The organism is Caulobacter sp. GW821-FHT11E11 (assembly GCF_058808315.1).
In genome coordinates this window covers 375,060-429,989 of record NZ_JBXARO010000006.1, presented here as the reverse complement: position 1 = coordinate 429,989, position 54,930 = coordinate 375,060, and the positions used below count along the sequence as shown (strand labels likewise).

The following is a 54,930-nucleotide window of genomic DNA, read 5'->3' as shown; positions in this document are numbered from 1 at the left end:
GGGGATCTGAATGGCCTCGGCCGCCGAACAACTCGCAGCCAACATGAATTTCGCGTCGTTCCAAAAGGCGACCGAACTTCACAAGCGTATCTGGTTCACGATCATCGCTCTGGTCGTCTACCGTCTTGGCACCTACGTCCCGATCCCCGGTATCGACGCGGCCGCTTTCGAGCGCCTGTTCAGCGGTAACGCCGAGGGCATCCTCGGCATGTTCAACACGTTCTCGGGCGGCGCCGTGCAGCGCATGGCCATCTTCTCGCTGAACGTGATGCCCTACATCAGCGCCTCGATCATCGTGCAGCTGATGGGCACGGTTTATCCGCCGTGGGAGAAGCTGAAGAAGGAAGGCGGGGAGGCGGGTCGCAAGACCCTCAACCAGTATACCCGCTACCTGGCCGTGGTTCTGGCCGTCGTGCAGTCGGCCTCGATCGCCATCGGCCTGCAGGCCCAGCCTGGCGTGGTCGCCGGCGGCATCGGCCCGGCCTTCTTCGTGGCCTCGACGGTCGTGGCCCTGACGGGCGGCACCCTGTTCCTGATGTGGCTGGGCGAGCAGATCACCAGCCGCGGCGTCGGCAATGGCGTCAGCTTGATCATCTTCGCCGGCATCGTGGCCCACCTGCCCATGACCCTGGGCCAGCTGTTCGTGCAGGCCCAGACCTCGGGCAACTACACCCCGCTGTTCCTGATCCTGGTCGGCGCCGTCGGCGCCATCCTGGCCATCGTCTTCATGGAGCGCTCGCAGCGCCGCCTGCTGGTCCACTATCCCAAGCGCCAGCAGGGCAATCGCATGATCGGCGGCGAAAGCTCGTTCATGCCGCTGAAGATCAACACCTCGGGCGTCATCCCGCCGATCTTCGCCTCGTCGCTGCTGCTTCTGCCGACGACCGCCATGCAGTTCATGTCGACCGCGACCCTGCCGGAGTACCTGTCTTGGCTGCCCGGCGTGGTCGGCGCGCTGCAGCACGGCCACCCGGCGTTCCTGATCTTCTACGCCCTGCTGATCATCTTCTTCTCGTTCTTCTACACCTCGGTCGTGTTCAACCCCGAGGAGACGGCCGAGAACCTGCGCAAGTACGGCGGCTTCCTGCCGGGCATCCGTCCGGGCAAGCGCACCGCCGAGTACCTGGACTACGTGCTGACCCGCCTGACCGTGATCGGTGCGGCCTACATCACCGCCGTCTGCGTCGCGCCGGAGCTGGTGATGATGGCGATCAAGTCGAACCAGTTCGCCCTGGGCGGCACCTCGATCCTGATCGTCGTGACGGTGACCATGGACACCGTCGCCCAGATCCAGTCGCACCTGCTGGCCCACCAGTACGAGGGCCTGATCAAGAAGTCGAAGCTGCGCGGCGGTCGTAACCGCTAAGCCGGACTTCAATTTAATTGGAAGCGTCGGAAGCCGGTTTGTCACAAAACCGGCTTCCGTTTTCTTTCCCGGGGCTCTAGGTCTGCTTCGGGAGATCAGTCGGGCGTAGACTCGGCAGACGCGCGAAGGGGCTTAAATGAACTTGATCCTGTTCGGTCCGCCGGCAGCGGGGAAGGGGACCCAGGCCAAGCGCCTGGTCACCGAACGTGGCATGGTCCAGCTGTCGACCGGCGACATGCTGCGCGCCGCCATTGCCTCCGGCTCGGAGCTCGGCCAACGCGTCAAGGGCGTGCTGGACCGTGGCGAGCTGGTGACCGACGAGATTGTCATCGCCTTGATCGAAGACCGTTTGCCCGAGGCCGAAGCGGCCGGCGGCGCGATCTTCGACGGTTTCCCGCGCACCGTCGCCCAGGCTGAAGCTTTGGATAAGATGTTGGCGGCCCGTGGACAGAAGATCGACTCTGTTCTCCGACTCAAGGTAGACGAGCCAGCCCTGATTGAACGGATCAAGAAGCGATTCGAAGAGCAGGGCCGGCCAGACGACAATCCCGAAGTCTTCGTGAATCGTCTGGCTCAGTACAATGCCCAGACCGCGCCGCTGCTGCCTTACTATGAAGGGCAGGGGAAGCTCACGGAACTGGACGGAATGGGTTCGGTCGAAGCCGTCGCCAGTTCCATCGACAACGCCTTGAGCGTCGTCGCTTAAAGAAGCCCTGATTCACTGGATGTCTGGTGGATTCAGTTGTTGACGGAAGCGAAACGATCCCTATAACGGGGCGCTTCCGCGAAAGGGCGCGATCCGTGCGCGCCGGTTTTGGTCTCCAGACCGAGCCGGGCGCGCCGTTCGCGTCTTTAGTGCGTGACTAGGAGAACATTAGACGTGGCCCGTATCGCAGGCGTCAACATTCCGACGAACAAGCGCGTTCTGATCGCGCTTCAGTACATTCACGGCATCGGCCAACGGTCGGCCCGTGAGATCATCACCAAGGTGGGCATCGAGGATGCGCGTCGGGTCAATCAACTGACCGACGCCGAAGTCCTGCAGATCCGCGAGACGATCGACCGCGACTATACCGTCGAGGGCGATCTGCGCCGTGAGAACTCGATGAACATCAAGCGTCTGATGGACCTGGCCTGCTATCGCGGTCTGCGTCACCGTAAGGGCCTGCCGGTCCGCGGTCAGCGCACCCACACGAACGCTCGTACCCGCAAGGGTCCGGCCAAGCCGATCGCCGGCAAGAAGAAATAAGGTAGCCTGACGATGGCCAAGGAACCGGGTCGCGTTAAAAAGCGCGAACGCAAGAACATCACCTCGGGCGTGGCGCACGTGAACGCCTCGTTCAACAACACCATGATCACCATCACCGACGCCCAGGGCAACACGATCTCGTGGTCCTCGGCCGGCATGATGGGCTTCAAGGGCTCGCGCAAGTCGACCCCGTACGCCGCTCAAATGGCTGCGGAAGACGCGGGTAAGAAGGCTGCTGAGCACGGCGTGAAGACCCTCGAGGTCAACGTGTCGGGTCCGGGTTCGGGCCGTGAATCGGCTCTGCGCGCGCTGCAAGCCGCGGGCATGACCATCACGACCATCCGCGACGTCACGCCGATCCCGCACAACGGCTGCCGTCCGCCCAAGCGTCGTCGCGTCTAGTACTTTTTAGACCACTAATCTCCTTCGCCGGCTGCGCAAAACGCGGCCGGCGAGCCGCGTTCAAGGGACCCGACCACGTGATCGAAAGAAACTGGAACGAGCTGATCCGTCCTGAGAAGCCGCAAATCGAAACCGGCGCCGATGCGACCCGCAAGGCCCGGATCGTCGCCGAGCCGCTCGAGCGCGGTTTCGGTGTGACGCTCGGCAACGCCCTGCGTCGCGTTCTCCTCTCGTCGCTGCAAGGCGCAGCTGTCACCGCCATCCAGATCGATGGCGTTGTGCACGAGTTCTCCTCGCTCGAAGGCGTCCGCGAAGACGTCGTCGACATCGTTCTGAATATCAAGCAACTGGCCGTTCGGATGCATGCCGAAGGCCCGAAGCGCATGACCCTGCGCGCCACGGGCCCCGGCCCGGTGACCGCTGGTCAGATCGAAACCCCGGCCGACATCGAAATCCTGAACCCCGACCACGTGCTCTGCACGCTGGACGACGGCGCTTCGGTGCGCATGGAATTCACGGTCAACAACGGCAAGGGCTACGTCCCGGCCGACCGCAACCGTCCGGAAGACGCGCCGATCGGCCTCATCGCCGTCGACGCCCTGTACTCGCCGGTCAAGCGCGTCGCCTACCGTGTCGAGCCGACCCGTCAAGGCCAGTCGCTGGACTATGACAAGCTGGTTCTGGAAGTCGAAACTAACGGCGCCGTCACTCCGGTGGACGCCGTGGCTTACGCCGCCCGGATCCTGCAAGACCAACTGCAGATCTTCATCACCTTCGAGGAACCGAAGGCCAAGTCGGCCGACGAGTCCAAGCCGGAACTGCCGTTCAACCCGGCCCTGCTGAAGAAGGTCGACGAGCTGGAACTGTCGGTCCGTTCGGCCAACTGCCTGAAGAACGACAACATCGTCTACATCGGCGACCTGATCCAGAAGACCGAAGCCGAGATGCTCCGCACCCCGAACTTCGGCCGCAAGTCGCTGAACGAGATCAAGGAAGTTCTCGCCGGCATGGGCCTGCACCTCGGCATGGACGTGCCGAACTGGCCGCCGGAGAACATCGAAGACCTGGCCAAGAAGTTCGAAGACCAAATCTAAGACTTCTAGCCTATCGCGCTAAATCCGGGCCGCTTCGCAAGAGGCGGCCTGGGCCTTTTGAAGCCGCTGACGCGGTGGAGGGCCCCGGCGCTTCGCTCTGACCCGGTCGGGACGGACCAGGATTGGTGACAATCAGGCGCTCACACGTTTTGCGCCGCTCGGGCTTCTCGCCCAGGAGATAGAAAATGCGTCACGGTAAGGCTCACCGTAAACTCGGCCGTACTTCGGCTCACCGCATCGCCATGTTCGCGAACATGTCGGCCTCGCTGATCAAGCACGAGCAGATCGTCACCACCCTGCCGAAGGCCAAGGAACTGCGTCCGATCGTCGAAAAGCTGGTCACCCTGGCCAAGCGCGGCGACCTGCATGCGCGTCGTCAGGCCATCAGCTCGGTTCGCGACGTCGAACAAGTCGGCAAGCTCTTCGCGGTCCTCGGCCCGCGCTACAAGGACCGTCAGGGTGGCTACATCCGCGTCCTGAAGGCCGGCTTCCGCTACGGCGACAACGCCCCGCTGGCCGTCATCGAGTTCGTCGACCGCGACGTCTCGGAAAAGGGCAAGGACTCGGGTCCGGTCTACACGAACGAAGCCGAAGACTAAGATTTTCAGCGCAAGCTGACGCGAAGGCCCCGGAGAGATCCGGGGCCTTTTTCGTTGGCGGCTATCGCGCGCGCGGTGGCGAAGCGTCGACCGCGATCAGGCAGGCCTGGGCGATGAGCCCGACCAGGGTCCCCATGACCACAAAGGTCGAGACCTCCAGGATCCCGGGCGCGATCTGCTTGGCGGTGAGATCGTAGGGCAGCTTCAGGATGGTGCGCGCCATGTGGAAGCTGTTCATGCCGCCCATCATCACACCCAGCAGAGGGCCCGCCAGGCGTAGCTCGGCCAGGACGCGACGCCATTGGCGCCCTTGAAACGCCAGCAGCGGCGCAAAGAGCATGGCCGCGGCCAGGGCGATGAAGAGACACTTCTGGGGTGTCGCCGCACTCGCGAACACCGCCTCAAGCACTGAAATCAAGATCTCGCCTCCATGACTGGGATTTGAGATTACGTCTGTAGTCCAATTGGTCAAGGCATCGATCTGCGCCGAGCGATCAGCCTGCTGGCTTGCAGGCTCGCGCGGAGATCCCCGCCACGTATTCGGCGAGCGGTTTCAGGCCCATGGCCGCGCGACGCTGGTCCAGATTGGCCGGATCCTCGGTCTTGAACGGGGTCCAGACGCCGCCGGTACATTCGCCCTGGCTGCCGTATCGCTGGGGGCGTCTCTCGCCGATCGCCACGCGGTCGTAGAGCATGGCGTAGCTGAGCGGCCGGGTCTTGCCTTCGAGGGCCAGTGTTTCCAGTTGCGCCAGGACCTCGGCCTGGAAGGCCGGGTCTTGGTCGGCGTGCTGGACGATCAGGAAGGCGGCGCTGTCGGCGTCCTTGCCATAGTCCGGGATCGTGAACCACCCGTGGGTCTTCAGTCGCGCCTTCAGCCAGGCGGTATTGGCCTCGTCGGCGCCGCAACTCTCCAGGGACACGATCCGGAAGGCGTAACCGAAGGCCGGTTCAGAGAGCCCGGCAGCCCAGAGCGTACGCGTGAAGGCGATGTCGAACTGAGAGCGCCTCAACACATCGTTCGCGGCGCGCCGCAAAAGCTCGGCGACCTCGGCCGACGTCGCTTCGAGCGCCGACCTGGCGTAGGGCGTCGCGCGGCTATAGGGCGCCGGGACGTCGCGACCCGCCAGGGCGTCCGCCTTCAACGTCGCGGCGGTCGCGATCGCCGCATTGGCCGCGGCCTGGTCGGCGTCGAAGGACGGCGAGGTGTCCTTGAGCACCGTCATCGCGACGTCGCGCGCATCAGTCTTGCAGGAGAAGACCTGAGCTTGGGCTGACGTGACGCCCAGCCCGCAGGCGAGCACGACGGCGGCGAGGAGGGGAGACGATTTCATGCGGCCAAGCGAAGAGGCTAGCTCTTCGGCTTCACCGGCCGCGCCGGATTGCCGACCACCGTCGCGCCCGGCGCCACGTCACGGGTGACCACCGCGCCGGCCCCGATCACCGCGTCGTCGCCGATCGTCACGCCGGGCAGGATGATCGCGCCGCCGCCGATCCAGACGTTCTCGCCGATATGGATGGGCTTGCCGGACTCCTGGCCCGTGCGGCGCTCCACCGGATCGCGCGGATGGTCGGCAGTCAGGATCTGCACGCCCGGACCGATGGCCGTGGCCGCGCCAATCGTGACCTCGGCAACGTCCAGGATCACGCAGTTGAAGTTCATGAACACGCGGTCGCCGAGACGGATGTTGTAGCCGTAGTCGACGAAGAACGGCGCGCGGATGGCGACGTCCGCGCCCACCGCGCCCAGGCCCTGGGCCAGCAGGAGCGGGCGCTCGTCCAGGCCCGAGGCGTTATAGCGGTCCATCCAGGTCTGGGCCGCGCGCTGGTCGGCCTGCAGTTCGGCATCGACGACATAGAGCTCGCCGGCCAGCATCCGTTGCTTCTGGGTCTTCACGCTAGGCTTACTCCTTGGTCAGGTCTTGGCGGCGGAACAGGAACACCGCCGCCGCGGCCAGGGCTATGGTCCAAACGACCAAAGCCGCCAGGGCCGCGCCAGCCGAGCCGCTGGCGGCGCCGAGCTGGTTGGGATCCAGCAGGCTGGCGCGCAGCAGGTCGGCGTCGAACACCGGCATGGCCAGCAGCTTCCAGCTGGGCTGGCCCTGTTCCATCAGGCGCAGGGTGCTGGCCAGGATGGTCTGGATGAACCGCGCGCCCAGGCAGACGATGACCACGCCCATGGTCGAGCGCGAGATCACGCCGACCAGCGCGGCCAGGGCCGCCAGGGTCATGGCCTCCAGCCAGGTGATGGCCAGCACGCCCAGCACGTCGAAGCCATTGGCCCCGAACATCGAGGCGGCGAAGGTCTTGCCGTTGATCGCCGCGCCGAGCACGGCCGCGATCACCGACAGGACGGCGGTCAAAACGAGGCTCCAGAAGATCGCCTCGCCCACGACAAGCAGCTTGGCCAAGAGCAGGTTCTGTCGGGTGTTGCGCGGGGTCAGGAGGCGCCACGTCTCCCAGCGATAGTCGCCGGCCAGCACGGCCGCCGCGCCGATCATCAGGAACAGCGCGTCGAAGGTGGCCGCGCCGCTGGACAGCGCCTTGATCACCTGGTCGACCAGGCCGATCCCCAGGCCCGGCATCGGCTTCTTGATCATGAAGCGCAGGAAGAGGTCGCCCCCGACGCTGAGGATGAAGCCCACGATGGGCGCGAAACAGAAGCCCCAGAACAGGGCCGAGCGGTCGCGCAGCAGACGGAAGCGTTCGGCGGCGATGGCGTCGGTGAGCATCAGAGCGCTCCTTCGCTGGAAGGCTGGGCCGTCTCGAGAGTCCTGAGGTAGACGCCTTCGAGGTCGGCGTCGCGCCAGCGGGCCTCGGTGATCTCGACCCCGGCCTCGACCAGGCTGCGGATCAGGGCGGGGGCCTCGTCGCGGCGGATGTCGGCCAGGGCCGCGTCGGCGCCGTCGGCGACGCCCTTGGCGCCCAGAACGGCCAGGACCTGGGCGATGGGCGAGGCGGTCGTGATGCGCAGGCGGGCCTCGCCGGCGGTCAGCTCGGCCACGGCCCCTTCGGCCACGACCTTGCCCTTGGACAGGATGGCCACCCGGTCGCAAACGCGGCGCACCTCGTCCAGCTGGTGGCTGGCCAGGATGACCGTGACGCCCTCGCGCTGGGCCAGGTCGACGATCAGGGCGCGGATCTCCTGGATGCCGGCCGGGTCCATGCCGCTGGTCGGCTCGTCCAGGATCACCAGCTCGGGCTTGGTGAAGAAGGCCGCGGCCAGGCCCAGGCGCTGCTTCATGCCGACCGAGTAGCCCGAGGTCGAGCGGTCGGCGGCGTGGGCGATGCCGACGCGCTCCAGCCAGCCGTCGATGTCGACGCCTTTGGCCCCGCTCTCCAGGGCCAGCATCTTCAGGGTGTCGCGGCCGGTGAGGTAGGCCGGATAACGCGGCGTCTCGATCATCGCCCCGATCTTGCGCAGGGCGGTGATGTCGCCGGGCGCGGCGCCCGACAGGCGCACCGCGCCGCTGGTGGGACGCACCAGGCCCAGAGCGATGCGGAAGAGGGTGCTCTTACCGGCGCCGTTGGGGCCCAGGACCCCGAACACGCCGCCGGCGGGAATGGCCAGAGAAAAGTCGTCGAGGGCGCGCACCGCCCCGTAGGTCTTGGTGAGGCGGTCGGCCTCCAGGGCGATCGACATGCGGGATTCCCGTGCGCCGATGAGTCGGCTCGACGGGGGGACTATGGCGACCCGGGGGGCGTGCGCCAAGTTAAGAGCCGGTCATGCGGCCGGCGAACACGGGTTGTCATATGGCTGCAACGTGGGACGTCGATCAGGGGCGAGATTTCGGTTTCATGAGTGCGTCCATGCTGGTCCGCCGCTTCCTGTCCCTGGCCCTCGCCGCTGGCCTGGCTCTATCGGCCGGCATGGCCCAGGCGCGCGAGAAGGCGCCGCACCTGACGATCCTGGTGTCGATGGACGGCTTCCGCGCCGACTATCTGGATCGCGGCGTGACTCCGAACCTGAAGGCCCTGGCCGACGACGGCGCGCGCGGGGCGATGCGGCCCTCGTTCCCGACCCTGACCTATCCGAACCACTACACCCTGGTGACCGGCAAGCGTCCGGACCGCAACGGCGTCGTGGGCAACGAGATGGAGGACGCCGTCATCGGCGGCCCCAAGTTCACGATGAACGCCGAGACGGCCAGCGACGTGCGCTGGTGGAACCAGGCCAAGCCGTTCTGGTGGTCGGTCGAGCGCCAAGGCAAGAAGGCCGCCGCGATGTTCTGGCCGGGCTCGGAGGTCGCGATCGCCGGTGTCCGGCCCACTCACTGGATGAAGTATGACCACGACCTGGCCTATGACGCCCGCGTCGACCAGGTCTTCGCCTGGATGGACAGCGGCGACGGTCCGCCCCTGGCCTTCACCACCCTCTATTTCGACGCCGCCGACACCGAGGGCCACCATTACGGTCCCAACTCGCCGGAGCTGCTGGCGGCCGTGGCCGAGCTGGACCGCAACATCGGCCGCTTGGTCGAGGGGCTGAAGGCGCGGGGCCGGTTCGAGAACACCGACATCGTCATCGTCGCCGACCATGGCATGGCCCCGCTGCCGTCCGCTAACCGCGTGGTGCTGGATGACCTGATCGACCTCTCCAAGATCCACTTGGTGACCAAGGGCGCGGTGACCAGCTTCTCGCCCGAGCCCGGCCAGGCCAAGGCGGTCGAGGCGGCGTTCCTTAAGACGCCGCTTCCGCACATGACCTGCTGGAAGAAGGCCAAGATCCCGGCCCGCTACCACTACGGCCGCAACCCGCGCGTGCCGGCTATCGTCTGCCTGTCGGAGACCGGCTGGTACACCACCACCCTCGAGGCCCGGAAGAAGCCCGGCAAGTGGGATGGCAAGGATGGCGGCGCGCACGGCTTCGACCCTTATGATCCCAACATGCGCGCGGTGTTCGTGGCCCACGGCCCGTCGTTCAAGTCCGGCGTCGTGCTGCCGGCCTTCGACAATGTCGACGTCTATCCGCTGCTGGCCAAGGTGACCGGCGTGAAGCCCGAAAAGGTCGACGGCTCGCTGAAGATCGTGGGTCAGGCGCTGCGCTAGCCTGCTCGCGTCTCGTAGATCGAGATCGAGCCGCTGGGCGTGGCGATGCGGTCGCGTTCGGACACCGCCGACAGGCCGCTGGATCGCATCAGGCCGGGCAGGGCGCCGACGGCGTTGAACTCGGTGCGCTCGAAGCCGTCCACGGCCTGGACGAAGCGGAACAGCAGTCGCATCAGCCCGCGCTGGCGGCCGTAGTCGGCGATCAGCACCCGGCCGCCGGGGCGCACCGTCCGCGCCATGGCCTGCAGGATCGCGGCCTTCACCGGCACGTCGCACTGGTGCAGCACCAGACTGGAGATCACCGCGTCGGCGACCTCGCGTCCGACCAGGGCCTCGGCGTGGTCGCCCAGGCCCTGGCGCCACTCGATATCGACCCCGGCCCGCTGGGCCTTGGCGCGGGCGATGGCCAGCACGGTCGGATCCGGATCGATCCCGACCATCCGCACGCCCGGCCGCGCGCGCTTGATGGCGATGGCCTGCGAGCCGGTGCCGCAGCCGATGTCGACGATCAGCTCGCCGTCGCGCGGGGCCAGGGCCGACAGCAGCGCCTTGCGCCAACGCCCCTCGCGGCTCACGAGCGCCAGGACGAGATCATAGGCGCGTGTTAGTTCGGGGCGTCCCAGGGCGGGGACGTAGTGGGCTTGTTCGGTCATCGAGATCCTCCTCGCCGCCAACATGGCGGATCGCGGGAGGGGGTCTTGGACCGAACGCTTGGAGGTCTTGCGTGGCCGGAAACGCCGGATGGTCCGGGAAGATCTGGATTGGCCGAGACTGGTGGTGCTTCGAGGGCGCGAGCGGCGACTCGCGGACCCACGGCCACCTCTGCGCCCAGGTCGTGGTGGGGCTGGACGGGCCGGCGCGGGTCGAAGCCGAGCAGGGCGTTGTCGAGGCGTCTGTCGTCCTTATCCCGCCGGGCGTGCGCCATCGGCTGCTGGGTGGTCCGATCCGAGCGGTCTATCCGAGACCGTTGGGTCGTTTGGCGCGGCGCTGGGACGTCGCCGGTTGGTCCGCCGTAGCACCCGCGCCCGCGGAATGGACGCCGCGGCTGACCAATGGCGACTTCGTCGAGACGCTGAACGCTGAAGCGGCCCTGGGCGAGGCCACCGCGATCGATCCCCGCCTGAAGCTGGCCCTGCACGCGCTGGACGGCGAACTCAGCCTGGCGGACCTCGCCGCGCGAGCGGGTCTCTCGGCGCCGCGCTTGCGCGCCTTGGCCCAGACCGAACTGGGCGCGCCGTTGGCCCACTGGCGGCTGTGGCTGCGACTGGAGACGGCCCTGCTGCGCCTGCGGGCCGGGGAGGGGCTGGCCATCGCCGCCGCCGAGGCGGGCTTCGCCGACCAGTCGCACCTGAACCGCGCCATGAGCCGCTTCTTCGGCATCACGCCGCTGACTGTCGCGCGGCTACTTGCCTAGATAGTTTCGATATGCGTTAAATATTGTCGTTCATTGGAAGGATCTCCGCCATGTCCGACTCTCGCCCTGGCCTGGTCTCGGCCCTCGTCTACCGCGACCCCAAGGCCGCCATCGCCTTCCTAGAGAAGGCGTTCGGTTTCGACCTCTCCCTGCTGATCGAGGACGCCGAGGGCAACCTGGCCCACTCGCAAATGGAATATGCCGGCCATCGCATCATGATCGGCAACGAGTGGAGCGAGAACCACGCCAGCCCCGCTTCGGTTGGAACCAAGAACACCCAGTCGGTTCACATCTACATCGCCGCCGACGTCGATGGTCATTGCGAGCGCGCCAAGGCGGCCGGGGCCGAGATCCTGGCGCTGCCGGAGACCCAGTTCTACGGCGCGCGCACCTATCGCTGCCGCGATCCCGAGGGCCACATCTGGACGGTATCGGCCGATGTCGAGGTCGTCTCGACCGACGAGATGGAAAAGCGCAGCGGCCTGAAGATCGCGGTCGGGGCGGGATGATCACTCCGGACGACTTCCGCCGCCTGGCCCTGTCGATGCCGCAGGCGATCGAGAGCTCGCACATGGGCACGGCCGACTTCCGGTGCGGCAGGATATTCGCGACCCTAGGCAACCCGGACGCCGACTGGGCGATGGTCAAGCTGACGTCGGAACAGCAGGAGATGCGCGTCGAGGCCGAGCCGGACGTCTTCGTCCCGGTGCCCGGCGGCTGGGGCAAGGGCGGGGCGACGCGCCTGCGCCTGGCCGCCTGCGACGAGGCCACCGCGCGTGGCGCCCTGATGGACGCCTGGCGCAACGTCGCGCCGAAGAAGCTGCTGTGAGCGAGGCGCTGGACCGAACCCTGGCCGCGCTGGCCGACCCGCACCGGCGGCGGGCGGTCGACCTGCTGCGCGAGCGACCGCGCCGGGCCGGCGAGCTCGCCGAGAGCCTAGGCCTGACGCCGCCCGCCATGAGCCGCCATCTGCGCGCCCTGCGCCAGTCCGGCCTGGTCGAGGAGAGCCATCCGGAATTCGACGCCCGGGTTCGCGTCTACCGCTTGCGGCCGGAGCCGATGGCCCAGCTGAAGGCCTGGCTGGAGGCGGCCGAGGACCACTGGGTCGACCAGCTGTCGGCCCTGAAGGCGCATGTGGAGAGTAAGACCAAGTGAGTTCCAAGATCCTGGTCGCCTTGCGTATCGCCGCCGCGCCCGAGGTGGTGTTCGACGCCTTCACCGATGACATCGCCCTGTGGTGGCGGCCCAACACCCTGTTCTCGTTCACCCCGCGCTCGCCGGGCGTCATGGCGTTTGAGGATGGCAGGCTGGTCGAGCGCCTGGCCTCGGGCAAGGTGTTCGAGGTCGGCAAGGTCAGCGTCTGGGAGCGCGGCGCGCGGCTGGTGTTCGGCTGGCGGCAGGCCAGCTTCGAACCCGGCATGGACACCGAGGTCGAGGTCCGCTTCGACGCCGTGGATGACGGCACCCGCGTCACCGTCGAGCATCGCGGCTGGGACACGGTGCCGGCGCAGAACGTGGCCCGTCACACCTTCCCGAACGCCGTCTTCCTGCAGCGTCACGGCGAATGGTGGAGGGGGCTCCTGGCGGGGCTTGCGGCTCGCGCCAACAGCGTCCACCTAGGGACCGCCGGGGAGGGCGAGCAATGAACCAACCGATCACGGGCGTCAAAAGACAGGCCGCCCTGGGCTTCATCTTCGTCACCGCGACCCTGGACGTGCTGTCCCTGGGCGTGATGATCCCCGTCCTTCCCAACCTGGTGAAGTCGTTCGGCGGCGGCGACACCGCCGTGGCCGCCGACTGGACGGTGCTGTTCGCCACCACCTGGGGCGTGATGCAGTTCTTCTGCTCGCCGATCCTGGGCCTGATGTCCGACCGCTGGGGTCGCCGGCCGGTGATCCTGACCTCGATCTTCGGCCTGGGCGTGGACTTCCTGTTCATGGCCTTCGCGCCCAGCCTGTGGTGGCTGTTCGTCGGGCGGATCTTCAATGGCATGACGGCGGCCAGCTTCTCCACCGCCAGCGCCTATGTCGCCGACGTGACCACGCCCGAGAACCGCGCCAAGGGGTTTGGCCTGATGGGCGCGGCGTTCGGCGTCGGCTTCACCTTCGGCCCGGCCCTGGGCGGCTGGTTGTGGCAGTTCGACCATCGCGCGCCGTTCCTGGTCTGCGCGGCCCTGGCGCTGTGCAACTGGCTGTACGGCTTCTTCGTCCTGCCCGAGTCCCTGCCGCCCGAGCGCCGCCAGCCGCGCTTCGACTGGAAGAAGGCCAATCCGGTCGGTTCGCTGCACCTGCTGCAAAAGCATCCTGGCCTGCTGGGCCTGGCGGGCGTGGGTTTCCTGTTCCAGCTGGCCCACAATGTCCTGCCCAGCGTCTTCGTGCTGTACATGGGCTTCCGCTATGGCTGGAGCCCGGACACCATCGGCCTAACGCTGATGGCCAGCGGCATCTCCGGCATCCTGGTCCAGGCCCTGATCGTCGGCCGGGTGGTCAAGGCGGTGGGCGAGCGCGGGGCGCTGCTGATCGGCCTGTTCTCGGGCTTCGCCGGCTTCATGATCTACGCCCTGGCCCCGACGGGCTTACTCTATCTGTGCGGCCTGCCGCTGTTCGCGCTGACCGGCCTGATCCAGCCGGGCCTGCAGGGCCTGATGACCCGCCGGGTGCTGCCCAACGAGCAGGGCCAGCTACAGGGCGCCAACTCGGCCATGATGGGCATCGCCTCGATCATCGGTCCGCCGCTGTTCCTGCTGCCGTTCGCCTTCGCCATCCGCCACGACGCGACCCTGCATCTGCCAGGCCTGCCGGTGCTGATCGCGGCGGTCCTGATGCTGGCCTCGACGGTCCTGGCCTACGCCAAGGCGCGTCCGCTGCCCCAAGTCGAGCCCAAGCCGGAACCGCAAACCGCCTGAACGCCTTAGACTCGCCCGAAAGCTCGGCTGAGGTCGCGAGGAACGTTAGGAGCCCTACTTGAAGACCATCCTTCGCGCCCTGCTGCCTGTCGCCGTGTTGCTGGCCGCCTGTTCCAACCCGACCGGCCAGACCCAGGCTCAGCAGATTCCCGACATGCCGGCGCCGACCAAGCGCGTCCCGGCCGACGCGGCGACGATGAAGATGTCGTTCTCGCCGGTCGTGAAGCGGGCCGCCCCGGCCGTGGTCAATGTCGCCAGCCGCAGGGTGGTGCGCCAGCGCGTCGATCCGTTCTGGGACTTCTTCTCGGGCGGCGGCGCGCCGCGCGAGCAGGTGCAGGGCTCGCTGGGCTCGGGCGCGATCGTCCGCGCCGACGGGGTGATCATCACCAACCACCACAACATCGAAGGCATCGTCGAGGGCAAGGGCGACATCACCGTCCAGCTGGCCGACCGCCGCGAGTTCCCGGCCACCGTGCTGCTGGACGATCCGCGCGCCGACCTGGCCGTGCTCAAGATCGACACCAAGGGCGAGAAGCTGCCCGTCATGGCCATCGACGACCAGGAACAGCTGGAAGTCGGCGACCTGGTCCTGGCCATGGGCAACCCGTTCGGCGTCGGCCAAACGGTGACCAACGGCATCGTCTCGGCCCTGGCCCGCACCGATGTCGGCGCGGCCGACTTCGGCAGCTACATCCAGACCGACGCGGCCATCAATCCGGGCAATTCCGGCGGCCCGCTGGTCGACATGGACGGCGACCTGGTCGGCATCAACACCTTCATCATCTCGCGCTCGGGCTCGTCCTCGGGCGTCGGCTTCGCCATCCCCGCCGCCGTGGTCCGTCAGGTGGTCGGCGCGGCCCTGGGCGGCGCCCACAGCGTCGTGCGGCCATGGCTGGGCGTGAAGGGCCAGCCGGTCACCGGCGATATCGCCCGCAGCCTGGGCATGACCGTCCCGCGCGGCGTGCTGATCGCCCAGGTCTATCCTGGCGCGTCGGCCGATCGCGCCGGCCTGAAGGAAGGCGACGTCATCCTGTCGATCGACGGCCGGCCGGTGAACGACGAGGGCGGCGGCGCCTTCGCGATCGGGGCCCACAAGGTCGGCGACCGCGTGCCGATGGTGATCCAGCGGGGCGAACGCGAGCAGACCGTCACGGTCCGCGCCGAGGCCGCGCCCGAGAGCCCAGCCCGTGACGAGCGCGCCATCACCGGCAACAACCCGTTCAATGGCGCCACGGTGCTGAACCTGTCGCCGGCGACGGCCCAGGACCTGGGCGTCGACCCATTCGCGGGCAAGGGTGCGCTGGTGACCAAGATCGCGCCCGGCTACGCCCAGAACTGGATGCGCCCAGGCGACTTCGTCCGCACCGTGAACGGCAAGACGATCAACACCGTCGCCGATCTGGTGACGGCTGCGGCGACCAAGCCAGCCCGCTGGAACGTCACCATCGAGCGGGGCGGCCAGCTGATCCAGGCGCAGTTCTAGGGACTTGGCTCCGGCGGCCTGCTAGAACGGACTCATGTCCGATCTCTTTCAGGCCGCCGGTCTGACTCCCCACGCGCCCGCGCCGCTGGCCGACCGCCTGCGGCCCCAGAGCCTCGACGAGGTGGTGGGCCAGCAGCATCTGCTGGGTCCCGAAGGCCCCATCGGCCGCATGGCCGCCGCCCATCGCCTGGCCTCGATGATCCTTTGGGGGCCGCCCGGCACCGGCAAGACCACGATCGCCCGCCTGTTGGCCAAGGCGGGCGGCTACGAGTTCCACCAGATCTCGGCGGTGTTCTCAGGCGTCGCGGACCTGAAGAAGGCCTTCGAACAGGCCCGCGTGCGTCGCGCCGCTGGCCAGAGCACCCTGCTGTTCGTCGACGAGATCCATCGCTTCAACCGCGCCCAGCAGGACGGTTTCCTGCCGTTCGTGGAGGAAGGGATCGTCACCCTGGTCGGCGCCACGACCGAGAACCCCTCGTTCGAGCTGAATGGCGCTTTGCTGTCGCGCTGCCAGGTCTTCGTGCTGAAACGCCTGGGCGAGGAGTCGCTGGACCAGTTGCTGCAACGCGCCGAGGTCGCCGAGAACCGCCCGCTGCCGATCGACGCCGAGGCGCGGTCGACCCTGGTGGCCATGGCCGACGGCGACGGCCGTTACCTGCTGACCCTGGCCGAGACCCTGTTTTCGATCGGGACCGACAGCCCGCTGAACCCGACGCAGCTGGGCCAGTTCCTGCAGAAGCGCCGCCCGGCCTACGACAAGGACCGCGAGGAGCACTACAACCTGATCTCGGCCCTGCATAAGTCGGTGCGCGGCAGCGATCCGGACGCGGCGCTGTACTGGCTGGCGCGGATGCTGGAGGGCGGCGAGGACCCGCTGTTCATCGCCCGTCGCCTGGTGCGCATGGCTTCCGAGGACATCGGCGCGGCCGACCCGCTGAGCCTGCTGCTGACTACGGCGGCCAAGGACGCCTACGACTTCCTGGGATCGCCCGAGGGTGAGCTGGCCCTGGCCCAGGCCGTGGTCCACATGGCGTCGGCGCCCAAGTCGAACGCTGTCTACAACGCATACAAGGCCGCCCGCCGCGCCGCCAAGGAGACCGGCAGCCTGATGCCGCCGTCGCACATCCTCAACGCCCCGACCAAGCTGATGAAGTCGCTGGGCTATGGCGACGGCTACGCCTACGACCACGATGTCGAGGGCGGCGTCTCGGGCCAGAACTACTTCCCGGACGGCATGGAGCGCCGGCGCTTCTACGAGCCCAAGCCGATCGGCGCCGAGGCGAAAGTGCGTGAGCGCTTGGAAGCCTGGGGCAAGGTGCGTAAGGACGGCAAATGAGCAGTCCGAAATTCCGCCGTCCGCCTGGTGTCGCCAAGCCCAAGGCCATCGAGTGCCCGATCAACCTCACGCCGGAGGAGGTCGAGGCCGCCAAGTCGTGGGTTCTCTACGAGGACGAGGCGATCATCGTACTGGACAAGCCGGCGGGCCTCTCCAGCCAGGGCGGCCGGATCAAGGCCCATACGCTGGACGACCTGCTGTGGGCGTTCGCCAAACCGGGCAAGGCGCGGCCGCGTCTGATCCACCGCCTGGACCGCGACACCTCGGGCGTGATCCTGACGGCCAAGACCAAGCCGGGCGCGGCCTTCCTGGGCGAGGCCATGATGGCCAAGCGTTTCCGTAAGAGCTACCTGGCCATTGTTGCGCCGGGCGCGCCGGAGCCCAAGGGCGGCATGATCGACAGCCCGCTACGCCGGGAGTCGATCGGCCGCGAGGCCTATATGCGGGTCTGTGAGCCCGACCATCCGGACGCCGAGACCGCCCGCAGCCGCTATCGCACCCTGGCCAGCAACGGCGTGGCCGCGCTGGTCGAGCTGTCGCCGGATACTGGCCGCATGCACCAGCTGCGGGTTCATATGGCCTCGATCGGCCGCCCGTTGGCCGGCGACAGCCGTTATGGCGGGGCGCTGATGCTGGGCGGCGCGGCCGTGCCGCGCCTGATGCTGCACGCCGTGCGCCTGACCTTCCCGCATCCGCTGGGCGGCGAGCGCAAGGTCACGGCCCCGCTTCCGGCGGATTTCAAGGCGATGCTGGAGGCGCTGGATCTACCGCTTCCGGAACAGCCAGGTTCCGAGGCCGTTGATCAGGTCTGAAGAGGCTAGAGCCATGAAGATCGCTAAACCCCTGATCGCCGCCGCCCTGTCGGGCCTGTTGCTGGCCGCCTGCGCTACCGCGCCGACCGTCTATCGCGCCCAGGCCGGTGCGCCGACCGACGTCGGCTACTCCGAATATCGCCTGGAGGCGGGCCGTTATCGCGTCACCTTCCAGGGCGGCCCCGGCGCGTCCGAGGCCCAGATCGCCGACTACGCCCTGCTGCGGGCCGCCGAACTGGCGATCCGCGACGGCTATGACTGGTTCCGGGTCGCGGACCGTTCTACCTCGTCCAGCGGCTACAATCGCGGGCCCCGGATGTCGGTCGGAGGCGGCTCGGCGAGCTTCGGCCGTCGCTCAAGCGTCGGCATCGGCCTGGGCACCAGCTTCGACCTTGGCCCTGGCCCGGCGTTCTCGCGCTCGATCGAGGTGGTGTTCGGCAAGGGCGCGGTCCCTCGCGATCGCGACGCCTATGACGCGCGGGATGTGGTCAAGAACGTCGGCTACGGCCGTCAGCAGACCTAAGGCTTAAGCCGCCGCCTGCCTGGCCAGCGGATAGTTGGCGCGCAGCGAGGCGTGGGTCAGGCCGGCCGTGTCGGCGGCGGCGAAATAGCCTTCCTGCGGCAGGCCCTGCAGGATGGTCATCGGCGCCAGGCCACGGGCGTCACGACCGAAGGCCATGATGTCCATCGCGATCTTGCCCGCTTCGCCCGACAGGTCCGAGGCGTCCAGGGTCAGGCCGGCCACGCGGGCGTCGCGCAGCACGCGCAAGGCTTCCTTGTCCGGCGGCACGCGGGCGATGACGCCGCGGGTCAGAGCACGCAGCAGGCCGACCACTTCCAGCAGGCGACCGGCGGGCGTACCGCGGGTGACGTCGACCAGTTCGATCTGGACGCCGCCGCGCAGTAGGGCCAGCGACAGACCGGCCGTACCGGTCAGCAGGTCGCGGCCGCGCTGGGTGCCCAGGGTGCGGAACGAGGCCGGCAGGATCAGTTCGGGCGTGTTGGGGCCTTGGGCCGAACGGGCGAAGACCGCCGCATATTTCAGCGTCGTCTCGTCGATGAAGGCGACGTCGCGATCCGACAGCTTGGTCAGGGCGCGGGCATGGGCCTGGCGACCGCTGGCCAGGTGCGTGACCATCGGCTCGATACGCACGGCGGTGGTGACATTGCGGCGCAGGCTGACCACGTGTTCCAGCGTGAAGTCGACCCGCAGGGCCGCGCCGCCGGCGGTGGTGAAGGCCACGGGGGTGCGGCGGGACTCGTCGGCCGGGTCCACGGCCACGCGCACCGGCGAACGGGCGCTGTCGCGGCGAGCACGGGCGGCCAGGACGACCGAGGCGTCGATCGGCTTGCAGACGGCCTGGCCGTTGTCGATCCCGATCACCGAGCGGATGCCCAGGTCCATCGGCGAGGCGGCGCCCAGCAGGTGGACCAGCACGTCCTCGAGGATCTTGACGCTGGTCGCCTGGGCGGCCAGGCCCTGATCGTTGTTCATGGCGATCAGGAATTCGCTGTCGGAGATGCGGGCGCGCATGTCCTGGCGATCCAGGTGCTCGTTCAGCTTCAGCTCGACATAGGTCCAGACGTCGCCACGCTTCTGGCTCCACCATTCGCCAGCCCACTGGCGGATGGCCTTGATGCTGATGACGTTGACGGAGCCGCGCGACACCAGGTCATTGCCCGTCAGGCGCTGAAGCACCGGGCCCGGCAAGGCCACGCGTTCGTTCGCGTCTGAAGGAGGGGGGGTGTCGAAGGGCATGGGTCTGGCGCTGTTTAAGACACGCCCAGAGTGCCGGTCTCGCGCTTAACCCAGGGTTTTGAAAGAAGGTTTACAACTACGTTTACCCTGAAAGAAACCGGGGAAAAACAAGGGAACTCCGGTGGGTGCTTGGCGTTCACGCCCGCTCGGCGCATAAGGCGTTCATGAACAAGCTGCTCCTCGTGGCCGCCGGCGGAGCCGTCGGCTCGGTCGCGCGCTACCTGGTCGGCGTCGGCGCCATGCGCGTCATGGGGCCCGGCTGGCCGTACGGCACCTTCACCGTCAATGTCGTGGGCGGCTTCCTGATGGGCTGCCTGGCCTCATGGCTGGCCCATCGCGGCAACGGGACCCAGGAACAGTGGCGCGTGCTGCTGGGCGTTGGCGTCCTGGGCGGCTTCACGACCTTTTCGTCCTTCTCCCTGGAAACCGCGCTGATGATCCAGAAGCGCGCGTATGGCCAGGCTTTCTCCTATACGGCCGCGAGCGTCCTGCTATCGATCGCCGCCCTGTTCGCGGGCCTTCTGGTCGCCCGCAAGGTTTTCGCATGAGCACCAAGGAAGTCCGCACCCTGTACGTCGACGCTGGCGAGGACGGGGTCCGCCTCGATCGCTGGTTCAAGCGGCGCTGGCCGCACCTGAACCACATCCAGCTCAACAAGCTGTTCCGCTCGGGCCAGGTCCGGGTCGACGGTTCGCGCGCCAAGGCCGACACCAAGCTGGCGGCCGGCAGCCAGATCCGCGTGCCGCCGCTGCCCGACGCGCCCGATCCGACCGACAAGGCCAAGCTGTCGCCGCGCGACATCGCCTACGCCAAGTCTTTGGTGCTGTACGAGGACGAGGAAGTCCTGGCCTTGAACAAGCCCGCCGGCCTGGCCGTGCAGGGCGGCACCAAGACCACCAAGCACGTCGACAAGCTGCTCAGCGCCTGGGGCGAGGGCGTCGACCGTCCGCGCCTGGTCCACCGCCTGGACCGCGACACCTCGGGCGTGCTGCTGCTGGGCAAGACCCCGGCCGCCGCGGCGCGCCTGTCGGGCGCCTTCGCCAAGCGCAAGGCGCAGAAGACCTACTGGGCCATCGTCGCCGGCAACCCGCACCCGACGGAGGGCGTGATGGAGCTGCACCTGGCCAAGCGCGGGGTTGGCGACCGCGAACTGGTGGTGCCCGCTCAGCCGAAGGATCCGGACGCCCAGCCGGCCGAGACCGAATTCGTCACCATCAGCCGCGCCGGTCCGCGCGTCACCTGGATGGCGCTGCGTCCGCACACCGGTCGCACGCACCAGCTGCGCGCCCACATGAAGGCGATGGGCCACCCGATCCTGGGCGACCCCAAGTACGGCGACGAGAAGTCCGACCCGCTGTCGGAAGGGCTGAAGCTGCAACTGCACGCCCGCTCGATCCTGCTGCCGCACCCGTCGGCCGGCATGCTGCACGTCGAGGCCCCGCTCAGCCCCGAGATGAAGGAAGGCTTCCGCAAGTTCGGCTTCTCGGAAGACGAGGCGGACGCCGAGCCGTTCGGCCGGCGAAGCTCCAAGATTCGTCGATAGGGCTAGACGAGACCGCTCACAGGCTTTGCGGCCGCGCTGTCGGGGAACACCTTGTTCTCCAGCACCGCGCGGTCGACGCCGATGTGATCGGCCAGCACGCCCTTGAACAGGCCGCGCATGTCGAGGGTCGGGGCGGTGTCGCGGTTCTCGAACAGCGCGTTGTCGGCCAGGCCCGGCCAGTCGCCGACGATGCCGCCGCGCTTGAGGGCGCCGCCCAGGATCAGGCCCGTCGAGGCCGTGCCGTGGTCGGTGCCGCCGGTGCCGTTGACGCGGGCGGTGCGGCCGAACTCGGTCACCGCGATGACCACGGTGTTCTTCCACTCTGCGCCCAGTCCCGTGTGCAGGCCATCCAGCACCGCGTCCATGTAAGTGAGGCGCGTGGCGATCTGGCCCAGCTGGCCGGCGTGGGTGTCGAAGCCGTCCAACGAGATGGCGGCGATCTGCGGACCGCCGGCCTGAGTCATGAAGCCGCCCAGGGTCGAGCCCAGCTTGCGCGCGGCCTCGCTGCCGGCGCGGTTCTGGCGGTCATTGGCCATGGTCGGCGACATGCTGGCGGGCTGCATCATGCTCGGCGTCGAGGCCGCCGCGACGTTCATGGCGGGCGTGGCGGCTAGGGCGGTCATGGCCTGCTGGGCCATGGTCTCGGTCTCAAGGCCGCGCGCGAAGGCCGGGCCCAGCATCGGATCGTTGCGATAGAGGTCCTGCAGCAAGGTCGGCAGGCGAGCGGTCTCGTCGACGCCCTTGCCGGGCGACCAACTGGCCGCCTGGACCTTGCCGCGCAGGATCAGCGGGGCGGTGGTCCCGACAGACAGTCCCTCGACCTTGCGGGCGGGGGCGAGGGCTTCCAGCGTGCGGTTCAGCCAGCCTGTCTCGGTTCCGTAGACATGGGCGGCGCCGGTCTCCAGCACATCCTGGGCCTCGAAGTGCGAGCGGGCGCGGTCGGGGCTGGCGATGGCCGGCGCGATGCGGGCCTGGCCTTGTTGGGCCAGGGCGTGGACGGTCTTCAGCGCCGGGTGCAGGCCGAAGGTTTCGTCCAGCTTCAGCACCTGATCGGGCTTCAGAGCGATCGAGCCGCGCAGGGCGGCGTAGTTCGCATCCCCCACCGGCGGCGAGACCGACAGGCCGTCCATGCCGCCGCGACAGATGACGACGACCAGCTTCTTCTTGGCGAGATCGCCCTCGGAGGCCGCGAAGGCCTGGCTTCCCAGGAAGCTGACGGAAATGCCCAGGCCCAGCAGGGCCCGGCGGTTCAGGTGAGCAGTCATCGGCGTTGGAACTCCGGGCTCATCACGAGGAGGGCGAAGGCTTCGCGGCGGGTCTCGGCCCGCGACACGGCCTTGGCGACGGGCCGGGTCAGGCGCTCGCCCAAGGCCGAGACCGCCAGCGCGTTGGGATCGGTGCGGTCAGCGACGACGGACGCGAAGCCCTGCGCCCACTGCATCCGCTTGATCAGGCCGTCGGGCGAGGCCCAGGTCTGGGCGTCCTCGGCCCAGCCCTTGGGGGAGGGGGCGGAGAACGGCTTCTGGCCTAGGCCGGTCAGGATCGGCGCCAGGCGCTCGATCGCCGACGGCTCGGCGCCGATCAGCCGCCAGGTCGACAGCGTGTATTCGTAGGGCGTCTTGAACTTGGCCGGCGTCGGGTCCCAGGCCTCGGGGCTCTCGACCAGGGCCTTGGCGACGGCCGCCAGGTCGCCGCCGGTGTCGATCCAACGCTTCTCAAGCCGCGCCGTCAGGGCGGGCGGCGGCGTGTCCGAGACGAAGTGGCGGGCGACCTTGCCACAGACGTGGCGGGCGGTGCGCGGATCGGCGGCCAGGTCCTTCAGCACCGCCAAGCCCTGCTTGATGTCCGGCTGGCCGTAGGAACGCGCCAGGATGGTGCGGGCGCCGGGTTCGTGGGCGTTTTCGCGGAACACGAACTGGCCGGCGCGGTCCTCGGTGTCGCGGCCGACCGAGAAGCCGGTCAGGGCGCGGGCGAACTCGGTGACGTCGACCTGCGTGTAGCCCGCATCGACGCCGACCGTGTGCAGCTCCAGGATCTCGCGCGCCAGGTTCTCGTTCAGTCCGGCCTTGCCGCCCCGCCGTCCGGCCGCGCGGCTGTTGGGCCCGATCGATTGGGCCTGGTCCAGATAGGTCAGCATGGCCGGATGGGTCGAAGACGCCACCAGCAAATTCTCGAAGCTTCCGAACACATAGGGCCGGATCGCCTCGCGCTCGAACGGGCCGATCAGCACCGAGGTGATCTGCTTGGTCGACGAGACCGTGAAGTGGTTGGCCCAGAACAGCGCCCAGCGCTCGCGGAAGCCGGCCGGTGTGCTGGCCCCCAGGCGCGCGCGGGCCAGGAAGTCGTCATTGACCTTGTCGCGCAGGTCCCGCCGGGCCTCCTTGGCCATCGGAGCGGCGGCGACAGGCGTCTCGCCGTCCTTGCGCTGGCGCTCCATCTTCTTCTGTTCCTGGTAGTCGCGCATCTGCTCGAAGCGGGCCGAAGCGCTCTCGCCGTCGTCTTGCGGGAGGTCGGCGCCGTCACGGCGGATCTGGGCGGTCAGGAAGCCTTGCGGATCGGCCTTGGCGGCATCGATCTCGCCCGGCCGGGCGCCGAGCCCGAAGCGGGTGACGGCGATGGCGGCCATCATGTCCTTGGACGGTAAGCTCAAGCGGCGCTCTCCCTTGCGCGAACTCGCGATCTTGCCCATTCAACGCGGGACTGCCGCCGTTCCGTCGCGAGCGGCCCGAGAAATGAGATCTACCGTGTCCGACAAGTCCGAGCTGCTGCTGAAACCCAAGCGCTTCTACAAGGCCGCCGCCGCGACGCCTGTGGACGGTGGCTATGCGATCCAGCTGGATGGCCGAACGCCCAAGTCGCCGGCTCGCAAGCCGCTGGTCGCGCCGACCAAGGCTCTCGCCGACACCATCGCCGGCGAGTGGGAAGCCCAGGTCGAATATATCGACAACAGCCTGATGCCGGCCACGCGCCTGGCCTTCACCGCCATCGACCGCATTGGCGAGACCCGCGCCGAGGTGGCCCGCGAGGTCACCGCCTACGCCGCTTCCGACCACCTGTGCTACCGCGCCGAGCATCCGACGCCGCTGGTCGAGCGCCAGGACCGCGAGTGGGGGGCCATCCTGGACTGGGCCAAGGCCGAGTTCGGTTTCGCCTTCACGCCCGTAGCCGGGATCATCCACCAGCCGCAGCCGCCGGCCACCCTGGCGGCGGTCGAGGCCCTGGCCCTGACCCTGGACGACTTCGCCCTGGCGGGCGTGGCTTTCGCCTCAGGCCTCTACGGCTCGACCGTGCTGGCCCTGGCCGTGCGCGCCGGCCGCCTGACCGGTCGCAAGGCGCTGGACCTGTCGCGGCTGGAGGAGGTGTTCCAGGCCGAGCAGTGGGGGCAGGACGCCGAAGCCATAGCCCGCGCGGAGTTCCTGGCCGTAGAGGCCGACATGATCGACCGCTGGTTCGCGGCGCTGCGGTAGTGCTCAAGACCGGCGTCATCTACGGCCTGGCGGCGCTGGCCGAGATCGGCGGGTGCTTCGCCTTCTGGACCTGGTTGCGGCTGGGCAAGACGCCGTGGTGGGCCGGGGTGGGGACGCTGTCGCTGATCGTCTTCGCGCTGCTGCTGACCCGCATCGACGCCAGCGTCGCCGGCCGGGCCTTCGCCGCCTATGGCGGGGTCTATATCGTCGCTTCTATCGCCTGGATGCGGCTGGTCGAGAACGCCCGGCCCGACCGCTGGGACCTGATCGGCGGGGCCATCTGCCTGGCCGGCGCGGCCGTCATCCTGTTCGGCCCCCGCACCAACTAAATGAGGCGACCTGAAGCGTTGCTGCGCTGCCGCAAGGTCCGCCTTGCCTAGCCGCTCTGGCGTCGCTAGGGCTGGCTCCATAAGGTGGATGAACCGCCAGAAGAACGATCCGGGCAGGGGAGTACGCGCGTGCAGCACATTCTCGAGGAACTCGACCGTCGTCGCGAGCAGGCCAAGGCCGGCGGCGGCGAGGCGCGCGTCGCCGCCCAGCACGCCAAGGGCAAGCTGACCGCCCGCGAGCGCATCGACCTGCTGCTGGACGAGGGCTCGTTCGAGGAGTTCGACATGTTCGTCGAGCACCGCTGCGCCGACTTCGGCATGGAAAACCAGAAGATCCCCGGCGACGGCGTCGTCACCGGCTGGGGCACGATCAACGGCAAGGTCGTCTACGTCTTCTCCAAGGACTTCACGGTGTTTGGCGGCAGCCTGTCGAACGCCCACGCCCAGAAGATCATCAAGGTCCAGCGCCAGGCCATGAAGGTCGGCGCGCCGATCATCGGCCTGTTCGACGCCGGCGGCGCCCGCATCCAGGAGGGCGTCGACAGCCTGGCCGGCTATGCCGACATCTTCCTCGAAAACACCCTGGCCAGCGGCGTCATTCCGCAGATCAGCGTGATCATGGGCCCGTGCGCCGGCGGCGACGTCTATTCGCCGGCGATCACCGACTTCATCTTCATGGTCAAGGACACGAGCTACATGTTCGTGACTGGTCCGGACGTCGTGAAGACCGTCACCAACGAGGTCGTCACCGCCGAGGAACTAGGCGGGGCCCGGGTCCACGCCGCCAAGTCCGGCGTCGCCGAGGGGGCGTTCGAGAACGACCTGGAAGCCCTGACCCAGGTGCGCCGCCTGGTCGACTTCCTGCCGTCGTCCAACCGCGAGCCCGCGCCCGAGCGCGAGAGCTTCGACGAGCCCTATCGCGAGGAGGCCAGCCTCGACACCCTGGTGCCGGCCGATCCGACCAAGCCCTACGACATCAAGGAACTGATCCTGAAGATGGTCGACGAGGCCGACTTCTTCGAGATCAGCAGCGAATGGGCCAAGAACATCGTCTGCGGCTTTGCCCGCATGGACGGCGAGACGGTCGGCATCGTCGCCAACCAGCCGCAGGTGCTGGCCGGGGTGCTGGACATCGACAGCTCGCGCAAGGCCGCCCGCTTCGTGCGCTTCTGCGACGCCTTCAACATCCCGATCATCACGCTCGTGGACGTCCCGGGCTTCATGCCGGGGACCAAGCAGGAGTACGGCGGCTTGATCAAGCACGGCGCCAAGCTCTTGTTCGCCTATGCCGAGGCGACGGTGCCGAAGATCACGGTCATCACGCGCAAGGCCTATGGCGGCGCCTATGACGTGATGAGCTCCAAGCACCTGCGCGGCGACCTGAACTACGCATGGCCGACCGCCGAGATTGCGGTGATGGGCGCTAAGGGGGCGGTCGAGATCATCTTCCGCCAGGAGGCCAAGGACCCTGAGGCCCTGGCCATCCGCGAGGCCGAGTACAAGGACCGCTTCGCCAACCCGTTCGTGGCGGCCCAACGCGGCTATGTGGACGACGTGATCATGCCGCACGGCACGCGCCGACGGATCGTGCGGGGGCTGAAGAGCCTGAAGGGGAAGGAACTGTCCAACCCCTGGAAGAAGCACGACAACATTCCGCTCTAAGGGCGGCGGGCTCAGCACAGGCCCCCGCCTGACCTGCTGACGCAGGTCTGTCCGCCCCCCCCAAGCGGGGCGGAGAGGGAAGCTGCGCATTCTGGACTTATCTCTCCTCCCCTCTTGGGGGAGGGGGACCGGCGGAACGCCGGTGGAGGGGGCTTGTGCGGCGCAAACCTTTCCCTCGCCGCCCGACCCTTCTATATGCGGACCCTTCTAAGCTTCCCGTGACTCCCCCCGAAAGGCCGCGCCCGCATGGCTCGCATCCTGATCACCTCGGCTCTGCCGTACATCAACGGCATCAAGCACCTGGGCAACCTGGCGGGGTCGATGCTGCCGGCGGACGTCTATGCGCGCTTCAAGCGGGCTCAAGGGCACGAGACGCTGTACATCTGCGCCACCGACGAGCATGGCACGCCCGCTGAGCTGGCCGCCGCCGCCGCCAACCAGGACGTCGCCACCTACTGCGCCGAGCAGCATGTCCTCCAGCACGACGTCGGCCGCGCCTTCGGCCTGTCGTGGGACCATTTCGGCCGCTCGTCGTCGCCGCAGAACCATCGCCTGACCCAGCACTTCTGCCAGGCCCTGGAGGACCACGGCCTGATCGAGGAGCGCGTCGACCAGATGGTCTATTCGGTCGACGACAAGCGCTTCCTGCCCGACCGCTATGTCGAGGGGACCTGCCCGCACTGCGGCTTTGAGAAGGCGCGCGGCGACCAGTGCGACAACTGCGGCAATCTGCTGGACCCGACCGACCTGAAGGATCCCTATTCGGTGATCTCGGGCTCGCGGAACATCGAGGTGCGCGACACCCGCCACCTGTACCTGCTGCAGACCAAGATGCAGGACAAGATCCGGGCCTGGGTCGACAGCCACGGCGACTGGCCGCAACTGGCCCGCTCGATCGCCTACAAGCACCTGGACGAGGGGTTGATCGACCGCGGCATCACCCGGGATCTCGCCTGGGGCATCCCGGTGGCCAAGGACGGCGTGCCGCGCCCGGGCTTCGAGGACAAGGTCTTCTACGTCTGGTTCGACGCCCCGATCGAGTACATTGCGGCCACGCAAGAGTGGGCCGAGGGCTCGCCCGATCGTGACTGGAAGCGTTGGTGGCGCACCGACGAGGGCGCGGAAGACGTCCGCTACGTCCAGTTCATGGGCAAGGACAACGTCGCGTTCCACACGGTCAGCTTCCCGGCCACCATTCTCGGTTCGGAAGAGCCGTGGAAGAGCGTCGACATGCTCAAGGCCTTCAACTGGCTGAACTGGTACGGCGGCAAGTTCTCGACCTCGTCCAAGCGCGGCGTGTTCATGGATGCGGCGCTGGAGATCCTGCCGCCCGACCTGTGGCGCTGGTACCTGACCGCCAATTCGCCGGAGAGCAGCGACACGGCCTTCACCTGGGAGCAGTTCGCCAGCGCCGTGAACCGCGACCTGGCCGACGTGCTGGGCAACTTCGTCAACCGCATCCTGAAGTTCAACGAGAGCAAGTTCGAGGGCGTGGTGCCTGAGGGCGGCGAGCCCGGTCCGCTGGAAGAGAAGCTGTTCGCCGACGTCTCGGCGCGCCTGGCCGATCTGGCCGAACAGATGGACGCCATCGAGATCCGCAAGAGCGCTCAGGCGCTGCGGGCCCTGTGGGTGGTCGGCAACGAGTACCTGCAGGAAGCCGCGCCGTGGACCGCGATCAAGACCGATCGTGACCGCGCCGCCGTCATCGTCCGCACGGCTTTGAACCTGGTGGCGCTGTACGCCAAGCTCTCGGCGCCGTTCGTTCCGTTCGCGGCCGAGACGATCGGTGACGCGTTCGGCCTGGAGTTCCCGGCCCAGTGGCCGTCGAACGACGCCAAGGCCGAGCTCGACAAGCTGGCGGTCGGCACGAAGGTGACCGTGCCGGACGTCCTGTTCAAGAAGATCGAGGACGAGCAGATCGCCGAATGGACGGCCCGCTTCGGCGGCGCCGAGTAACATGCTCCCGGAGGCGGACAAGACGAAGGAGCCGGGGCTCCCGACGCTTGTCCGCCTCTGCCTGTTCTACGCCGCGATCTATCTGAGCTCAGGCGTCAGCCTGCCGTATATCGGCACCTATCTGCGCTCGCGGGGCATGAGCGGTGGTGAGATCGGCCTGATCCTGGCCGTGCCGCTGCTGCTCAAGCCCTTCACCGGCGCCTCGCTGGCGGTGTGGGCCGACGGCTTCACCTTGCGGCGCACGCCGATGATTCTGCTGCTGGTCGGGGCGGGACTGGGTTATGCGGGCCTGCTGGCCGCCCCGAACCTGTGGTGGTTCATCCTGGCCTGGTTCATCGGTCAGACCCTGCTGTCGACCGTCTCGCCGCTGATCGACGTGATCACCCTGCGCCGAGCGCGGCTGGAGAACTTCAACTACGGCATCCCACGCGGCACCGGCTCTTCGGCTTTCATCGCCGCCAACCTGGCGATGGGCGCGATCCTGACCTTCGCCGCGCCGACCATTATCGCCATCTGGATCGCCGCGGCCTGCTTCGTCGGCGCGGTGGCGGCGGCCCTGGCCGTGCCGCCCGAGCGGGTTCACGCCGAGGGCGCCAAGCCCGATCGGTCGGAACGCTGGAAGGGGCTCAGCGATCTCCTGAGCAACCGCACCTTCGTGCTGGCGGTGGTCACGGCGGGCCTGATCCAGGGCGCGCACGCCTTCTACTACGGCTTCTCGGCCATCCTCTGGAGGAAGCAGGGGATCAGCGAGCCGATGATCGGCATCCTTTGGGGCGTGGGTGTCGCGGCCGAGGTCGGATTCATGTGGTTCCTGGAGCCGCTGCGCCGCCGCTGGGGACCGGAGCGGTTCCTGATCCTGGGGGCCAGCGCGGCTGTCTTGCGCTGGACCTGCTACGCGTTCGAGCCGCCGCTGTGGGCGCTGTTCCCGCTGCAGATGCTGCACGCCATGACCTTCGCGGCCAGCTTCCTGGCCTCGCTGAGGCTGATCGAAAAGCTGGCCCCTGCATCGGCGGCGTCGCCCGCCCAGGCGATCAATTCGGCCCTGTCGTCGGGCTTCACGCTCGGCATCGCGACCCTGGCGTCCGGGCCGCTGTTCGACGCCTTGGGCGCGAAAGGCTACCTCGCCACCGCTTTCATGGCCCTGCTGGGCCTGGGCGGCGCGATATTGCTATCGCGCCGCTCAAGACATCAGATCGTGTAGTCGATCTCCCGGCCTTCCAGCCAGGCGACGATCTTCTCGGCCGCTTCCACGGGATCAATCGCGGTGGTGTCGATCCGCAGTTCGGCCGCTTCCGGCGCCTCATACGGGCTGTCGACGCCGGTGAAGTTCTTCAGCTGACCCGAGCGGGCCTTCTTGTAGAGACCCTTCACGTCGCGGGCCTCGGCTACGGCCAGGGGCGTGTCGACGAAGACCTCGATGAACTCGCCCTGCTCCAGCAGGTCGCGCGCCAGCTGCCGCTCGGCCCGGAACGGCGAGATGAAGGCGGTCAGCACGATCAGGCCGGCGTCGACCATCAGCTTGGCGACCTCGGCCACCCGGCGGATGTTCTCGACGCGGTCCTCCTCGGTGAAGCCGAGGTCCTTGTTCAGGCCGTGACGGACATTGTCGCCGTCCAGCAGATAGGTGTGGCGGCCCAGGGCGTGCAGGCGCTTCTCGACCAGGTTGGCGATGGTCGACTTGCCCGCGCCCGACAGGCCCGTCAGCCAGACCACCTGACCGCGCTGGCTCTTCAGCGCCGAACGCGACGACTTCGTCACGTCGGTGTGCTGCCAGTGGATGTTGTCGGCCCGGCGCAGGGCGAAGTTGATCATGCCCGCGCCGACGGTGCGGTTGGACAGGCGGTCGACCAGGATGAAGCCGCCCATCTGGCGGTTGTCGGCGTAGGCCTCGAACGGGATGGTCTGGTCGAGCGAGAGGTTGCAGATCCCGATCTCGTTCAGCTCCAGCCGCTTGGCGGCCGTGTGCTCCAGCGTGTTGACGTTCACCCGGTGCTTGATGTCGGTGACGCTGGCGCTGACCGTGCGGGCGCCCAGCTTCAAGAGATAGGTGCGGCCCGGGGGCAAGGGCTCGTCGTCCATCCAGACGAGCGTGGCCTCGAACTGGTTGGCGACCGGCGCCGGGGCGTCGGCCGAGGCGATGACGTCGCCGCGCGAGATGTCGATCTCGTCTTCCAGGGTCAGGGTCACCGACTGGCCGGCGACGGCCTGGTCGAGGTCGCCCGGCAGGGTGACGATGCGGGCCACGCGGCTCTCGCGGCCCGAGGGCAGGGCGCGGATGCGGTCGCCCGGCTTGATCGAGCCCGAGGCGACCAGGCCAGAGAAGCCTCGGAAGTCCAGGTTAGGGCGATTGACCCACTGCACCGGCATGCGGAACGGCTTGGCCTGCAGGTCGTCCTCGACCTCGACGCCTTCCAGCCAGTCCATCAGGATCGGGCCATCGAACCAAGGCGTGTGCTCGCTGCGGCTGGCCATGTTGTCGCCGCCCAGGCCCGAGATGGGTATGGGCGTGAAGACCGTCAGGCCGATCTGCTCGGCGAAGGCGCGATAGTCGGCGACGATGGCGTCGAAGACGGACTGATCCCAGCCGACCAGGTCCATCTTGTTCACCGCCAGCACCACGTGGCGGATGCCCAGTAGCGAGACGAGATAGCTGTGGCGGCGCGTCTGGGTTAGCACGCCCTTGCGTGCGTCGATCAGGATCACGGCCGCGTCGGCGGTCGAGGCGCCGGTGACCATGTTGCGCGTGTACTGCTCATGGCCGGGGGTGTCGGCGACGATGAACTTGCGCTTCTCGGTCGAGAAGAAGCGATAGGCGACGTCGATGGTGATGCCTTGCTCGCGCTCGGCGGCCAGGCCGTCGACCAGCAAAGCAAAGTCGATCGCCCCGCCTTGAGTGCCGACCTTTTTGCTATCGGCTTCGAGGGCCGCCAGCTGGTCTTCGAAGATCATCTTGCTGTCGTACAGCAGGCGACCGATCAGGGTGGACTTGCCGTCGTCGACACTGCCGCAGGTGATGAAGCGCAGCAGCGACTTGTGCTGGTGCTGGTGCAGATAGGCTTCGATGTCCTGGGCGATCAGGGCGGACTGGTGCGCCATCAGAAATAGCCTTCCTGCTTCTTCTTCTCCATCGAGGCGGACTGGTCGTGGTCGATGACCCGGCCCTGGCGCTCCGACGTCGTGGTCAGCAGCATCTCCTGGATGACCTGGGGAAGGGTGGCCGCCTCGCTCTCGACCGCGCCCGTCAGCGGGTAGCAGCCCAGCGTGCGGAAACGCACGCTCTTGGTCTGCGGAACCTCGCCCTCACGCAGGCGGAAACGATCGTCGTCGACCATGATCAGCGCGCCGTCGCGCTCGACCACCGGCCGCTCGGCCGCGAAGTACAGCGGCACGATCGGGATGTTCTCCAGGTGGATGTATTGCCAGACGTCCAGCTCGGTCCAATTGGAGATTGGGAAGACACGCAGGCTTTCGCCCGGGTGCTTGCGGGTGTTGTAGAGGTTCCACAGCTCGGGGCGCTGGTTCTTCGGGTCCCAGCGGTGCTCGGACGAGCGGAACGAGAACACCCGCTCCTTGGCCCGGCTCTTCTCCTCGTCGCGGCGGGCGCCGCCGAAGGCCGCGTCGAAGCCGTACTTCGACAGGGCCTGCTTCAGGCCTTCCGTCTTCCAGAGGTCGGTGTGCAGCGCGCTGCCGTGGTCGAACGGATTGATGCCGCGCGCCTCGGCGTCGGGGTTCTTGTGGACGATCAGGTCGAAGCCCAGCTCGGACGCCACCTTGTCGCGCAGGGCGTACATGTCCCGGAACTTCCAGGTCGTGTCGACGTGCAGCAGCGGGAAGGGCGGCTTGCTGGGATAGAAGGCCTTGGCGGCCAGGTGCAGCATCACCGCGCTGTCCTTGCCGATCGAGTACAGCATGACCGGGCGTTCGCACTCGGCCGCCACCTCGCGCAGGATGTGAATGCTCTCGGCCTCCAGGCGCTGGAGGTGCGTCAGACGGGCCGGCGAGATCTCAGCTTTTAGAAGATCTGGGGTCATCGGTTCCGGCGGGTACGCGGCGGGTGCGAATTGGGTAAGGGCCAAGGCGAAGATCCGCAAAGGGAAAATGTCCGGGTTCCTCTCGTCGAGAAGGGCGCCGAATGTAGGTTGGGACCTAGGCCCGACCGTGTTCGGGGACAACCGCCGGAAATCTGGGGGCGCTGTCAGGTGGCGTGGCGCCGCATTCGGAAAGCTCAAGGGGTTCATGACCAAAAGTTCACTCGCCCTCGCGACATGACTCTCGCATAACGGCGCTATCGGTTTCGATAGGTGGGGCGATGGGCTTCCTGACCGAAATGTTGGCCGTGGCGATCGTTTGGATATCGTCTTTCGCGCTGTGCCAGTTTGGCGTGGTGGTCGAGCAGGCCTGCCCGCATGCAAAGAACCAGGCGCAGCACAAGACCGTCGCGCGCTCGCCGCGCGGCATGGCCATCAAGCCGATGCCGATCGCCGTCAGCGCCCCCGCGGGCCCCTCGCGCGACGCTTAAGGCGCTTCCAGACGCCGCAACCCCTTCAACCACAAGCAAAGCCGCTTTCCGTCAGGGCTTTTCGCCGTTAGGTTCATGTGACACGCGAAGGAGGGGTTCGGCGCGCGAAGGTTGTCTCTGCGCCCCCTCTCCGACGTTCTGGGACCTTGGCTGTGTATGAAGCCTAAGAAGCGCCAACCGCTCGATTTCTCCGCGACGCCGACGGACTCCCCTCCCGAGGAAACCAAGATTGCGCCTGAGCTCCCGCCTGAGCTGCCTCCGGAGTTCCCTGAGGCGACGTCGTTTGCCGAGCCCGAGGCGGAGATTCCGACCGCCGAACCCCTGAGCCTGCAAGAGACTCTGCACGACGATCTGGCCGTTCCGCCGCCATCGGCCATACGCTCGCGCCGTCGCCGTGAACCGGCGCCCGAGCCCGCGACCAGCTTCGCCGAGCCCGAGCTGAAGCCGGCGACGTCGCTGGCGTTTGGCGCTCAACCCCCTGCGCCGATCGTCGAGAGCGAACGCGCCGCGCCGGCCAAGAGCGAGCGCCGCGAGGCGTCGCTGGACCTGCGCGGTCCGGTGTCCGAAACGCCCACGCCGCTGACGGCCGAGCCCGCGCCGCGTCGCATGTCGGGCGTGCTGTTCTGGACGATCGCCACCGCCATCGCCGCCCTATGGGCTCTTGCGCCCATCGCTTTCGCCCTGGGCTTCGCTCGTGGCGTGCCGGCCTTCAAGGTGGAGGGCTTCGCGCTGATGGTCTTCGCGGGCCTGGCCATAGGGCCGGCCCTGCTGACCCTGCTGGGCGCCTATCTGCTGCGTCAGGCCACGGCCATCTCGGACGAGCTGAAGCGCACCCGCACTCTGACCGATCGCATCGTCACCCCGGCCGCCCTGGCCGCCGTGGGCGCGTCCAGCGCCGCCGAGGCCATGCGTCAGGGTGTCGAGGACGCCGCCAATGCCGCCGAACGGGCGCGCGAGCACATCATCTCGCTGCGCCAGGCCCTGGCTGAAGAGACCGCGCGCCTGGCCGAGGCCGCCGGCGAGTCGGCCAAGATGGCCAACCAGCTGGCCCAAGGCCTCAGCCACGAACGCACCGCGATGGAGACCCTGTCGCAGTCGCTGGACGCCCGCTCCACCGCGGTGGTCGACGCGATCGGCAGCCAGGCCCGCATGGTGGCCGAGGCCTCCGACCTGGCCGAGACCCAACTGCGTGAAGCCGAGGCCGCGCTGGCGGCTCGCGCCGCCGATCTGGCTGCGGCCGCCGCCGAAGCCTCCGACGCCGCCCGCGTCGGGGCCGAGGACCTTTCGCGTCAGATCGCCCGCCTGGAAACCGCCGGAACCGGCGTCGGCGACCAGGTCGCTTCCGTCGAGAAGAGCCTGGGCGCCCAGCGCGCCGCCCTGGTCGAGATCAGCCAGGCCCTGCGCTCGGAACAGGAAGACTTCGCCGCCGAGGCCGAGACCCGCACCGCCCAGCTCACCGAGTTCGTCGCCTACACCCGCGTCGGCGCCACCGAGCTGTCGGACACCGCCGCCATGGGCGCGGAAATCCTGCGCGGCCTGATCAGCTCGGCCTCCGACCAGTTCCGCGAGATGGGCGAGAGCGCCACGGTCCAGCGCGAAGCCTTCGCCGACAACGCCAAGAAGACGCTGGAAACGATCGGCGACGCCGCCGAGCAGCAGCGGACCTTGCTGGAAGACGAACTCAAGGCCGCCATGGAAGCCATGGCCGAGGCCGCGCTGAAGGCCAGCGAGAGCGTCGAGGCCCGCGTGGAGGCTGCCCGCAGCCGCGTCGACCAGCTGAACGAGATCGCCTTCGCCGCCGGCCAGAAAGCCGACGCCGTCTTCGAATCCCGCATGGAAGAGGCGCGCGACATCATCGAGCACTCGGCCCAGATGGTGGAGCAGGCCGGGGCCCGCACCTCGCAGAAGCTGGCCGACTCCGTCCAGGCCGCGCGCGGCACGCTGGACGAGTTGGAAGCGATGCTGGCCGAGATCGGCAAACGCACCGCCGACCTGCCGGCCGAGGCCTTGCAGAAGGCCGGCGAGGTTCGTGTCTCGATCGAGCAGGGCGTCGAGCAACTGATGAACGCCATCCGTCGCACGGCCGAGGAAACGGCCGCGATCGACCAGGCCTTCCAGGAGCGCGTGCGCCGCAACTACGAGATGCTCAGCGAGGCGGCCGGCGCCGTCACCGCGTCCAGCGCCTCGACCGTCGCCGCCCGCGCGGCCCCGACGACCGCGCCGCCGATCCGCACCCGCGCCGCGCCGCCGCCGGTCGTCCAGCCGCCCGAACCGCTGCCCATGGCCGAGTTCGACGACGAGGACGAACCGCCGACCGACCGCCGCCGCCTGCGCCTGACGCCGACGGCCACCGACGAGGAGTTCCGCTCGGTGTTCGAGCAGGCCTCCACGCGCAAGCAGACGCCGCAGCCCGCCTCCGAACCGGACGGCGAGGGCGGCTGGAGCTGGCGCAACCTGCTGGCCGGCATCGAGAACAGCACGCCGGGCGACTCCGGCCTGGGTGAGAAGCTGGCCGCCGAGATCACGGCGATGGGTATCGATCCGCACGCCCTGCTGCCGCGCGGCCGCATCGACGAGATCGCCGCCGCCCTGCAGACCCGCGACGCCGTCGGCGCCCGCGAGGTAGTCAAGCGCCTGGCCCCCGCCGCCATCCGTCGCCTGGTCCGCCGCCTGTTCTCGGACTCGACGCTGAAGAGCAACACCGAACGCTTCTTGGGCCGCTATTCCGGCATGATCGAGGAAGCGGCCGGTCAGGATCGCGAGGGCTTCCTGCTGGCGGCCCTGCTGTCGTCGGACGCCGGCCGGGCTTATTTGCTGCTCGACGCAGCCAGCGGCGATTTGCGCTAGGCCGCTCAAGTGAAACGCGCCTTCGACTTCCTGGCGGCGGCGATCGGCCTGATCGTCCTGGCGCTGCCGCTCGCCGTGCTGTGGGGGCTGGTGCGCCTGACCTCGCCGGGGCCGGGCCTTTACTGGTCGCAGCGGGTAGGGAGGGGCTCAAGCCTCTTTCCCATGCCCAAGTTCCGGACCATGCGGATCGACACGCCCGAGGTCGCCACGCACCTGCTGGACAACCCCGACCAATGGCTGACGCCGGTCGGGCCGTTCATGCGTAAGCTCAGCCTCGACGAGCTGCCGCAGCTGTGGAGCGTGCTGGTCGGCCATATGAGCCTGGTCGGGCCGCGTCCAGCGCTGTTCAATCAAGACGACCTGATCGCGGCGCGCCAAGTGGCGGGGGTCGACGTGCTGCGCCCCGGCGTCACCGGCTGGGCGCAGATCAACGGCCGCGACGAACTGGCCATCCCGGACAAGGTTGCGCTGGACGCCGAGTATCTGGCCCGGCGCTCGTTCGTCTTTGATCTGGAGATTTTGGTCAGCACCGTCGTGCCGGTGCTGACCGCTAAGGGTGTGACGCGTTAGGCCCTCCGACATCCGGCAGGATGTCGGCATACTAAGCAAGGTCGGCGTAGGCCTTCTCGATCGCTTCCACGAACGTCGGATTGCTCGTCAGCTTCGTCGGGAACACGCTGTCCAGCGCCAGGAAGGCCGCGACATCGGTCTTGGCGTCGCCGGTGACGCCGACGCCAATCTCGGTCAGCTTGTCGTGCAGTGGATCGGTGATGGCTTCGCCCGTCTTGGCGCGCAGAGCCACGAACCGCATCCAGGCCGCCAGCGGGATCGCCAGGCGCTCGATCGAACGGCCAGCGTCCAGGGTTTCCGTGAGCGTGCCCAGGATGCGGAAGGGCAGCTTCTGGGTGCCGTCCCAGGCGATCTGCGACAGGTAATGGCGGATCTCCGGGTTGCGGAAACGAGCCAGGATGGCCTCGGCATATTCGGCCAGGTGGAGACCCCGCGGAGCCGTCAGCGTCGGGATGATGTCCTTGGCCATCAGGTCGCGGGCCAGGGCTTCCAGCACCGGGTCGCTGACCGCCTCGAACACGGTCTCATGCCCACGCAGGATGCCGGCATAGGCCAGGGTCGAGTGCACGCCGTTCAGCAGGCGCAGCTTGGCGCGCTCGAAGCCGCGTACGTCGTCGGTCAGGATGACGCCGACACTGCCCAAGTCCGGGCCATCGGCCGGCAGGACGTCCTCGACCACCCACTGGGTGAAGGCCTCGCGCTGGATCGGCCAGGCGTCCTCCAGGCCGGTGGCGGCCTGGACACGGGCGCGCAGGGCGTCGTCGGTGGCTGGGGTGATGCTGTCGACCATGGTGCGCGGGAAGCTGCCCTCAGCGTCGATCCAGGCGGCGAGATCGGCGTCGACCTTGCCCGCGAAGGCCACGACCGCGGCCTTCAGGCGCCAACCGTTGTCGGCGAGGTTGTCACAGGCCACGACGGCGTAGGGGGCGAGACCGGCGGCGAAGCGGCGGCGCAGGCCTTCGACGATGTAGCCGACGGCGCTCTTGGGCTCGCGCGGGTTAGCCAGGTCGTGGACGATGTCGGGATGCTTCTCGTCCAGCCCGCCCTCGGCCGACAGGGTGTAGCCCTTCTCGGTGACGGTCAGGGTGACGATGCGGGTGGTCGGGGCGGCCAGGCGGGCGAAGACCGACGGCGGATCCTCAGGCGCGACCAGGACTTCGCGGATCGAGCCGATGACGCGGAAGGTGGTCTCGGCGTCCAGCTGGGCCAGGGTGTAGAGACCGTCCTGCGGCTGCAGGGCGTCGCGGACGCCAGGGCTCTTCAGCGAGACGGCGCAGATGCCCCAACGCGAGTCCTTGGCCAGCAGTTGGTCGAAATAGAACGCCTGGTGGGCGCGGTGGAAGGCGCCGGGACCGAAGTGGACGACGCCGATCTCGACCTTGTCGCGATCATAGGTCGGCAGGACCGTGCCGGGGATCGCGCCCGGATAGCTGGTCGGGCTCAGACGCAGGGCGGGGGAGGTCGCGGAAGTAGCCGTCAAGGGAGCACGCCTGGGTTCGAAATCGGGTCGGGAAGGAGAGCTCCCACGCGGGAGACTCTCCTAACGGAACCCTTATTTGCGGCAGGCTGCCACCGGTGGCAACAGAATTGGCCTGACCTTAGGATTCAGGTCCAGGCGCCGGTCGTGGCGGTGCGCGCGACATAGGCCGAGAAGTCGCCGGGCTGGCGTCCCAGGGCGCGTTCGACCCCATGGGCGATGGGCGTGTTGCGGCCGTCCAGCACCGTCGTGAACAGGTAGATGATCAGGTCGACCAGCTCGGGCGGCAGGACTTCCAGCAGGCCCTGGCGATAGGCGTCCAGCGGCACGGTGATCAGGGTGATGTCGCGGCCGATGACCCGGCCGATCTCGTCGATCGCCTCGCCGAAGGTCAGGGCGCGGGGGCCGGTGACCTCGTAGAGCTTACGGCTGTGGCGCGGGTCGAGCAGGGCCTGCGTCGCGATGTCGGCGATATCCTCGACGTCGACGAAGGGCTCTGGGGCCAGGCCCTCGGGCAGGACCAGGATCCCGCCCTTGATGGCGTCCAGGAAGAAGGCCTCGCTGAAGTTCTGATGGAACCAGCTGGCGCGGATGATGGTCCAGTCCAGGCGGGTGGCCTGCAGGGCTTCCTCGGCCTCGATGGCCTCGGGCTCGCCGCGGCCCGACAGCAGCACGATCTTGCGCACGCCGGCCTTGGCGGCCTCGGCAAAGAAGCGCTTCACCACCGGCAGGGCGCCCGGCGCGGCCAGGTCCGGTTGGTAGGTCACATAGACCGCCTCGACGCCCGCCAGCGCCGCCGGCCAGGTGGCGTCGTTCTCCCAGTCGAAGGCCGGATCGGCCTGGCGTGAGCCGGCGCGGACGGCATGGCCCTGGTCGCGCAGGCGCTGGGCGACACGGGCGCCGGTCTTGCCGGTGGCGCCCAGGACGAGGATCGGGGCGGTGCTGGTGGTTGCCATGGTCGTCTCTCCTGTTAATGTGAGGAAGTCTCGTATTTGATAAAAGCGATAAGTCCTCACATTTTTATCGTCAACCTCCTTTGGTGCGTTCATGTCCGAAGCCGATCCCACCGCCGCCCGCCGTACGCCCAGCCAGGCGCGCAGCCGCGAGCGGCTGGAGCGCATCCAGTCCGTCGCCTGCGAGCTGATCTCGAAGAGGGGCAGCGATCAGGTGAAGATGAGCGAGGTGGCGGCCCTGGCCGGGATCTCGATCGGGTCGCTGTACCAGTACTTCCCCGACAAGAGCGCCCTGGTCCGCAGCCTGTTCGAGCGCTACGCCATACAGTGCCGGGGCTATATCGCTGAGACCCTGGCCGAGGTCGCCGACCTGCCGGGCCTGCTGACCGCCTTCGACGGGCTGGTCGATGTCTATCTGGATGTCGTCATGGCCGAGCCGGTGATGCGCGACATCTGGTCGGGCACCCAGGCGGACAAGCACCTGGCCGACCTGCAACTGGCCGAAAGCCGCGTGCAGGGCGCGCTGCTGGCTGACGCCATGCGCAAGGTGCACCCGGATACGGCGTCCGAGGTCATCGAACGCCGCGCCTTCCTGATCTGGGAGCTTGGCGAGGCGGCGGTGCGCCTGGCCATCGCCGTGGGGCCGGAAGAGGGCGGGGCCCTGATCGATATCTACAAGCGGATGAGCCTGCGGGAGATCGCAGAGCCCAAGTGACGCTCTAGAGCGTTACACCCGACTTCCAGATGGCGATCTCGCGCTCGCCGTTCAGCTCGGCCTTGGTGGCCTTGCCCGAGGCGGTGTCAACGACGAGGTCCATCAGGCGATCGGCGGCCTCGTCCATCGAGACGCCCTCCAGCACCTGGCCGGCGTCGAAGTCGATCCAGCCCGGCTTGCGCTGTGCCAGGCCTGAGTTCGAGGCGATCTTCAGGGTCGGGGCGGGGAAGCCCAGCGGCGTGCCGCGGCCGGTGGTGAACAGGATCACCGTCGCGCCGGCGGCGGTCAGCGCCGTCGACGACACCGCGTCATTGCCGGGCGCTTCCAGGAAGGTCAGGCCGTGCGGACCGACTTTCTCGCCGTAGCGCAGCACCTCGACCAACTGGGCTCGGCCGCCCTTCTGCACCGCGCCGAGGGACTTTTCCTCGAGCGTGGTGATGCCGCCAGCGATGTTGCCGGGCGAGGGGTTCTCGTAGATCGGCTGGTTGTTGTCGATGAAGTAGCGCTTGAAGTCGTCGATCACCGCAACGGCCTGGTCGAAGATCTCGCGGCTGGCGGCGCGCTGCAGCAGCACGTTTTCCGCTCCGAAGACCTCGGGGATTTCGGTGAGCACCGGGGTGCCGCCGGCGTCGGCGACCTTGTCGGCGATGCGGCCGACCAGCGGGTTGGCCGTGACACCAGAGAAGCCATCCGAACCGCCGCACTTGAGGCCCACGACCAGTTCCGAAACCGGGATCGGCTCGCGCTTGTCCTGCTCGGCCAGTTCGACCAGAGCCTCGACGGCGGCCAAGCCGTCTTCCAGCTCGTCCTCGACCATCTGGGTGGTGAAGCTGCGCAGGCGGTCGCGGTCGATCTCCGGCGCGCTGTCCAGCAGAGCCTTCAGCTGGTTGTTCTCGCAGCCCAGGCCCAGCAGCAGCACGCCGCCGGCATTGGGATGGCTGGCCAGGGCGGCGATCAGCTTGCGGGTATGGTTCAGGTCGTCGCCCAGCTGCGAGCAGCCGAACGGATGCGGAAAGGCGAAGACCCCGTCGATGCGGCCGGCGAAACGCTGGTTGGCCTTCTCGGCGATGCGGCGGGCGGTGTTGGCGACGCAGCCCACGGTGCAGAGCACCCAGATCTCGTTGCGGGTGCCCGCCCGGCCGTTCTTGCGGCGATAGCCGTCGAAGGTGCGGGCAGGGAGCTCGACGTGGGGCTCTGGCGCGGTCGGCGTGAAGCTGTAGCCCTCGACGCCTTCCAGGCGGGTATGGACGTTGTGGACGTGGACGTGGTCGCCCACGGCGATGTCGACGACGGCCCGGCCGATCGGCCAGCCGTACTTCAGGACGTCGCTGCCAGCGCTGGCAGCCTGGATAGCGATCTTGTGGCCCTTGGGGATGTCGGCCCGCGCCACGATGGGCTGGCCGTGCAGGTCCAGGATCTCGCCGGCGACGAGGTCGCGCAGGGCGGTGGCCACGTGGTCACGGGGGTCCACCGGGTGGATCGATTCGCGCTGGGCCAGGGTCGTTTCGGTCATCTTGGATCGTCGTCGCCGGAAGGTGTGTCGCCAATTTGGACGTTCAATGACATGGTAACCGGTGTCAGCCGGGTCGCAAGCAGACGTTTCGTCCTAGGTTGGCGATGCTTACGCCGCTAGAGTATGACAAAAGAAAATGACTTAGGCTGCTGGAAACGCCGTGAACTCTTCTAAGACGCCTTCCTCGCCCCCGGCCGAAGACAGTGAGAGCGTGGAGGGCGGTCGCCGCCGCGCCACGATCAACGACATCGCGAGACTGGCGGGAGTTTCGAAGAAGACCGTCTCCCGTGTGATCAACCAGTCGCCGTTCGTCCGCGACGAGACGCGCGAACGGATCGAGGCGGTGATCGCCGAGTGGGGTTATGCCCCTGACCCCCAGGCCCGAGGCCTGGCGTTCCGCCGCTCGTTCCTGATCGGCATGATCTACGACAACCCCAACCCGCAGTATGTCGTGAATATGCAGCTGGGCCTGCTGGACGGCATGCGCGGCTCGGGCTTCGAGCTGGTCGTCCATCCTTGTAACCGCGCCAGCCCGACCTTCCTGACCGACATCCGCTCGTTCGTGGAGCGCCAGAAGCTCTATGGCGTAGTGCTGCCGCCGTCGGTGTCGGAAGACGAGCGGGTCGCCAAGCTGCTGAACGAGATCGGCTGTGCGTACATCCGTATCGCCTCGGTCGAGCTGGACAAGCCCGAGCACATGATCGTCGGTCATGACCGGATGGGCGCTGGCCAGGCCGCGCGCCACATCATCGAGCTGGGCCACAAGAACATCGCCTTCATCTCGGGTCCCGACACCTTCCGTTCGTCGCACGAGCGGCGAGGGGGCTTCGAGGACGGTCTGGCCGAGGCTGGCCTGAAGCTGGCCGAGAAGGACATCGTCCAGGGCGCCTATACCTTCGAGTCCGGCGTGGCCTGCGGCGACGAGCTGCTGGCGCGCACGCCGCGTCCGACCGCGATCTTCTGCGGCAACGACGAAATGGCGGCCGGCGTCCTGCAGTCGGCGCGCAAGGCCGGCCTGACGGTGCCGAAGGACGTCACGGTCGTCGGCTTCGACGACTTCCAGATCGCCCAGGCGGTCTGGCCGCCGCTGACCACGGTGCACACGCCGACCCGCGAGATCGGCAAGATGGCCGCCGAGAAGCTGATCGGCGTCGAGCGGCGGGAGCCGCGTGACGTCACCAAGACCGAACCGAGCCTGGTGGTCCGCGAGTCCTCGGGACCGGTTCCCAGCTAGAGTATTCGCGGCCCCTTCGGGTTGCATCGGATCATGACACCGGTTACCAAGCGGGCCGCAGCAGCGGCCACCCGTGAAGCCGCCGGTCACAAAGGGAGCAGACGCACAGCCATGCCCAGGCCTCTGAATTTCCACGAAGATCGGCTTTTCCCGTCGGACGCGACGACGCGTTCGTATGCGCGCGGCCTGTACGGCCTGGTCAAGGACCTGCCGATCATCAGCCCGCACGGTCACACCGATCCGTCTTGGTTTGCGACCAACGAGCCTTTCCAGGACGCCACCGACCTGCTGCTGGCGCCGGACCACTATCTGTACCGCATGCTCTACAGCCAGGGCGTCTCGCTCGACGCGCTGAAGGTGCGGTCCAAGGCCGGCGTGCCGGAGACCGATCCGCGCGCGGCCTGGAAGCTGTTTGCCTCGAACTTCCACCTTTTCCGCGGCACGCCGTCGTGGATCTGGCTGAACCACGTGTTCAGCAAGGTGTTCGGCTTCACCGAGTTCCTCGAAACCTCGAACGCCGACGACTATTTCGACCGCATCAACGAGGCCCTGGCCTCGGACGCGTTCCGCCCGCGCGCTCTGTTCGATCGTTTCAACATCGAGACCCTGGCGACGACCGAAGGCCCGCATGAGGTCCTGAAGCACCACCAAGCCATCCGCGAAAGCGGGTGGGGCGGCCACGTCATCACCGCTTACCGCCCCGACGCCGTCATCGACTTCGAGGATGAGCGCAGCCCGCGCGCCTTCGAACGCTTCGCCGACGTGTCCGGCAAGGACGTCTACAGCTGGAAGTCCTATCTCGAAGCGCACCGTCTGCGCCGCCAAGCCTTCATCGAGGCCGGCGCCACCTCGTCGGATCACGGCCATCCGACCGCCGCCACCGCCGACTTGTCGGACGTCGAGGCCGAAGCCCTGTTCCAAAGCCTGGTGAAGGGCGATGTCACGCCTGAGAAGGCCGAACTGTTCCGCGCCCAGATGCTGACCGAAATGGCCAAGATGAGCCTGGACGACGGCCTGGTGATGCAGATCCACCCCGGCTCGCACCGCAATCACAATGTCGGCCTGCTCGAGACCCACGGTCGCGACAAGGGCGCCGACATCCCGATGCGCACCGAGTACGTCTCGGCGCTGAAGCCGCTGCTGACCCGCCTGGGCAACGATCCGCGCCTGTCGGTGATCCTGTTCACCCTGGACGAGACCGTCTACAGCCGCGAACTGGCCCCGCTGGCCGGCCACTATCCGGTGCTGAAGCTGGGTCCGTCCTGGTGGTTCCACGACAGCCCGGAAGGCATGATGCGCTTCCGCGAGCAGGTCACCGAGACCGCCGGCTTCTACAACACCGTCGGCTTCAACGACGACACTCGCGCCTTCCTGTCGATCCCGGCCCGTCACGACGTGGCCCGTCGCGTCGACTCCTCGTTCCTCGCCCGCATGGTCGCCGAGCATCGGATGGACCTGGTCGAGGCCGAGGAGCTGATCGTCGATCTGACGTACAACCTGCCTAAGAAGGCCTACAAGCTCGAGCAGCGTCCTGACTGGGCTCGTCCCACGACCGCGCTGCGCGCCGCCGCCGAATAAGAACACCCTTCCGGAGACTTCCCCATGTTCGCCAAGACCTATCACGCCACCCATCCGGACATGATGTTCGCGGTCAGCAATGACGACCTGCGCGATCGCTACCTGATGCAGGGCCTGTTCCAGGACGGCCAGATCGTCCTGACCTACAACCACGCCGAACGCTTCGTCGTCGGCGGCGTGGTGGCCACCTCGGCCATCAAGCTGCCCGACCAGACCGAGCCCGCCTCGGCCGCCGGCCACCCCTTCCTGGAGCGCCGCGAGCTGGGGGTGATCAATGTCGGTGAGACCACCGGCAAGATCACCGTTGACGGCGTCGTCTACGAGATCGTTCCGCGTGACGGCCTGTACGTCACCATGGGCGCCAAGGACGTGACCTTCGAAGGCATCGACGGCGCCGCTGCCCGCTTCTACCTGGTCAGCCTGCCGGCCCACGCGTCGTTCGAAACCAAGAAGCTGGCCTTCGCCGACGCCGTCGCCCTGGAGCGCGGCGCGCTGGAAACCAGCAACGAGCGCACGATCTACCAGTACATCGTCCCGACCACCTGCAAATCGGCTCAGCTGCTGCTGGGCATGACCGTGCTGAAGCCGGGCAGCGTCTGGAACACCATGCCGCCCCACCTGCACGACCGTCGTTCGGAAGCCTATTTCTACTTCGGCCTGGGCGAGAACGATCGCGTGTTCCACTACATGGGCGAGCCGGACGAGATGCGTCACATCGTGATCGCCAACGAGGAAGCCGTGATGAGCCCGCCGTGGTCGATCCACATGGGTTCGGGCACCGCCAACTACACCTTCATCTGGGCGATGGGCGGCGAGAACCTCGACTACACCGACATGAACGTGCTGGACATCTGCCAGCTGAAGTAGGGGCCTTAGGCCACCGCGCTCTGACCTGTCATCCCGGGCGGAGCGCAGCGTAGACCCGGGACCGCCCAAGGCGCTTGCGCTTCCGGCGGTCCCGGCTTTCGCCGGGATGACAGCATTCTCAGACAGGAACTCGACATGGCCAATCCGTTCAGCCTCGAAGGCAAGGTCGCGCTCGTCACCGGCGCCAACACCGGCATTGGCCAGGGCATCGCCATCGCGCTCGCCCAAGCCGGCGCGGACATCGCCGCCGCGGGCCGCAGCGAGCCGACCGAAACCCAGAAGGCCGTCGAGGCCCTGGGCCGCAAGTTCCTGTCGATCAAGGCCGACTTCGGCTCGACCGAGCCCGTCCAGCGCGTGGTCGACGAGACCGTCGCCGCGTTCGGCCAGGTCGACATCCTGGTCAATAACGCCGGCATCATTCGCCGCGCCGACTCGATCGAGTTCTCGGAAGCCGACTGGGACGCGGTGATGGACACCAATCTGAAGGTCGTCTTTTTCCTCACGCAAGCCTTCGCCAAGCAGGCGATCAAGCAGGGCGGCGGCAAGGTGATCAACATCGCCAGCCTGCTGTCGTTCCAGGGCGGCATCCGCGTGCCGTCGTATACGGCCGCCAAGTCGGGCCTGGCCGGTCTGACCAAGATTCTGGCCAACGAGTGGGCGACCAAGGGCATCAACGTCAACGCGATCGCCCCCGGCTATTTCGACACCAATAACACCGAGGCCCTGCGCGCCGACGCTGACCGCAACGCCTCGATCCTGGCGCGCATCCCGGCCGGCCGCTGGGGCCGTCCGGAAGACATCGGTGGCGCCGCCGTGTTCCTGGCCTCGTCGGCTGCGGACTACGTCCAAGGGATTACTCTGCCCGTGGATGGCGGCTGGCTGGCGCGCTAGCGAAACAAATTCGTTCAAAAATACGATGGTAGCGCAACCATCGTGCCGGGCGACTTTCCCCGCCCCATGAACCGCGCTAGAGGGCGCCGCAGCGTTAGCACCTGCGGCGCCCGACGCGTTTCTAGATCCATTCCAGTACGGGATCGCCGCCGCCTTGGCGGTCCCTGGAGTCCGCCCATGCGCAACCCGGCCCTGTCGATCGACGTCGACCGTCCGACCAGCCGCCACGTCCGCCAGAACGCCAATCTGCTGAGTGACCTGCTCATCGAGGCGATCACCTATCTGGAAGGCGAGGAGGCCGCCGCCCTGGTGGCCAAGGCGCGCAAAGCGGCGTCTCGCGAGGACGAGGCCACCGGCGACGCGCCGGTGCTGGACCACCTGTTCGCCGACCTCTCGACCGACCAGGCCGTATTCCTGGCCCGGGCCTTCGCCAGCCACTCGCTGCTGGCCAATATCGGCGAGGACGTCGCTGGCCGCCGTCGTCATGCCGAGGCCGACGCCCAGCCGGGCGACGAGCGCCCCCGCACCCTGATCGACGCCGTCCAGGTGTTGAAGGGCCGAGGCAAGACCGACGAGGAGCTGGCCAAGATCTTCGCGGCCATGAACGTCGTGCCGGTGCTGACGGCCCACCCGACGGAAGTCCGTCGCCGGAGCATGGTCGACCGCGAGACCGAGATCTCGCGCCTGATGGCCCTGCGTCGCCACCATCTGCCGCCGGATCTGGAAGCCGAGATCCGCGAGGGCCTGTTCCGCGAGATCGCCCTGATGTGGCGGACGCGTCTTTACCGCCCCGAGCGGATCACGGTGAAGGACGAGATCCGCAACGCGCTGTCGATCGTCCGCACCTCGATCTTGCCGGCGATCATTGACCTTTACGGCGACTGGACCGCCAAGATCGGCTCGCACGGGCATCTGGCGCCGCTGCTGAAGATGGGCTCGTGGCTGGGCGGCGACCGCGACGGCCACCCCGGCGTCAATGGCGAGACCCTGAAGCTGGCCTTCGCCAGCCAGTCCCGCGTCATCCTCGACTGGTACGCCGGCGAAGTCCGCAAGCTGTGGTCCAACCTGGCGGTCTCGACCGCCTATGCGCCGGTGTCGCAGGAGCTGCTGGCCCTGGCCAGCCAGACGAAGGACCCGTCGGTCCACCGCCTGGACGAGCCCTATCGCCTGGCCTTGGAGCTGATCTTCGACCGCCTGACGGCCGTCTCGCAGAAGCTGACCGGCCAGCCGGTGACGTTCGCCAACGGCCCGACCGACGTCGAGCCCTATGGTCATCCGGACGCCTTCGTCGCCGACCTGGGCGTGATTATCGACAGCCTGGAGCGCAACGGCGGCGAGCGCCTGGTCGGGTCGAGCTTGCGCACCCTGGTCGAGGTGGCCAAGGCCTGCGGCTTCCACCTGATGAGCCTGGACCTGCGCCAGAACGCCGATGTCCACGAGCGCACCGTCGACGAGCTGTTCCAGCGCGCCGGCTCTGGCGTCCAGTACCTGAAGCTGGACGAGGACGCCCGCTGCAAGCTGCTGATCGAGGAGCTGTCGCACCAGCGTCCCCTGGTCTCGCCCTTCACCGCCTATGGCGAGGAGACGACCAAGGAGCTGGCCACGATGGAAGCCGCCGCCCAGGCGGTTCGCGACTACGGCCACGGCTGCATCGGCGCTTACATCATTTCCAAGGCCGCGACCCTGTCGGACATCCTCGAGCCGCTGGTGCTGCTCAAGCAGGTCGGCATGGTCTGGGGCGGCGCCGCGCCGCGCGCCTCGGTCAAGGTGGCCCCGCTGTTCGAGACCATCGGCGACCTTGAGAACGGCCCGGCCGTCCTGCGCCAATGGCTGGAGCTGCCGCTGAGCCGCACCATCCTGGGCGACCGGCCGGTGCAGGAAATCATGCTCGGCTATTCGGACTCCAACAAGGACGGCGGGTACGTCGCCAGCCGTCGCGGCGTGGCGCGTGGCGCCTCGGCCCTGGCGTTCGAGGCCGACCGCATGGGCGTGGGCCTGCAGCTGTTCCACGGCCGTGGCGGCAGCGTCGGGCGGGGCGGGGGACCGGCCGCCGAGGCCGTGCTGGCCCAGCCGGCCGGCACCGTCCAAGGCCGCATCCGCATGACCGAGCAGGGCGAGATGATCGCCCGCCGCTTCGGCGACCAGCCCACCGCCCGCCGCAACCTGGATGGCCTGGCCGCCGCCGTGCTGATCTCCAGCGACCGGCCCGCCCACCGGCCCGACTCCAAGGTCGAGGCCGCGATGACCGCCCTGGCCGAGGCCTCGTTCCACGGCTTCCGCGCCCTGGTGTACGACGATCCGGCGTTCGAGGACTTCTTCTGGTCGGCCACCCCGATCAGCGAGATCGTGGGCTTGAACATCGGCAGCCGTCCGGCCAGCCGCACCGCCAGCCGCAAGATCGAGGACCTGCGGGCCATCCCATGGGTGTTCAGCTGGTCGCAGGCCCGCTTCATGCTGCCCGGCTGGTACGGCTTCGCCTCGGGCGTCGAGCGGGCCAAGCTGTCGGTCGAGCAACTGCAGGACCTGGCCGGCAATTTCGACTTCTTCGCCTCGCTGCTGTCCAACATGGAGCTGGCCCTGGCCCAGAGCCACATGGGCATCGCCGCGCGGTACATGGCCCTGTCGCCCGACAAGGCCGACGCCGAGCGGATCTTCGCCACGATCCAGCGCGAGCACGAGGCGGCGACCAGCCTGGCCCTGGCCATCCGGGGCGGCTCGGCCCTGCTCGACAACCAGCCGGACCTGGCCGAGTCGGTGGCCCTGGCCGGCCGTTCGGTCGATCCGCTGAACCACCTGCAGCTGGAACTGCTGTCACGCCGCCGGGCAGGGGACCAGGACGAAGAGCTTCGCCTGGCCATCCAGCTGACCGTGGCGGGCATCGCGGCCGGCCTGCGCAACACGGGCTGACCGTTCAGGGCAAATCGGAGTTGAGCGAGCAATGTTCGCTCAACTCCGCAAACCCGATTTGTTTCAAACGTTTGCCAGCGCGAAAATCCCAGTCTCACGACGCTTGCGCTCCCCGGCGGTTTCTGATTATCTGCTCATGACACCGGTGGCGAAGTGGCTTGGCCACTTTTGGTAACCGGTGTCATACGTTTCGGTTCAGCGTCGTGGTTGGCCGTCTCGTTTTGCGGCTCTTTGAGCTCGCTCCTGCGCAAACTTTTGGGGCGTCGGCGAAATCCGACGCCCTCAATTTTGCGTTCGACGCGGGCGAGGGGAACCGACGGAAAAAGGTTCGGGGAAGGAAGCGACCACCAGGAGACTTCGCGCAACGCGGCCGGGATCGGCCGCCGGATCCGCGCCCCACGCCCCCTTAGTTTGACGTTGCGGCAAGCCCGGTATGGCGCCGGCGCGCAACGCGGTCTAAGGGAACGCCCTGAGCCAATACCGGCGAAATATTGCGTGCGCGGCGGCCCTCGCGGCGGTCCGCGCAAGATCGATCCTTCGGGAAGGAGTCTACGATGGTAAAAGACCGTATGGCGGTGCTGACCGCCCTGATGGACCAGGGTGTCATCCCGGTTTTCTATCACCCCGACGTCGAGGTCTGTAAGAAGGTGATCCAGGCCTGCGCCGACGGCGGCGCGCCCTGCATCGAATTCACCAACCGCGGCGACTTCGCCAGCCACGTCTTCTACGAAGTGACCCGTCACTTCGCCTCGGCCGACCCGCGCGTGATCATGGGCGTGGGCTCGATCGTCGACGCCCCGACCGCCGGCATCTACATCGCCAACGGCGCCAAGTTCGTCGTCGGCCCGATCCTGAACGCCGACGTCGCCAAGGTCTGCAACCGTCGCAAGATCCCGTATTCGCCGGGCTGCGGTTCGGCCTCGGAAATCTCGTACGCCGAAGAGCTGGGCTGCGAGATCGTCAAGGTGTTCCCGGGTTCGTCGGTCGGCGGTCCCGATTTCGTCAAGGCGGTGCTGGGCCCGATGCCCTGGACCCGCATCATGCCGACGGGCGGCGTCGATCCGGACGAAGCCTCGGTCAAGAAGTGGTTCGGCGCGGGCATCGTCGCCGCCGGCATGGGCTCCAAGCTGATCACGCAGGAACTGCTCGACGCGGGCGACTACGCCGGCATCACCGCCAAGGTCCGCGAGACGGTGGACCTGATCAAGAAGGTTCGTGGGAAGGCCTAAATGACCGACAATATCCTCAACATCCGTCCGGCTTCGGAAACCAAGTGGGACTGCGCGTCCTTCGGTGAAGTGATGCTGCGTTTCGACCCGGGCTTCGGCCGGGTTCGCAACGCGCGCCAGTTCAACGTCTGGGAAGGCGGCGGCGAATACAACGTCGCCCGCGCCTTCAAGAAGTGCTGGGGCAAGCGCTCGACGGCCGTGACGGCTCTGCCGGTCAACGACCTGGGCTGGCTGGTCGAGGACCTGATGATGCAGGGTGGCGTCGACACCTCGCACGTCATCTGGCGCGACTTCGACGGCCTGGGCCGCAACACCCGCGTCGGCCTGAACTTCACCGAAAAGGGCTTCGGCGTTCGTCCGGCCCTGGGTTGCTCGGACCGTGGTCACTCGGCCGCCTCGCAGATCCGCCCCGGTGAAGTGAACTGGGAAAAGCTGTTCGGCGAAGAAGGCGTGCGCTGGTTCCACACCGGCGGCATCTTCGCGGCCCTGGCCTCGAACACGGCCGAAGCCGTGATCGAAGCCGTGGAAGTGGCCCGCAAGTACGGCACCGTGATCTCCTACGACCTGAACTACCGCGCCTCGCTGTGGAAGTCGCAGGGCGGCAAGGAAGGCGCTCAGAAGGTCAACCGTCACATCGCCCAGTATGTCGACGTGATGATCGGCAACGAAGAAGACTTCACCGCCTGCCTGGGCTTTGAAGTCGAAGGCCTGGACGAGCACATCAGCTCGATCGACCCGGCCAACTTCAAGAAGATGATCGAAACTGCCGTGAAGCAGTTCCCGAACTTCAAGGTCGCCGCGACCACCCTGCGCAACGCCAAGACCGCCTCGGTCAACGACTGGTCGGCGATCCTGTACGCCGGCGGCGAGTTCTACGCCTCGATGATGCGTGAGAACCTCGAGATCTATGACCGCGTCGGCGGCGGCGACGGCTTCGCCTCGGGCCTGGCCTTCGGCTTCATGGAAGGCAAGGGTCCGCAAGCCGCCGTCGAGTACGGCGCGGCTCACGGCGCCCTGGCCATGACCACCCCGGGCGACACCTCGATGGTGCGCCAGGCGGAAGTCGAGGCCGTGATGAAGGGCAAGGGCGCGCGGGTCATCCGCTAAGCGTTCCGGTCTTCGGATGAAGATGAGCCCCCGGTCGCAAGATCGGGGGCTTTTTCTTGGGCGGCCTGCTGGCGCTTCTCTTCGATCAGCCCGGCGATGTAGGCGAACTCCTCTTTGAGCCGGTCGTGGAGCCAGAGGCATTCACGGAGGTGGCGGCGCCGGGCGCGCGTGTCGTCGGAGCGAGGCTTGGCGCGCGGAATACGGGGGTGGGGCATCTAGACCTCCAGGCATGACAAATCGGCTCGCGGCGAAGACCGCGAGGATGGGGAGGGATGCGGAGCGCCGGACAGCGTCCGGAGTTTTGTTGTGTTGTTACCGTTTCGACGAAGTCCGACGCTCCGCGCGATCGTTTTCCGCCAGCGTCCCGCCGGGTGGCCCTGTTGAGGCCTTAGCGAGACTCGAAGTGCGCCGTTCCCAACGTGCTCCGACAGTCGAAGAGGACGGGCTTACGCCAGACACGCCCCTTTGCCTTCGACCACGCCGGCGGCGGGCGGGCCTGGTCAGCGAACCAGGTCCCCGGACCGTCCGAGTATCCCCCTCGGACCTCCACCGCTCGACCGCCCCCCGAAGCCGCGAAGGTCGCTGGCCGCGCGCCCTCCCCAGTGCTTCGAGGTGAGGGCAGGATAGGGCGGGTTTTGGAGGCGGGGACGGGGAGCGGTGAACGCTCGTCGCCTACATCTCCCTCTCTCTTAGAGAGAGAGAGGGGCCAATGCGCAGCATGGGAGGGTGAGAGGTTACACTCTCAGCCGAATAAACTGAGGAGGTTCAGCTGCTTGATCAAATCGGCCACCGGCTTCGCCTAACCTCTCACCCTCCCACGCCTGACGGCGCGGGCCCCTCCCTCTCTCTAAGAGAGAGGGATTCAACACCCGTCCCCCGACGAGCTTAGTGCGCGGAGAACTGCAGCATCGCCGGCGCCGCCGCCACCCCATCCAGCGACTGGAAGTTCTTGAACCGGTCGTTGTTGAAGCCGATCCAGTAGTCCTTCCCGGCCTCGACCGTGCAGTCCAGCGTGAAGGTCCGTCCGTCCTTCGACTGGACCGGGGTCTTGGCGCAGTCGGGATAGCTGGCCGGGTCGCGCATCACGAACGACCAGCTGGCGCGCATCGGCTGGTCGAAGGTGACCTTGATCTGGATCTTGCCCGCCGCGACCTCGGCCCCGACCTTGGGAGAGACCGACCGCACGTGCGGGATGCCGCCGGCGGGAGGGCCTGCTAGCGCGACGACGGCGACGAAGGGGATGATCATGGCGGGCTCCACCTTGGGGCGAGGGCGCAGATCAACACGCCTTCATGGTCGCCGCAACGCTCGGCGAACCCTGTTTCTTCTGGAGTCTGGCGTGGCGTGGCGCGAAACTGCCGGCAAGTGCTTCGACAGGGACTAGAGTCATGGATTTCTCGCGGCTGCGGACGACCAGCAAGGTCACCACCGAGTGGACCTACGACCAGGGCCAACCCCTGAGCACCGGCTGGCTGCGGGTCGACACCGCGCCCGACCACGAGCTGCACTGGGAGGAATACGGCCGCGCCGACGGCGAGCCGGTGATGTTCCTGCACGGCGGTCCGGGCGGCGCCTGCGCGCCGGTGATGTCGCGGTTCTTCGATCCTGATCGCTATCGCGTGATCCTGTTCGACCAGCGCGGCTGCGGGCTGAGCCGGCCCACCGTGGCGGCCGACGGTCCCGAGAAGGCCCTGGCCCACAACACCACCGATCACCTGGTCGCCGACATCAACGCCCTGCGCGACGCCTTGGGCATCACCGGCAAGATGCACGTCTTCGGCGGCAGCTGGGGCAGCACCCTGGCCCTGGTCTACGCCATCCGGAACCCGGAGAAGGTCGCCTCGCTGATCCTGCGCGGCATCTTCCTGGGGCGGAAGGAGGACCTGCTCTACATGTACCAGGGCAACGCCTCGACCTTCGCCGAGCAGCCCTACGCCCTGACCGAGCCGGGCGCCTATATCGCCTATCCCGACGAGTGGAAGGCCTTCGTGGAGGTGATCCCTGCCGAGCAGCGCGGCGACATGATGGGCGCCTACAAGGCGATCTTCGACATGGTCCCGGCCAACGACGCCCAGCGTGACCTGCAGCTGAAGGCGGCCCTGGCCTGGTCGGTCTGGGAAGGCACGATCTCGAACATGATCCCGGCCGACGAGGACGCGGGCAAGTTCGGCGAGGCCGAATTCGCCCTGTGCTTCGCCCAGATCGAGGCCCACTTCTTCGCCAACCACCTGTTCCTCAAGCCCGACGAGATCACCGACGGCGTGAGCGCGTTGAAGGGCGTGCCTGTGCACATCGTCCATGGCCGCTTCGACCAGGTCTGCCCGCTGACCCAGGCCTCGCGCCTGGTCGAGGCGCTGGAGGCGGCGGGCCTGCCGCCGGCGACTTATGTGCGCACCGATGCGGGCCACAGCGCGATGGAGGCCCAGACCGTCCTGGCCCTGACGGCGATCATGGACGGGCTGCCCCGGATCTAGGGAACGGCCGGGGCGATTCCCGGGTTGAACCTGCATGGATCAACCGTGCGAGTTCACGCAGATGTCGTCGCCAGTTCAAAAGCCCACCGTGATCGGCGCGTCGCGCCGCTGCGGCGTGGCCGTCCTGGCGCTGTGCCTGGGCCTGGGGGCGGCCGACGCGGCGCTGGCGGGCAAGCAGGAGAAAGACTCTCCGAAGATCCCGAAGACTTCCGCCGAGGCCAATGGCGACAACCTGGGCTCGGCCATGGTCGCGCCGCTGCGTGACATCAACGTCGTGCGCTCGCAGATCCCCGACCTGCTGACCAAGGCCACCATCGACCCCTACGCCCCGCCCAAGACCGGCTGCGCGCCGCTGAAGGCCGAGATCGACAGCCTCGACGCCGTTCTGGGCGACGACTACGACGACCCCAAGGACGACAACAAGAATGACGGCATGTCCCGCCCGGTCCTGGGCGTGGTGGCCAGCACGATCACCGACGTCATTCCGATGCGCGGCTGGGTGCGCCGCCTGACTGGGGCCGAGCGCCACGACCAGCAGGTGCGTGACGCCATCAAGGCTGGCTTCGTCCGCCGCGGCTATCTGAAGGGCCTCTACAACGCCGGCACCTGCAAGGGGAACCGCGTCGTCTACGTCTCGGCCAAGGCCGCGCCCAAGCCGGTGTTCGTGGCGGCCTCGGCGGTCCCGCCGCCCGCGCCGGTGCAGGTCGCCGCCAACCCCGCGCCGCCGCCGGTTCCGCCGCGCGATCCGGGACTGCCGCCCGTTGGCGCCGCCGTGCCGTTTGGCCCCGCCGCGCCGCCGCTGGCGGTCGCTTCCGCCGAAGTCAGCGGGATCCAGTAGGCCTTAGCCGCGCACGAAGATGTTGCGCAGCCATTGCGTGCCGGCCTTGGCGGCCTGGCCCCAGTCTTCCTCGTCGTCCAGCGCCTCGGGCTTGTAGCCCCAGGGATTGAACACCTTCAGGCGCGGAACCTTGGCGAAGGCGGCGACTTCGCGCGTGGCCAGGGTCAGGCCGTGCTCCAGCGCCGTGGCGGCCAGCAGCGCGTCGCGGCCGTCGGTCAGGGGCAGGTGGCCTCGCCGACGGACCACGGCGGCGTCGACCGCCAGGATACGGCCTTCGAAGGCGGGGGCGGCGCGGTTGTCCAGCCAGTCGCGCAGCGCGGCCGCCTTGGCCTTGTCCTTGCGCTCCGTGCGGGCCACGGCGCCTTCCAGCTCCAGCAGGGTCAGGGCCGAGATGAACAGGCTCGAGCGCGTGGCTCGCGCCGCCCAGGCGGCCAGGCCCGGATCGGTCGCGCCAGCCTTGGCGTTGCGCAGTTCGAAGACGACGTCGGTGTCGAGCAGATGCATCAGTCGTCGCCCTTGTAGCGCCCTTGGCGATCCCAGGTCTCGGTCGAGCGCGGCAGCTCCAACGCGGGCAGGCCGGGCATGGCCAGCAGGTCGACGATGGTCTCGGTCTGGCCGGTCAGCCGGCGGTAATCTTCGACGCTCATCAGCACGTGGGTGGGCCGGCCACGGTCGGTGACGAACACCGGCTCGATTCTCGCCGCGCGCTTGGCCTGGCTGACATCCTGGTTGAATTCGCGGCTCGTGATGACCTTCAAGACGTACCGACCTGCTCACATTGACAAGGCT

Annotated in this window: 55 protein-coding genes; 37 read left to right on the top strand and 18 right to left on the bottom strand. The window is 67.9% G+C overall.

From position 1 onward, the window contains the following. Positions 1-10: 10 nt before the first annotated feature. The 6 genes from secY to rplQ all read left to right on the top strand — a co-directional run bounded on the left by secY (position 11) and on the right by rplQ (position 4,710). Positions 11-1,366: a preprotein translocase subunit SecY gene (gene secY, locus AC1RR5_RS17425; protein ID WP_492923350.1), complete on the top strand. Its 1,356-nt coding sequence runs from the start codon at positions 11-13 to the stop codon at positions 1,364-1,366. Between the two features lie 136 nt (positions 1,367-1,502). Next, entirely contained in the window at positions 1,503-2,072 is a 570-nt protein-coding gene (locus AC1RR5_RS17420; RefSeq protein ID WP_492923348.1) for an adenylate kinase, read from the top strand. A gap of 174 nt (positions 2,073-2,246) precedes the next feature. After that, the gene (rpsM, locus tag AC1RR5_RS17415) at positions 2,247-2,615 is read left to right on the top strand and encodes a 30S ribosomal protein S13 (RefSeq protein ID WP_252634399.1); all 369 of its coding nucleotides are present in this window, start codon (positions 2,247-2,249) and stop codon (positions 2,613-2,615) included. A 12-nt stretch (positions 2,616-2,627) separates the two neighbouring features. Further along, the gene (rpsK, locus tag AC1RR5_RS17410) at positions 2,628-3,017 is read left to right on the top strand and encodes a 30S ribosomal protein S11 (RefSeq protein WP_004616890.1); all 390 of its coding nucleotides are present in this window, start codon (positions 2,628-2,630) and stop codon (positions 3,015-3,017) included. A 77-nt stretch (positions 3,018-3,094) separates the two neighbouring features. Beyond that, entirely contained in the window at positions 3,095-4,111 is a 1,017-nt protein-coding gene (locus AC1RR5_RS17405; RefSeq protein ID WP_047413138.1) for a DNA-directed RNA polymerase subunit alpha, read from the top strand. A 185-nt stretch (positions 4,112-4,296) separates the two neighbouring features. Then, positions 4,297-4,710, top strand: a complete 414-nt coding sequence (gene rplQ / locus AC1RR5_RS17400) for a 50S ribosomal protein L17 (protein WP_492081018.1) — start codon at positions 4,297-4,299, stop codon at positions 4,708-4,710. Between the two features lie 61 nt (positions 4,711-4,771). Here rplQ and AC1RR5_RS17395 read toward each other — a convergent pair whose 3' ends face one another. The 5 genes from AC1RR5_RS17395 to AC1RR5_RS17375 all read right to left on the bottom strand — a co-directional run bounded on the left by AC1RR5_RS17395 (position 4,772) and on the right by AC1RR5_RS17375 (position 8,350). Beyond that, positions 4,772-5,119 carry a hypothetical protein gene (locus tag AC1RR5_RS17395; RefSeq protein ID WP_492923393.1) on the bottom strand — a complete coding sequence of 116 codons (348 nt, stop codon included), beginning with the start codon at positions 5,117-5,119 and terminating at the stop codon, positions 4,772-4,774. 85 nt (positions 5,120-5,204) lie between these two features. Continuing rightward, a complete protein-coding gene (locus AC1RR5_RS17390; protein WP_492923346.1) occupies positions 5,205-6,041 on the bottom strand; it encodes a DUF6624 domain-containing protein in 837 nt (278 codons plus the stop codon). 17 nt (positions 6,042-6,058) lie between these two features. Then, a complete protein-coding gene (locus tag AC1RR5_RS17385) occupies positions 6,059-6,604 on the bottom strand; it encodes a sugar O-acetyltransferase (protein ID WP_492923344.1) in 546 nt (181 codons plus the stop codon). Between the two features lie 7 nt (positions 6,605-6,611). Then, complete coding sequence (locus AC1RR5_RS17380; RefSeq protein ID WP_492923342.1) at positions 6,612-7,439, bottom strand: DUF2705 family protein; 828 nt, start codon at positions 7,437-7,439, stop codon at positions 6,612-6,614. Beyond that, positions 7,439-8,350, bottom strand: coding sequence for an ABC transporter ATP-binding protein (locus AC1RR5_RS17375; RefSeq protein WP_492923340.1), 912 nt, complete (start codon positions 8,348-8,350; stop codon positions 7,439-7,441). The genes AC1RR5_RS17380 and AC1RR5_RS17375 overlap by 1 nt, the downstream gene beginning before the upstream one ends. Positions 8,351-8,517: 167 nt before the next feature. On the opposite strand from AC1RR5_RS17375, the gene AC1RR5_RS17370 reads away from it, so the two are divergent. Then, positions 8,518-9,756 carry an alkaline phosphatase family protein gene (locus AC1RR5_RS17370; protein ID WP_492923391.1) on the top strand — a complete coding sequence of 413 codons (1,239 nt, stop codon included), beginning with the start codon at positions 8,518-8,520 and terminating at the stop codon, positions 9,754-9,756. On the opposite strand, the gene AC1RR5_RS17365 is transcribed toward AC1RR5_RS17370, so the two are convergent. Beyond that, on the bottom strand, positions 9,753-10,409 hold the full coding sequence (locus AC1RR5_RS17365; protein WP_492923338.1) for a class I SAM-dependent methyltransferase: 657 nt from the start codon (positions 10,407-10,409) through the stop codon (positions 9,753-9,755). The genes AC1RR5_RS17370 and AC1RR5_RS17365 overlap by 4 nt on opposite strands. A gap of 71 nt (positions 10,410-10,480) precedes the next feature. Here AC1RR5_RS17365 and AC1RR5_RS17360 point away from each other — a divergent pair, with 71 nt between their 5' ends. Genes AC1RR5_RS17360 through AC1RR5_RS17315 form a run of 10 tightly spaced genes read left to right on the top strand, consistent with a single transcriptional unit; the run spans position 10,481 to position 18,229 of the window. Further along, positions 10,481-11,170 (top strand): helix-turn-helix domain-containing protein, encoded by a 690-nt coding sequence (locus AC1RR5_RS17360; RefSeq protein ID WP_492923336.1) that lies wholly within the window; start codon positions 10,481-10,483, stop codon positions 11,168-11,170. Positions 11,171-11,220: 50 nt separating this feature from the next. Beyond that, positions 11,221-11,679, top strand: coding sequence for a VOC family protein (locus tag AC1RR5_RS17355; protein WP_492923334.1), 459 nt, complete (start codon positions 11,221-11,223; stop codon positions 11,677-11,679). Next, complete coding sequence (locus AC1RR5_RS17350; RefSeq protein WP_492923332.1) at positions 11,676-11,999, top strand: MmcQ/YjbR family DNA-binding protein; 324 nt, start codon at positions 11,676-11,678, stop codon at positions 11,997-11,999. Before AC1RR5_RS17355 ends, AC1RR5_RS17350 begins: the two co-directional genes overlap by 4 nt. Continuing rightward, the gene (locus AC1RR5_RS17345) at positions 11,996-12,325 is read left to right on the top strand and encodes an ArsR/SmtB family transcription factor (RefSeq protein WP_492923330.1); all 330 of its coding nucleotides are present in this window, start codon (positions 11,996-11,998) and stop codon (positions 12,323-12,325) included. Before AC1RR5_RS17350 ends, AC1RR5_RS17345 begins: the two co-directional genes overlap by 4 nt. Next, positions 12,322-12,816 carry an SRPBCC domain-containing protein gene (locus tag AC1RR5_RS17340; RefSeq protein ID WP_492923328.1) on the top strand — a complete coding sequence of 165 codons (495 nt, stop codon included), beginning with the start codon at positions 12,322-12,324 and terminating at the stop codon, positions 12,814-12,816. Before AC1RR5_RS17345 ends, AC1RR5_RS17340 begins: the two co-directional genes overlap by 4 nt. Beyond that, a complete protein-coding gene (locus AC1RR5_RS17335; protein ID WP_492923326.1) occupies positions 12,813-14,075 on the top strand; it encodes a TCR/Tet family MFS transporter in 1,263 nt (420 codons plus the stop codon). Before AC1RR5_RS17340 ends, AC1RR5_RS17335 begins: the two co-directional genes overlap by 4 nt. A gap of 58 nt (positions 14,076-14,133) precedes the next feature. Next, positions 14,134-15,558, top strand: a complete 1,425-nt coding sequence (locus tag AC1RR5_RS17330; RefSeq protein WP_492923324.1) for a Do family serine endopeptidase — start codon at positions 14,134-14,136, stop codon at positions 15,556-15,558. A 34-nt stretch (positions 15,559-15,592) separates the two neighbouring features. Next, complete coding sequence (locus AC1RR5_RS17325) at positions 15,593-16,894, top strand: replication-associated recombination protein A (RefSeq protein WP_492923322.1); 1,302 nt, start codon at positions 15,593-15,595, stop codon at positions 16,892-16,894. Further along, entirely contained in the window at positions 16,891-17,706 is an 816-nt protein-coding gene (locus AC1RR5_RS17320; RefSeq protein WP_492923320.1) for an RluA family pseudouridine synthase, read from the top strand. The genes AC1RR5_RS17325 and AC1RR5_RS17320 overlap by 4 nt, the downstream gene beginning before the upstream one ends. A gap of 13 nt (positions 17,707-17,719) precedes the next feature. Continuing rightward, a complete protein-coding gene (locus tag AC1RR5_RS17315) occupies positions 17,720-18,229 on the top strand; it encodes a CC0125/CC1285 family lipoprotein (protein WP_492923318.1) in 510 nt (169 codons plus the stop codon). A 3-nt stretch (positions 18,230-18,232) separates the two neighbouring features. Here AC1RR5_RS17315 and AC1RR5_RS17310 read toward each other — a convergent pair whose 3' ends face one another. Continuing rightward, positions 18,233-19,465 (bottom strand): hypothetical protein, encoded by a 1,233-nt coding sequence (locus AC1RR5_RS17310; RefSeq protein ID WP_492923316.1) that lies wholly within the window; start codon positions 19,463-19,465, stop codon positions 18,233-18,235. Between the two features lie 164 nt (positions 19,466-19,629). Here AC1RR5_RS17310 and crcB point away from each other — a divergent pair, with 164 nt between their 5' ends. Both crcB and AC1RR5_RS17300 read left to right on the top strand, forming a co-directional pair. Continuing rightward, positions 19,630-20,013 carry a fluoride efflux transporter CrcB gene (gene crcB, locus AC1RR5_RS17305; RefSeq protein WP_492923314.1) on the top strand — a complete coding sequence of 128 codons (384 nt, stop codon included), beginning with the start codon at positions 19,630-19,632 and terminating at the stop codon, positions 20,011-20,013. Beyond that, positions 20,010-21,008: an RluA family pseudouridine synthase gene (locus AC1RR5_RS17300; protein ID WP_492923312.1), complete on the top strand. Its 999-nt coding sequence runs from the start codon at positions 20,010-20,012 to the stop codon at positions 21,006-21,008. Before crcB ends, AC1RR5_RS17300 begins: the two co-directional genes overlap by 4 nt. Positions 21,009-21,010: 2 nt before the next feature. Here the strand turns inward: AC1RR5_RS17300 and AC1RR5_RS17295 are convergent, their stop codons facing one another. After that, positions 21,011-22,273 (bottom strand): DUF1501 domain-containing protein, encoded by a 1,263-nt coding sequence (locus AC1RR5_RS17295; RefSeq protein ID WP_492923310.1) that lies wholly within the window; start codon positions 22,271-22,273, stop codon positions 21,011-21,013. Next, positions 22,270-23,697: a DUF1800 domain-containing protein gene (locus tag AC1RR5_RS17290; RefSeq protein WP_492923308.1), complete on the bottom strand. Its 1,428-nt coding sequence runs from the start codon at positions 23,695-23,697 to the stop codon at positions 22,270-22,272. Before AC1RR5_RS17290 ends, AC1RR5_RS17295 begins: the two co-directional genes overlap by 4 nt. 55 nt (positions 23,698-23,752) lie before the next feature. Here AC1RR5_RS17290 and AC1RR5_RS17285 point away from each other — a divergent pair, with 55 nt between their 5' ends. The 5 genes from AC1RR5_RS17285 to AC1RR5_RS17265 all read left to right on the top strand — a co-directional run bounded on the left by AC1RR5_RS17285 (position 23,753) and on the right by AC1RR5_RS17265 (position 29,623). Further along, on the top strand, positions 23,753-24,475 hold the full coding sequence (locus AC1RR5_RS17285; RefSeq protein WP_492923306.1) for an ATP12 family chaperone protein: 723 nt from the start codon (positions 23,753-23,755) through the stop codon (positions 24,473-24,475). After that, a complete protein-coding gene (locus tag AC1RR5_RS17280; protein ID WP_492923304.1) occupies positions 24,475-24,804 on the top strand; it encodes a YnfA family protein in 330 nt (109 codons plus the stop codon). Before AC1RR5_RS17285 ends, AC1RR5_RS17280 begins: the two co-directional genes overlap by 1 nt. Positions 24,805-24,933: 129 nt before the next feature. Beyond that, entirely contained in the window at positions 24,934-26,466 is a 1,533-nt protein-coding gene (locus AC1RR5_RS17275; RefSeq protein ID WP_454715343.1) for an acyl-CoA carboxylase subunit beta, read from the top strand. Positions 26,467-26,712: 246 nt separating this feature from the next. After that, positions 26,713-28,422, top strand: coding sequence for a methionine--tRNA ligase (gene metG, locus AC1RR5_RS17270; RefSeq protein ID WP_492923302.1), 1,710 nt, complete (start codon positions 26,713-26,715; stop codon positions 28,420-28,422). Position 28,423: 1 nt separating this feature from the next. Beyond that, positions 28,424-29,623 carry an MFS transporter gene (locus AC1RR5_RS17265; protein ID WP_492923300.1) on the top strand — a complete coding sequence of 400 codons (1,200 nt, stop codon included), beginning with the start codon at positions 28,424-28,426 and terminating at the stop codon, positions 29,621-29,623. Here AC1RR5_RS17265 and cysN read toward each other — a convergent pair. Together cysN and cysD are read right to left on the bottom strand one after the other, a co-directional pair. Next, the gene (gene cysN / locus AC1RR5_RS17260) at positions 29,611-31,518 is read right to left on the bottom strand and encodes a sulfate adenylyltransferase subunit CysN (RefSeq protein ID WP_492923298.1); all 1,908 of its coding nucleotides are present in this window, start codon (positions 31,516-31,518) and stop codon (positions 29,611-29,613) included. The two genes, AC1RR5_RS17265 and cysN, sit on opposite strands and share 13 nt — an antisense overlap. Further along, on the bottom strand, positions 31,518-32,498 hold the full coding sequence (gene cysD, locus AC1RR5_RS17255; RefSeq protein WP_492923296.1) for a sulfate adenylyltransferase subunit CysD: 981 nt from the start codon (positions 32,496-32,498) through the stop codon (positions 31,518-31,520). Before cysD ends, cysN begins: the two co-directional genes overlap by 1 nt. 233 nt (positions 32,499-32,731) lie before the next feature. Between cysD and AC1RR5_RS17250 the strand changes: the two genes are divergently transcribed. The 3 genes from AC1RR5_RS17250 (at position 32,732) to AC1RR5_RS17240 (ending at position 36,358) form a co-directional block, all read left to right on the top strand. Continuing rightward, the gene (locus tag AC1RR5_RS17250; protein ID WP_492923294.1) at positions 32,732-32,941 is read left to right on the top strand and encodes a hypothetical protein; all 210 of its coding nucleotides are present in this window, start codon (positions 32,732-32,734) and stop codon (positions 32,939-32,941) included. Between the two features lie 156 nt (positions 32,942-33,097). Next, positions 33,098-35,788 carry a polar localization protein TipN gene (locus AC1RR5_RS17245; protein WP_492923292.1) on the top strand — a complete coding sequence of 897 codons (2,691 nt, stop codon included), beginning with the start codon at positions 33,098-33,100 and terminating at the stop codon, positions 35,786-35,788. 9 nt (positions 35,789-35,797) lie between these two features. Continuing rightward, positions 35,798-36,358, top strand: coding sequence for a sugar transferase (locus AC1RR5_RS17240; RefSeq protein WP_492923290.1), 561 nt, complete (start codon positions 35,798-35,800; stop codon positions 36,356-36,358). Between the two features lie 31 nt (positions 36,359-36,389). Here the strand turns inward: AC1RR5_RS17240 and AC1RR5_RS17235 are convergent, their stop codons facing one another. Together AC1RR5_RS17235 and AC1RR5_RS17230 are read right to left on the bottom strand one after the other, a co-directional pair. After that, positions 36,390-37,838, bottom strand: a complete 1,449-nt coding sequence (locus tag AC1RR5_RS17235; protein ID WP_492923288.1) for a mannitol dehydrogenase family protein — start codon at positions 37,836-37,838, stop codon at positions 36,390-36,392. A gap of 125 nt (positions 37,839-37,963) precedes the next feature. Further along, on the bottom strand, positions 37,964-38,791 hold the full coding sequence (locus AC1RR5_RS17230) for an SDR family oxidoreductase (RefSeq protein ID WP_492923286.1): 828 nt from the start codon (positions 38,789-38,791) through the stop codon (positions 37,964-37,966). Between the two features lie 91 nt (positions 38,792-38,882). On the opposite strand from AC1RR5_RS17230, the gene AC1RR5_RS17225 reads away from it, so the two are divergent. After that, positions 38,883-39,503: a TetR/AcrR family transcriptional regulator gene (locus AC1RR5_RS17225; protein ID WP_492923284.1), complete on the top strand. Its 621-nt coding sequence runs from the start codon at positions 38,883-38,885 to the stop codon at positions 39,501-39,503. A 4-nt stretch (positions 39,504-39,507) separates the two neighbouring features. Here the strand turns inward: AC1RR5_RS17225 and AC1RR5_RS17220 are convergent, their stop codons facing one another. Further along, on the bottom strand, positions 39,508-41,016 hold the full coding sequence (locus AC1RR5_RS17220) for a UxaA family hydrolase (protein WP_492923282.1): 1,509 nt from the start codon (positions 41,014-41,016) through the stop codon (positions 39,508-39,510). A 160-nt stretch (positions 41,017-41,176) separates the two neighbouring features. Here AC1RR5_RS17220 and AC1RR5_RS17215 point away from each other — a divergent pair, with 160 nt between their 5' ends. The 7 genes from AC1RR5_RS17215 to AC1RR5_RS17185 all read left to right on the top strand — a co-directional run bounded on the left by AC1RR5_RS17215 (position 41,177) and on the right by AC1RR5_RS17185 (position 50,829). Beyond that, positions 41,177-42,250 carry a LacI family DNA-binding transcriptional regulator gene (locus AC1RR5_RS17215; protein ID WP_492923280.1) on the top strand — a complete coding sequence of 358 codons (1,074 nt, stop codon included), beginning with the start codon at positions 41,177-41,179 and terminating at the stop codon, positions 42,248-42,250. 111 nt (positions 42,251-42,361) lie between these two features. Next, positions 42,362-43,828 (top strand): glucuronate isomerase, encoded by a 1,467-nt coding sequence (gene uxaC / locus AC1RR5_RS17210; protein ID WP_492923278.1) that lies wholly within the window; start codon positions 42,362-42,364, stop codon positions 43,826-43,828. Between the two features lie 24 nt (positions 43,829-43,852). After that, a complete protein-coding gene (kduI, locus tag AC1RR5_RS17205) occupies positions 43,853-44,695 on the top strand; it encodes a 5-dehydro-4-deoxy-D-glucuronate isomerase (protein ID WP_492923276.1) in 843 nt (280 codons plus the stop codon). 135 nt (positions 44,696-44,830) lie between these two features. Further along, positions 44,831-45,586 carry a 2-dehydro-3-deoxy-D-gluconate 5-dehydrogenase KduD gene (gene kduD / locus AC1RR5_RS17200; RefSeq protein ID WP_492923274.1) on the top strand — a complete coding sequence of 252 codons (756 nt, stop codon included), beginning with the start codon at positions 44,831-44,833 and terminating at the stop codon, positions 45,584-45,586. Between the two features lie 177 nt (positions 45,587-45,763). Continuing rightward, entirely contained in the window at positions 45,764-48,493 is a 2,730-nt protein-coding gene (ppc, locus tag AC1RR5_RS17195; protein ID WP_492923272.1) for a phosphoenolpyruvate carboxylase, read from the top strand. 554 nt (positions 48,494-49,047) lie between these two features. Beyond that, positions 49,048-49,722 carry a bifunctional 4-hydroxy-2-oxoglutarate aldolase/2-dehydro-3-deoxy-phosphogluconate aldolase gene (locus AC1RR5_RS17190; RefSeq protein WP_018113188.1) on the top strand — a complete coding sequence of 225 codons (675 nt, stop codon included), beginning with the start codon at positions 49,048-49,050 and terminating at the stop codon, positions 49,720-49,722. Next, on the top strand, positions 49,723-50,829 hold the full coding sequence (locus AC1RR5_RS17185) for a sugar kinase (RefSeq protein WP_047411116.1): 1,107 nt from the start codon (positions 49,723-49,725) through the stop codon (positions 50,827-50,829). Here AC1RR5_RS17185 and AC1RR5_RS17180 read toward each other — a convergent pair. Both AC1RR5_RS17180 and AC1RR5_RS17175 read right to left on the bottom strand, forming a co-directional pair. Next, positions 50,826-51,044, bottom strand: coding sequence for a hypothetical protein (locus tag AC1RR5_RS17180; RefSeq protein WP_492923270.1), 219 nt, complete (start codon positions 51,042-51,044; stop codon positions 50,826-50,828). The genes AC1RR5_RS17185 and AC1RR5_RS17180 overlap by 4 nt on opposite strands. A 670-nt stretch (positions 51,045-51,714) precedes the next feature. Beyond that, complete coding sequence (locus tag AC1RR5_RS17175) at positions 51,715-52,077, bottom strand: Ig-like domain-containing domain (protein ID WP_492923268.1); 363 nt, start codon at positions 52,075-52,077, stop codon at positions 51,715-51,717. A 140-nt stretch (positions 52,078-52,217) separates the two neighbouring features. Here AC1RR5_RS17175 and pip point away from each other — a divergent pair, with 140 nt between their 5' ends. Together pip and AC1RR5_RS17165 are read left to right on the top strand one after the other, a co-directional pair. After that, on the top strand, positions 52,218-53,303 hold the full coding sequence (gene pip, locus AC1RR5_RS17170; RefSeq protein WP_492923266.1) for a prolyl aminopeptidase: 1,086 nt from the start codon (positions 52,218-52,220) through the stop codon (positions 53,301-53,303). A 61-nt stretch (positions 53,304-53,364) separates the two neighbouring features. Then, the gene (locus AC1RR5_RS17165; protein ID WP_492923264.1) at positions 53,365-54,141 is read left to right on the top strand and encodes a hypothetical protein; all 777 of its coding nucleotides are present in this window, start codon (positions 53,365-53,367) and stop codon (positions 54,139-54,141) included. 3 nt (positions 54,142-54,144) lie between these two features. On the opposite strand, the gene AC1RR5_RS17160 is transcribed toward AC1RR5_RS17165, so the two are convergent. Then, positions 54,145-54,645 carry a PIN domain-containing protein gene (locus AC1RR5_RS17160; RefSeq protein ID WP_492923262.1) on the bottom strand — a complete coding sequence of 167 codons (501 nt, stop codon included), beginning with the start codon at positions 54,643-54,645 and terminating at the stop codon, positions 54,145-54,147. Then, entirely contained in the window at positions 54,645-54,899 is a 255-nt protein-coding gene (locus AC1RR5_RS17155; protein ID WP_492923260.1) for a type II toxin-antitoxin system Phd/YefM family antitoxin, read from the bottom strand. The genes AC1RR5_RS17160 and AC1RR5_RS17155 overlap by 1 nt, the downstream gene beginning before the upstream one ends. Positions 54,900-54,930: the final 31 nt, after the last annotated feature.

Coding starts and splice junctions, on each gene's coding strand:
- AC1RR5_RS17245 (WP_492923292.1), top strand. CDS start 33,098: ATGAAGCCTAAGAAGCGCCAACCGCTCGATTTCTCCGCGACGCCGACG.
- AC1RR5_RS17310 (WP_492923316.1), bottom strand. CDS start 19,465: ATGCCCTTCGACACCCCCCCTCCTTCAGACGCGAACGAACGCGTGGCC.
- AC1RR5_RS17180 (WP_492923270.1), bottom strand. CDS start 51,044: ATGCCCCACCCCCGTATTCCGCGCGCCAAGCCTCGCTCCGACGACACG.
- AC1RR5_RS17220 (WP_492923282.1), bottom strand. CDS start 41,016: ATGACCGAAACGACCCTGGCCCAGCGCGAATCGATCCACCCGGTGGAC.
- kduI (WP_492923276.1), top strand. CDS start 43,853: ATGTTCGCCAAGACCTATCACGCCACCCATCCGGACATGATGTTCGCG.
- AC1RR5_RS17250 (WP_492923294.1), top strand. CDS start 32,732: ATGGGCTTCCTGACCGAAATGTTGGCCGTGGCGATCGTTTGGATATCG.
- AC1RR5_RS17420 (WP_492923348.1), top strand. CDS start 1,503: ATGAACTTGATCCTGTTCGGTCCGCCGGCAGCGGGGAAGGGGACCCAG.
- rplQ (WP_492081018.1), top strand. CDS start 4,297: ATGCGTCACGGTAAGGCTCACCGTAAACTCGGCCGTACTTCGGCTCAC.
- AC1RR5_RS17320 (WP_492923320.1), top strand. CDS start 16,891: ATGAGCAGTCCGAAATTCCGCCGTCCGCCTGGTGTCGCCAAGCCCAAG.
- AC1RR5_RS17355 (WP_492923334.1), top strand. CDS start 11,221: ATGTCCGACTCTCGCCCTGGCCTGGTCTCGGCCCTCGTCTACCGCGAC.
- AC1RR5_RS17185 (WP_047411116.1), top strand. CDS start 49,723: ATGACCGACAATATCCTCAACATCCGTCCGGCTTCGGAAACCAAGTGG.
- AC1RR5_RS17290 (WP_492923308.1), bottom strand. CDS start 23,697: ATGGGCAAGATCGCGAGTTCGCGCAAGGGAGAGCGCCGCTTGAGCTTA.
- ppc (WP_492923272.1), top strand. CDS start 45,764: ATGCGCAACCCGGCCCTGTCGATCGACGTCGACCGTCCGACCAGCCGC.
- AC1RR5_RS17325 (WP_492923322.1), top strand. CDS start 15,593: ATGTCCGATCTCTTTCAGGCCGCCGGTCTGACTCCCCACGCGCCCGCG.
- AC1RR5_RS17265 (WP_492923300.1), top strand. CDS start 28,424: ATGCTCCCGGAGGCGGACAAGACGAAGGAGCCGGGGCTCCCGACGCTT.
- AC1RR5_RS17190 (WP_018113188.1), top strand. CDS start 49,048: ATGGTAAAAGACCGTATGGCGGTGCTGACCGCCCTGATGGACCAGGGT.
- rpsK (WP_004616890.1), top strand. CDS start 2,628: ATGGCCAAGGAACCGGGTCGCGTTAAAAAGCGCGAACGCAAGAACATC.
- AC1RR5_RS17295 (WP_492923310.1), bottom strand. CDS start 22,273: ATGACTGCTCACCTGAACCGCCGGGCCCTGCTGGGCCTGGGCATTTCC.
- cysN (WP_492923298.1), bottom strand. CDS start 31,518: ATGGCGCACCAGTCCGCCCTGATCGCCCAGGACATCGAAGCCTATCTG.
- AC1RR5_RS17165 (WP_492923264.1), top strand. CDS start 53,365: ATGTCGTCGCCAGTTCAAAAGCCCACCGTGATCGGCGCGTCGCGCCGC.
- AC1RR5_RS17380 (WP_492923342.1), bottom strand. CDS start 7,439: ATGCTCACCGACGCCATCGCCGCCGAACGCTTCCGTCTGCTGCGCGAC.
- secY (WP_492923350.1), top strand. CDS start 11: ATGGCCTCGGCCGCCGAACAACTCGCAGCCAACATGAATTTCGCGTCG.
- AC1RR5_RS17390 (WP_492923346.1), bottom strand. CDS start 6,041: ATGAAATCGTCTCCCCTCCTCGCCGCCGTCGTGCTCGCCTGCGGGCTG.
- AC1RR5_RS17225 (WP_492923284.1), top strand. CDS start 38,883: ATGTCCGAAGCCGATCCCACCGCCGCCCGCCGTACGCCCAGCCAGGCG.
- AC1RR5_RS17315 (WP_492923318.1), top strand. CDS start 17,720: ATGAAGATCGCTAAACCCCTGATCGCCGCCGCCCTGTCGGGCCTGTTG.
- AC1RR5_RS17175 (WP_492923268.1), bottom strand. CDS start 52,077: ATGATCATCCCCTTCGTCGCCGTCGTCGCGCTAGCAGGCCCTCCCGCC.
- AC1RR5_RS17160 (WP_492923262.1), bottom strand. CDS start 54,645: ATGCATCTGCTCGACACCGACGTCGTCTTCGAACTGCGCAACGCCAAG.
- pip (WP_492923266.1), top strand. CDS start 52,218: ATGGATTTCTCGCGGCTGCGGACGACCAGCAAGGTCACCACCGAGTGG.
- metG (WP_492923302.1), top strand. CDS start 26,713: ATGGCTCGCATCCTGATCACCTCGGCTCTGCCGTACATCAACGGCATC.
- AC1RR5_RS17375 (WP_492923340.1), bottom strand. CDS start 8,350: ATGTCGATCGCCCTGGAGGCCGACCGCCTCACCAAGACCTACGGGGCG.
- AC1RR5_RS17365 (WP_492923338.1), bottom strand. CDS start 10,409: ATGACCGAACAAGCCCACTACGTCCCCGCCCTGGGACGCCCCGAACTA.
- crcB (WP_492923314.1), top strand. CDS start 19,630: ATGAACAAGCTGCTCCTCGTGGCCGCCGGCGGAGCCGTCGGCTCGGTC.
- AC1RR5_RS17230 (WP_492923286.1), bottom strand. CDS start 38,791: ATGGCAACCACCAGCACCGCCCCGATCCTCGTCCTGGGCGCCACCGGC.
- uxaC (WP_492923278.1), top strand. CDS start 42,362: ATGCCCAGGCCTCTGAATTTCCACGAAGATCGGCTTTTCCCGTCGGAC.
- AC1RR5_RS17300 (WP_492923312.1), top strand. CDS start 20,010: ATGAGCACCAAGGAAGTCCGCACCCTGTACGTCGACGCTGGCGAGGAC.
- AC1RR5_RS17335 (WP_492923326.1), top strand. CDS start 12,813: ATGAACCAACCGATCACGGGCGTCAAAAGACAGGCCGCCCTGGGCTTC.
- kduD (WP_492923274.1), top strand. CDS start 44,831: ATGGCCAATCCGTTCAGCCTCGAAGGCAAGGTCGCGCTCGTCACCGGC.
- AC1RR5_RS17370 (WP_492923391.1), top strand. CDS start 8,518: ATGCTGGTCCGCCGCTTCCTGTCCCTGGCCCTCGCCGCTGGCCTGGCT.
- AC1RR5_RS17350 (WP_492923332.1), top strand. CDS start 11,676: ATGATCACTCCGGACGACTTCCGCCGCCTGGCCCTGTCGATGCCGCAG.